The 56,103-nt window shown below is 71.2% G+C and carries 49 protein-coding genes, 1 tRNA gene and 3 pseudogenes (2 of these 53 cut by a window edge); 22 read left to right on the forward strand and 31 right to left on the reverse strand.

The features are described from left to right. Positions 1-851: the start of a methionine synthase gene (metH, locus tag AB0C82_RS14225; protein WP_362840556.1), read on the reverse strand. Its footprint begins 2,662 nt before the window's first position; only the first 851 of its 3,513 coding nucleotides appear in the window; its start codon is at positions 849-851; its stop codon lies off the left edge, out of view. A gap of 221 nt (positions 852-1,072) precedes the next feature. Here metH and AB0C82_RS14230 point away from each other — a divergent pair, with 221 nt between their 5' ends. From AB0C82_RS14230 to AB0C82_RS14250, 5 genes are all read left to right on the forward strand, one after another. Then, positions 1,073-1,855 (forward strand): IclR family transcriptional regulator, encoded by a 783-nt coding sequence (locus tag AB0C82_RS14230; RefSeq protein ID WP_362840559.1) that lies wholly within the window; start codon positions 1,073-1,075, stop codon positions 1,853-1,855. 279 nt (positions 1,856-2,134) lie between these two features. Further along, positions 2,135-2,926 carry an MIP/aquaporin family protein gene (locus AB0C82_RS14235; protein WP_362840562.1) on the forward strand — a complete coding sequence of 264 codons (792 nt, stop codon included), beginning with the start codon at positions 2,135-2,137 and terminating at the stop codon, positions 2,924-2,926. A gap of 56 nt (positions 2,927-2,982) precedes the next feature. Continuing rightward, the gene (gene glpK / locus AB0C82_RS14240) at positions 2,983-4,533 is read left to right on the forward strand and encodes a glycerol kinase GlpK (protein WP_362840565.1); all 1,551 of its coding nucleotides are present in this window, start codon (positions 2,983-2,985) and stop codon (positions 4,531-4,533) included. A gap of 6 nt (positions 4,534-4,539) precedes the next feature. After that, positions 4,540-6,150 carry a glycerol-3-phosphate dehydrogenase/oxidase gene (locus AB0C82_RS14245; protein ID WP_362840568.1) on the forward strand — a complete coding sequence of 537 codons (1,611 nt, stop codon included), beginning with the start codon at positions 4,540-4,542 and terminating at the stop codon, positions 6,148-6,150. A gap of 133 nt (positions 6,151-6,283) precedes the next feature. Then, the gene (locus tag AB0C82_RS14250) at positions 6,284-6,955 is read left to right on the forward strand and encodes a FadR/GntR family transcriptional regulator (RefSeq protein ID WP_362840571.1); all 672 of its coding nucleotides are present in this window, start codon (positions 6,284-6,286) and stop codon (positions 6,953-6,955) included. Positions 6,956-7,039: 84 nt separating this feature from the next. Here AB0C82_RS14250 and AB0C82_RS14255 read toward each other — a convergent pair whose 3' ends face one another. Together AB0C82_RS14255 and AB0C82_RS14260 are read right to left on the reverse strand one after the other, a co-directional pair. Then, positions 7,040-7,819: an SDR family oxidoreductase gene (locus AB0C82_RS14255; protein ID WP_362840574.1), complete on the reverse strand. Its 780-nt coding sequence runs from the start codon at positions 7,817-7,819 to the stop codon at positions 7,040-7,042. Then, entirely contained in the window at positions 7,816-9,138 is a 1,323-nt protein-coding gene (locus tag AB0C82_RS14260; protein ID WP_362840577.1) for an enolase C-terminal domain-like protein, read from the reverse strand. The genes AB0C82_RS14255 and AB0C82_RS14260 overlap by 4 nt, the downstream gene beginning before the upstream one ends. Positions 9,139-9,395: 257 nt before the next feature. On the opposite strand from AB0C82_RS14260, the gene AB0C82_RS14265 reads away from it, so the two are divergent. Continuing rightward, positions 9,396-10,475 (forward strand): PAC2 family protein, encoded by a 1,080-nt coding sequence (locus AB0C82_RS14265; protein ID WP_362840580.1) that lies wholly within the window; start codon positions 9,396-9,398, stop codon positions 10,473-10,475. Positions 10,476-10,594: 119 nt separating this feature from the next. On the opposite strand, the gene mshC is transcribed toward AB0C82_RS14265, so the two are convergent. The 4 genes from mshC to AB0C82_RS14285 all read right to left on the reverse strand — a co-directional run bounded on the left by mshC (position 10,595) and on the right by AB0C82_RS14285 (position 14,233). Next, positions 10,595-11,824, reverse strand: coding sequence for a cysteine--1-D-myo-inosityl 2-amino-2-deoxy-alpha-D-glucopyranoside ligase (gene mshC, locus AB0C82_RS14270; protein WP_362840583.1), 1,230 nt, complete (start codon positions 11,822-11,824; stop codon positions 10,595-10,597). A 179-nt stretch (positions 11,825-12,003) separates the two neighbouring features. Next, positions 12,004-12,864, reverse strand: a complete 861-nt coding sequence (locus AB0C82_RS14275) for an SCO1664 family protein (protein ID WP_362840586.1) — start codon at positions 12,862-12,864, stop codon at positions 12,004-12,006. Further along, positions 12,828-13,418 (reverse strand): DUF3090 domain-containing protein, encoded by a 591-nt coding sequence (locus AB0C82_RS14280; protein WP_362840589.1) that lies wholly within the window; start codon positions 13,416-13,418, stop codon positions 12,828-12,830. Before AB0C82_RS14280 ends, AB0C82_RS14275 begins: the two co-directional genes overlap by 37 nt. Before the next feature lie 104 nt (positions 13,419-13,522). Further along, positions 13,523-14,233, reverse strand: a complete 711-nt coding sequence (locus AB0C82_RS14285) for a histidine phosphatase family protein (protein WP_362840592.1) — start codon at positions 14,231-14,233, stop codon at positions 13,523-13,525. A gap of 55 nt (positions 14,234-14,288) precedes the next feature. On the opposite strand from AB0C82_RS14285, the gene corA reads away from it, so the two are divergent. Beyond that, positions 14,289-15,290 (forward strand): magnesium/cobalt transporter CorA, encoded by a 1,002-nt coding sequence (corA, locus tag AB0C82_RS14290; protein ID WP_362840596.1) that lies wholly within the window; start codon positions 14,289-14,291, stop codon positions 15,288-15,290. 19 nt (positions 15,291-15,309) lie between these two features. Here the strand turns inward: corA and AB0C82_RS14295 are convergent, their stop codons facing one another. Both AB0C82_RS14295 and AB0C82_RS14300 read right to left on the reverse strand, forming a co-directional pair. Beyond that, positions 15,310-16,098 (reverse strand): ferritin-like domain-containing protein, encoded by a 789-nt coding sequence (locus AB0C82_RS14295; RefSeq protein WP_362840599.1) that lies wholly within the window; start codon positions 16,096-16,098, stop codon positions 15,310-15,312. Between the two features lie 219 nt (positions 16,099-16,317). Continuing rightward, the gene (locus tag AB0C82_RS14300) at positions 16,318-17,367 is read right to left on the reverse strand and encodes an LLM class F420-dependent oxidoreductase (protein ID WP_362840602.1); all 1,050 of its coding nucleotides are present in this window, start codon (positions 17,365-17,367) and stop codon (positions 16,318-16,320) included. A 142-nt stretch (positions 17,368-17,509) separates the two neighbouring features. On the opposite strand from AB0C82_RS14300, the gene AB0C82_RS14305 reads away from it, so the two are divergent. Continuing rightward, positions 17,510-18,493 carry an aldo/keto reductase gene (locus AB0C82_RS14305; RefSeq protein ID WP_362840605.1) on the forward strand — a complete coding sequence of 328 codons (984 nt, stop codon included), beginning with the start codon at positions 17,510-17,512 and terminating at the stop codon, positions 18,491-18,493. Continuing rightward, positions 18,490-20,787, forward strand: a complete 2,298-nt coding sequence (locus AB0C82_RS14310; RefSeq protein WP_362840608.1) for a helix-hairpin-helix domain-containing protein — start codon at positions 18,490-18,492, stop codon at positions 20,785-20,787. The genes AB0C82_RS14305 and AB0C82_RS14310 overlap by 4 nt, the downstream gene beginning before the upstream one ends. A 102-nt stretch (positions 20,788-20,889) precedes the next feature. Here the strand turns inward: AB0C82_RS14310 and AB0C82_RS14315 are convergent, their stop codons facing one another. Next, positions 20,890-21,549, reverse strand: a complete 660-nt coding sequence (locus AB0C82_RS14315; RefSeq protein ID WP_362840611.1) for a hypothetical protein — start codon at positions 21,547-21,549, stop codon at positions 20,890-20,892. A 47-nt stretch (positions 21,550-21,596) separates the two neighbouring features. Here AB0C82_RS14315 and AB0C82_RS14320 point away from each other — a divergent pair, with 47 nt between their 5' ends. Next, entirely contained in the window at positions 21,597-21,785 is a 189-nt protein-coding gene (locus AB0C82_RS14320; RefSeq protein WP_185301746.1) for a DUF5703 family protein, read from the forward strand. Between the two features lie 70 nt (positions 21,786-21,855). Here the strand turns inward: AB0C82_RS14320 and AB0C82_RS14325 are convergent, their stop codons facing one another. The 3 genes from AB0C82_RS14325 to AB0C82_RS14335 all read right to left on the reverse strand — a co-directional run bounded on the left by AB0C82_RS14325 (position 21,856) and on the right by AB0C82_RS14335 (position 24,482). After that, a complete protein-coding gene (locus tag AB0C82_RS14325; RefSeq protein ID WP_362840614.1) occupies positions 21,856-22,641 on the reverse strand; it encodes a chaplin in 786 nt (261 codons plus the stop codon). Between the two features lie 139 nt (positions 22,642-22,780). Next, the gene (chpH, locus tag AB0C82_RS14330; RefSeq protein ID WP_362840617.1) at positions 22,781-23,014 is read right to left on the reverse strand and encodes a chaplin ChpH; all 234 of its coding nucleotides are present in this window, start codon (positions 23,012-23,014) and stop codon (positions 22,781-22,783) included. Between the two features lie 142 nt (positions 23,015-23,156). After that, positions 23,157-24,482, reverse strand: coding sequence for a M20/M25/M40 family metallo-hydrolase (locus tag AB0C82_RS14335; protein WP_362840620.1), 1,326 nt, complete (start codon positions 24,480-24,482; stop codon positions 23,157-23,159). Positions 24,483-24,665: 183 nt separating this feature from the next. On the opposite strand from AB0C82_RS14335, the gene AB0C82_RS14340 reads away from it, so the two are divergent. Then, a tRNA-Leu gene (locus tag AB0C82_RS14340) sits at positions 24,666-24,753 on the forward strand. A gap of 90 nt (positions 24,754-24,843) precedes the next feature. On the opposite strand, the pseudogene AB0C82_RS14345 reads toward AB0C82_RS14340, so the two are convergent. The 4 genes and pseudogenes from AB0C82_RS14345 to AB0C82_RS14360 all read right to left on the reverse strand — a co-directional run bounded on the left by AB0C82_RS14345 (position 24,844) and on the right by AB0C82_RS14360 (position 28,466). Further along, positions 24,844-25,892, reverse strand: a pseudogene (locus AB0C82_RS14345) (rhamnogalacturonan acetylesterase). Between the two features lie 245 nt (positions 25,893-26,137). Further along, a complete protein-coding gene (locus AB0C82_RS14350; RefSeq protein WP_362840623.1) occupies positions 26,138-26,977 on the reverse strand; it encodes a pectate lyase in 840 nt (279 codons plus the stop codon). Positions 26,978-27,093: 116 nt separating this feature from the next. Then, positions 27,094-27,921 carry a hypothetical protein gene (locus tag AB0C82_RS14355; protein WP_362840626.1) on the reverse strand — a complete coding sequence of 276 codons (828 nt, stop codon included), beginning with the start codon at positions 27,919-27,921 and terminating at the stop codon, positions 27,094-27,096. Next, positions 27,918-28,466 (reverse strand): SigE family RNA polymerase sigma factor, encoded by a 549-nt coding sequence (locus AB0C82_RS14360; RefSeq protein ID WP_362841006.1) that lies wholly within the window; start codon positions 28,464-28,466, stop codon positions 27,918-27,920. The genes AB0C82_RS14355 and AB0C82_RS14360 overlap by 4 nt, the downstream gene beginning before the upstream one ends. A gap of 228 nt (positions 28,467-28,694) precedes the next feature. Between AB0C82_RS14360 and AB0C82_RS14365 the strand changes: the two genes are divergently transcribed. Both AB0C82_RS14365 and AB0C82_RS14370 read left to right on the forward strand, forming a co-directional pair. Continuing rightward, entirely contained in the window at positions 28,695-30,626 is a 1,932-nt protein-coding gene (locus tag AB0C82_RS14365) for a rhamnogalacturonan lyase (RefSeq protein WP_362840629.1), read from the forward strand. Between the two features lie 262 nt (positions 30,627-30,888). Further along, positions 30,889-31,827 carry an RluA family pseudouridine synthase gene (locus tag AB0C82_RS14370; protein WP_362840632.1) on the forward strand — a complete coding sequence of 313 codons (939 nt, stop codon included), beginning with the start codon at positions 30,889-30,891 and terminating at the stop codon, positions 31,825-31,827. A 39-nt stretch (positions 31,828-31,866) separates the two neighbouring features. On the opposite strand, the gene AB0C82_RS14375 is transcribed toward AB0C82_RS14370, so the two are convergent. The 4 genes from AB0C82_RS14375 to AB0C82_RS14390 form a co-directional block, all read right to left on the reverse strand. Continuing rightward, positions 31,867-32,496, reverse strand: a complete 630-nt coding sequence (locus AB0C82_RS14375; RefSeq protein WP_362840635.1) for an MBL fold metallo-hydrolase — start codon at positions 32,494-32,496, stop codon at positions 31,867-31,869. Then, entirely contained in the window at positions 32,496-33,581 is a 1,086-nt protein-coding gene (locus AB0C82_RS14380) for an S-(hydroxymethyl)mycothiol dehydrogenase (protein WP_362840638.1), read from the reverse strand. Before AB0C82_RS14380 ends, AB0C82_RS14375 begins: the two co-directional genes overlap by 1 nt. Positions 33,582-33,697: 116 nt before the next feature. After that, complete coding sequence (locus tag AB0C82_RS14385; protein ID WP_362840641.1) at positions 33,698-35,341, reverse strand: amidohydrolase; 1,644 nt, start codon at positions 35,339-35,341, stop codon at positions 33,698-33,700. A 143-nt stretch (positions 35,342-35,484) separates the two neighbouring features. Continuing rightward, on the reverse strand, positions 35,485-36,999 hold the full coding sequence (locus AB0C82_RS14390; protein ID WP_362840642.1) for an APC family permease: 1,515 nt from the start codon (positions 36,997-36,999) through the stop codon (positions 35,485-35,487). A gap of 101 nt (positions 37,000-37,100) precedes the next feature. On the opposite strand from AB0C82_RS14390, the gene AB0C82_RS14395 reads away from it, so the two are divergent. Then, the gene (locus AB0C82_RS14395) at positions 37,101-37,832 is read left to right on the forward strand and encodes a TetR/AcrR family transcriptional regulator (protein ID WP_362840643.1); all 732 of its coding nucleotides are present in this window, start codon (positions 37,101-37,103) and stop codon (positions 37,830-37,832) included. A gap of 263 nt (positions 37,833-38,095) precedes the next feature. Here the strand turns inward: AB0C82_RS14395 and AB0C82_RS14400 are convergent, their stop codons facing one another. Beyond that, positions 38,096-38,797, reverse strand: coding sequence for an FCD domain-containing protein (locus AB0C82_RS14400; RefSeq protein ID WP_362840647.1), 702 nt, complete (start codon positions 38,795-38,797; stop codon positions 38,096-38,098). A 131-nt stretch (positions 38,798-38,928) separates the two neighbouring features. On the opposite strand from AB0C82_RS14400, the gene AB0C82_RS14405 reads away from it, so the two are divergent. Beyond that, positions 38,929-39,453 carry a gluconokinase gene (locus AB0C82_RS14405; RefSeq protein WP_362840650.1) on the forward strand — a complete coding sequence of 175 codons (525 nt, stop codon included), beginning with the start codon at positions 38,929-38,931 and terminating at the stop codon, positions 39,451-39,453. Next, entirely contained in the window at positions 39,450-40,847 is a 1,398-nt protein-coding gene (locus AB0C82_RS14410; RefSeq protein ID WP_362840653.1) for a gluconate:H+ symporter, read from the forward strand. Before AB0C82_RS14405 ends, AB0C82_RS14410 begins: the two co-directional genes overlap by 4 nt. Here AB0C82_RS14410 and AB0C82_RS14415 read toward each other — a convergent pair. From AB0C82_RS14415 to AB0C82_RS14425, 3 genes and pseudogenes are all read right to left on the reverse strand, one after another. Then, positions 40,848-40,982: pseudogene (locus tag AB0C82_RS14415) on the reverse strand (formate dehydrogenase); the annotation flags it as partial. Positions 40,983-41,152: 170 nt separating this feature from the next. Further along, on the reverse strand, positions 41,153-42,730 hold the full coding sequence (locus AB0C82_RS14420) for an APC family permease (protein ID WP_362840656.1): 1,578 nt from the start codon (positions 42,728-42,730) through the stop codon (positions 41,153-41,155). Positions 42,731-42,765: 35 nt separating this feature from the next. Next, positions 42,766-43,752, reverse strand: a complete 987-nt coding sequence (locus tag AB0C82_RS14425) for a hypothetical protein (RefSeq protein ID WP_362840659.1) — start codon at positions 43,750-43,752, stop codon at positions 42,766-42,768. A 202-nt stretch (positions 43,753-43,954) separates the two neighbouring features. On the opposite strand from AB0C82_RS14425, the gene AB0C82_RS14430 reads away from it, so the two are divergent. After that, positions 43,955-44,386, forward strand: a complete 432-nt coding sequence (locus tag AB0C82_RS14430) for an ASCH domain-containing protein (RefSeq protein WP_362840662.1) — start codon at positions 43,955-43,957, stop codon at positions 44,384-44,386. Positions 44,387-44,560: 174 nt separating this feature from the next. Here the strand turns inward: AB0C82_RS14430 and AB0C82_RS14435 are convergent, their stop codons facing one another. Beyond that, positions 44,561-46,219 (reverse strand): FAD-binding dehydrogenase, encoded by a 1,659-nt coding sequence (locus AB0C82_RS14435; protein ID WP_362840665.1) that lies wholly within the window; start codon positions 46,217-46,219, stop codon positions 44,561-44,563. A 177-nt stretch (positions 46,220-46,396) separates the two neighbouring features. On the opposite strand from AB0C82_RS14435, the pseudogene AB0C82_RS14440 reads away from it, so the two are divergent. The 3 genes and pseudogenes from AB0C82_RS14440 to AB0C82_RS14450 all read left to right on the forward strand — a co-directional run bounded on the left by AB0C82_RS14440 (position 46,397) and on the right by AB0C82_RS14450 (position 47,632). After that, positions 46,397-46,890, forward strand: a pseudogene (locus tag AB0C82_RS14440) (NUDIX domain-containing protein). 41 nt (positions 46,891-46,931) lie between these two features. Continuing rightward, entirely contained in the window at positions 46,932-47,327 is a 396-nt protein-coding gene (locus AB0C82_RS14445) for a DUF202 domain-containing protein (RefSeq protein ID WP_362840667.1), read from the forward strand. Next, on the forward strand, positions 47,324-47,632 hold the full coding sequence (locus AB0C82_RS14450) for a DUF202 domain-containing protein (protein ID WP_362840669.1): 309 nt from the start codon (positions 47,324-47,326) through the stop codon (positions 47,630-47,632). Before AB0C82_RS14445 ends, AB0C82_RS14450 begins: the two co-directional genes overlap by 4 nt. 28 nt (positions 47,633-47,660) lie before the next feature. On the opposite strand, the gene AB0C82_RS14455 is transcribed toward AB0C82_RS14450, so the two are convergent. After that, complete coding sequence (locus AB0C82_RS14455; protein WP_362840671.1) at positions 47,661-48,596, reverse strand: NADP-dependent oxidoreductase; 936 nt, start codon at positions 48,594-48,596, stop codon at positions 47,661-47,663. 43 nt (positions 48,597-48,639) lie between these two features. Further along, entirely contained in the window at positions 48,640-49,929 is a 1,290-nt protein-coding gene (locus AB0C82_RS14460; protein ID WP_362840674.1) for an enolase C-terminal domain-like protein, read from the reverse strand. Positions 49,930-50,090: 161 nt separating this feature from the next. On the opposite strand from AB0C82_RS14460, the gene AB0C82_RS14465 reads away from it, so the two are divergent. Both AB0C82_RS14465 and AB0C82_RS14470 read left to right on the forward strand, forming a co-directional pair. Further along, entirely contained in the window at positions 50,091-51,113 is a 1,023-nt protein-coding gene (locus AB0C82_RS14465) for a phosphotransferase family protein (protein ID WP_362840676.1), read from the forward strand. Between the two features lie 8 nt (positions 51,114-51,121). Continuing rightward, on the forward strand, positions 51,122-52,336 hold the full coding sequence (locus AB0C82_RS14470) for an acyl-CoA dehydrogenase family protein (RefSeq protein WP_362840679.1): 1,215 nt from the start codon (positions 51,122-51,124) through the stop codon (positions 52,334-52,336). Positions 52,337-52,380: 44 nt separating this feature from the next. Here the strand turns inward: AB0C82_RS14470 and AB0C82_RS14475 are convergent, their stop codons facing one another. From AB0C82_RS14475 to AB0C82_RS14485, 3 genes are all read right to left on the reverse strand, one after another. Beyond that, entirely contained in the window at positions 52,381-53,715 is a 1,335-nt protein-coding gene (locus tag AB0C82_RS14475; RefSeq protein WP_362840682.1) for a M28 family metallopeptidase, read from the reverse strand. Positions 53,716-53,961: 246 nt separating this feature from the next. Beyond that, entirely contained in the window at positions 53,962-54,558 is a 597-nt protein-coding gene (locus tag AB0C82_RS14480) for a TetR/AcrR family transcriptional regulator (protein WP_362840685.1), read from the reverse strand. A 38-nt stretch (positions 54,559-54,596) separates the two neighbouring features. Beyond that, positions 54,597-56,103, reverse strand: the 3' portion of a protein-coding gene (locus AB0C82_RS14485; protein ID WP_362840688.1) for an AMP-binding protein. 161 nt of this gene lie beyond the right edge of the window; the window shows 1,507 of its 1,668 coding nt (coding positions 162-1,668); its start codon lies off the right edge, out of view; its stop codon occupies positions 54,597-54,599.

The following is a 56,103-nucleotide window of genomic DNA, read 5'->3' on the forward strand; positions in this document are numbered from 1 at the left end:
ATCTCGGGAGCGGTCAGCGGGAAGTGCGCGCCGTCCTTGGTCAGCACCGGCAGGCCCGCGTTGGGCATACACATCAGCGGCGTACGCGAGTGGCGGGCCAGGTAGCGCAGGTGCTCGCTCATCTCGGCCGGGCCCGTGGAGCAGTTCAGGCCGATCAGGTCGATGCCCAGCGGTTCGAGGGCGGTCAGCGCGGCACCGATCTCGGAGCCGAGCAGCATGACGCCGGTCGTCTCGAAGGCCAGCGAGCAGATCAGGGGGACGTCCACGCCCAGGGCGTCCATCGCCCGCCGCGCGCCGATGAGGCTCGACTTGGTCTGCAGCAGGTCCTGCGTGGTCTCCACGATCAGGGCGTCCGCGCCACCGGCGAGGAGGCCCTCCGCGTTCTGCTGGTAGCCGTCGCGGAGCACGTCGTACGCGATGTGGCCGAGGGTGGGCAGCTTGGTGCCGGGGCCCACGGAGCCCAGGACCCAGCGCTGACGGCCGTCCTTGGCGGTGAACTCGTCCGCGACCTCGCGGGCGATCCGGGCGCCCGACTCGGACAGCTCGACGATCCGGTCGGCGATCTCGTACTCGTTCGCCGCGGAGTGGTTCGCACCGAAGGTGTTCGTCTCCACGCAGTCCACGCCGACCGCGAAATACTCCTCGTGCACGGAGCGGACGATGTCCGGGCGGGTGACGTTGAGGATCTCGTTGCAGCCTTCGAGGTTCTCGAAGTCCGCGAGGGTGGGGTCCTGCGCCTGGAGCATCGTGCCCATGGCACCGTCTGCTACCACCACACGTGTGGCGAGCGCCTCACGAAGGGCTTCGGCTCGGTTCCGGCTGTCAGCGGAAGGGGTCGGCGACGAGGCCATGGATGTTCTCCCTGGGATGCGACGGCTGTCGGCTTTGCGGCCTTCCTGTGGAGGGCGCGCCCGGCCAGCGTAGCCGGGAGGCACCACGGGCCGTCACGGCGTCCCACGGGGCGGACGTCATGCTGAGCGGGGGCGGCGCGGCCGTTGCGGGGGCGCGGGCTTCACGGGGCACCGGACATGGGTCGACATCGACCGATAGTGTTCAGCATTGTCGAATCACAATGGAGGAGTACGGCGCGATGGCCAAGAACATCCAGTCGCTGGAGCGGGCGGCAGCGATGCTGCGGCTGCTGGCGGGCGGCGAGCGCCGGCTCGGACTGTCCGACATCTCTTCGTCCCTGGGCCTGGCCAAGGGCACCGCCCACGGCATCCTGCGCACGCTCCAGCACGAGGGGTTCGTCGAGCAGGACGCGGCGTCCGGCCGCTACCAGCTCGGCGCGGAGCTGCTGCGCCTGGGCAACAGCTATCTGGACGTCCACGAGCTGCGGGCCCGGGCCCTGGTGTGGACCGACGACCTGGCGCGCTCCAGCGGCGAGAGCGTCCACCTGGGCGTGCTGCACCAGCACGGCATCCTGATCGTCCACCACGTCTTCCGGCCCGACGACAGCCGCCAGGTGCTGGAGGTGGGGGCCATGCAGCCGCTGCACTCCACGGCCCTGGGCAAGGTGCTGTCCGCCTACGACCCGGTGGCGCACAGCGAGGCCTTCGAGGCCGAGCGGCAGGCCTTCACGCCCCGCACGGTGACCGGCGCGGACGACTTCGAGGCCTTGCTCGACCTCATCCGCGCGCGCGGCTGGGCCTCCGACGAGGAGGAGACCTGGGAAGGGGTGGCCGCCGTGGCCGCGCCCATCCACGACCGGCGGCGGATGCCGGTCGGCGCCGTGGCCGTCACCGGCGCGGTGGAGCGGGTCTGTCCCGGCGGCGAGCTGCGCCCCGAGCTGATCGCGGCCGTGCGGGACTGCGCGCGTGCCGTCTCGCGGGATCTGGGCGCCGGGCGCTTCTGACCTTCCCCGCCGGCCGGGCAACCCGTCGGTAACGATCGGGCTCCGCACCGAGTCGTATCCGCCAGAGCTCTTGACGTCGCATTCACCGGGGAGAAACATTGCCGTTCACCGGTCGGCATTGTCGAACGCCTTACGGCAGTACGCGTTAGGGTGTGACAGTGCCACGGACCGGTCGGCCCAAACAGGTGAGTACCCGCACAGCGTGGATACCAACCTCGGGCGCGAACCACCGGAGGGACCCGGTGTTCGCCTTCCCCCTGGACGACAAAGGAGTCACGGGTGTCCAGCTCCGACATCTTCATCGGCGAGACCATCGGTACCGCCGTTCTCATCCTCCTCGGCGGCGGAGTGTGCGCCGCCGTCACGCTGAAGCGATCCAAGGCACGGAACGCCGGATGGCTCGCCATCACCTTCGGGTGGGGTTTCGCCGTGCTGACCGCCGCCTACCTGGCCGGCGGCGTCTCCGGCGCGCACCTCAACCCGGCGGTGACGCTCGGCCTCGCCATTCAGGGCGGCACCGAGTGGGGCGACGTACCGCTGTACCTGGCCTCCCAGCTGCTGGGCGCCATGATCGGCGCGGTACTGGTCTGGGCGGTGTACTACGGGCAGTTCCACGCCCACCTCACCGATCCCGAGATCGTGCGCGACCAGCCCGCCGAAGAGGGCATGGTCGACCAGTCGGCCGCCCCGAAGGCGGGCCCCGTACTGGGCATCTTCTCCACGGGCCCGGAGATCCGGAACGCCGTGCAGAACGTCGTCACCGAGGTCATCGCCACGGTGGTCCTCGTGCTGGCGATCCTGACCCAGGGTCTCAACAACGACGGCAACGGCCTCGGCACCCTCGGTGCCCTGATCACCTCTCTGGTCGTCGTCGGAATCGGTCTCTCGCTCGGCGGTCCGACCGGCTACGCAATCAACCCGGTTCGCGACCTCGGTCCGCGTATCGTGCACGCGCTGCTGCCGCTGCCGAACAAGGGCGGTTCCGACTGGGGCTACGCCTGGGTACCGATTGTCGGACCGCTCATCGGCGGTGCGATCGCCGGCGGGCTCTACAACGTCGCCTTCGCGTGAGCCGCAGAGCTCAGAGCCGTAACCCTCAGCACTCACAGACCTCCGGGGAGCACACCGTGACCGAAGCACACACCACCGGGAGCCACGGCACCGGTCCGTTCATCGCCGCCATCGACCAGGGCACCACCTCCAGCCGCTGCATCGTCTTCGACAAGGACGGCCGGATCGTCTCCGTCGACCAGAAGGAGCACGAGCAGATCTTCCCGAAGCCGGGCTGGGTCGAGCACGACGCCTCCGAGATCTGGACCAACGTCCAGGAGGTCGTCGCCGGCGCCATCTCCAAGGCGGGCATCACCTCAGCCGACGTCAAGGCGATCGGCATCACCAACCAGCGCGAGACGACGCTGCTCTGGGACAAGAACACCGGCGAGCCCGTCCACAACGCCCTCGTCTGGCAGGACACCCGTACCGACGCGCTCTGCAAGGAGCTCGGCCGCAACGTCGGCCAGGACCGTTTCCGCCGCGAGACCGGCCTGCCCCTCGCCTCGTACTTCGCCGGGCCCAAGGTCCGCTGGCTCCTCGACAACGTCGAGGGTCTGCGCGAGCGCGCCGAGCGGGGCGAGATCCTCTTCGGGACCATGGACTCCTGGGTCATCTGGAACCTCACCGGAGGCACCGACGGCGGCGTCCACGTCACGGACGTCACCAACGCCTCCCGCACCCTCCTGATGAACCTGCACACCATGCAGTGGGACGAGAAGATCCTCCAGTCGATCGACATCCCGCCGACCGTGCTGCCGGAGATCCGCTCCTCCGCCGAGGTCTACGGACACGCCAAGGGCGGCGTCCTGGACGGCATCCCGGTGGCGTCCGCGCTCGGCGACCAGCAGGCCGCGCTCTTCGGCCAGACCTGTTTCGCCCAGGGCGAGGCGAAGTCCACGTACGGCACCGGCACCTTCATGCTGATGAACACCGGTCACACGCCCGTCAACTCCTACAACGGGCTGCTGACGACCGTCGGATACCGCATCGGCGACCAGAAGGCGGTGTACGCCCTCGAAGGCTCCATCGCCGTCACCGGCTCGCTGGTGCAGTGGATGCGCGACCAGATGGGTCTCATCAAGTCCGCGGCCGAGATCGAGACCCTGGCCTCCTCGGTCGAGGACAACGGCGGCGCGTACTTCGTGCCCGCCTTCTCCGGTCTCTTCGCCCCCTACTGGCGCCCCGACGCCCGAGGCGTCATCGCCGGTCTCACCCGCTACGTCACCAAGGCGCACATCGCCCGTGCCGTGCTCGAGGCCACCGCCTGGCAGACCCGCGAGATCAGCGACGCCATGACCAAGGACTCCGGCGTCGAACTGACCGCACTCAAGGTCGACGGCGGAATGACCTCCAACAACCTGCTGATGCAGACCCTCTCCGACTTCCTGGACGCGCCCGTGGTGCGCCCCATGGTCGCCGAGACCACCTGCCTCGGCGCCGCCTACGCCGCCGGTCTCGCCGTCGGCTTCTGGCCGGACACCGACGCGCTGCGCGCCAACTGGCGCCGGGCCGCCGAGTGGACACCCCGTATGGACGCGGCCACCCGTGACCGCGAGTACAAGAGCTGGCTCAAGGCCGTCGAACGATCGATGGGCTGGCTCGACGAAGACACTGTCGAGGAGTAAAGCGATATGACCACCCTGCAGAGCGTCCCCGCCCTCGGGACGCATCCGGCCTCCGGCTCCCTCCCGAGCCGTGCCGAGACCCGGGAGCAGCTGTCCAAGGCGACGTACGACCTCCTGGTGATCGGCGGCGGCATCCTGGGCATCTCCACCGCCTGGCACGCCGCGCAGTCCGGACTGCGGGTGGCGCTGGTGGACGCCGGCGACTTCGCCGGCGCCACCTCCTCCGCCTCCTCCAAGCTTCTCCACGGCGGTCTGCGCTACCTGCAGACCGGCGCGGTGAAGCTGGTGGCGGAGAACCACTTCGAGCGGCGCGCCGTCTCGCGTCAGGTCGCGCCGCACCTGGCCAATCCGCTCACCTTCTACCTGCCGGTCTACAAGGGCGGCCCGCACGGCGCGGCCAAGCTCGGCGCGGGCGTCTTCGCCTACTCCGCGCTCTCCGCGTTCGGTGACGGCGTCGGCCATGTGATCAGCCCGGCGAAGGCGCAGCGCGCTGTGCCCGAGCTGCGTACGGACAATCTGAAGGCCGTCGCGGTCTACGGCGACGACCAGATGAACGACGCCCGCATGGCGCTGATGACCGTACGCGCGGCGGTCGACGCGGGCGCGACCGTCCTCAACCACGCCGCGGTCACCGGACTGCGGTTCACCCGGGGCCGGGTGACCGGAGCCGATCTGCGGGACAGCGCCGACGGTACGGAGTTCGGCGTGAACGCCCGCCTCGTGCTGAACGCCACCGGCCCGTGGGTCGACCACCTCCGCAAAATGGAGGACCCGAACGCGGCTCCTTCGATACGGCTGTCCAAGGGCGCGCACCTGGTGCTCAAGCGCACCCGCCCCTGGAAGGCCGCCCTCGCCACCCCGATCGACAAGTACCGGATCACGTTCGCGCTCCCCTGGGAGGACATGCTGCTGCTCGGCACGACCGACGAGGAGTACGAGGGGGATCCGGCGGACGTCGCGGTGACCGAGAAGGACACGGCCCAGATCCTGGACGAGGCGGCGTTCTCCGTCCGCGACCAGCAGCTGTCCCGTGACCTGATCACGTACTCCTTCGCCGGTCTGCGAGTGCTGCCGGGCGGCCCCGGCAGCACGTCCAAGGCCAAGCGCGAGACCGTCGTGACGGAGGGCCGTGGCGGGATGCTCTCGGTCGCGGGCGGCAAGTGGACGACGTTCCGCCACATCGGCCGCACCGTGATGACCAAGCTGGCCGCGCTCCCGGGCCACCCGCTCGCGGACGACATGGAGCCGATGGCCCGGCTGCCGAAGAAGCTCCCGCTGCCCGGCATCGCCAACCCCCAGGCGGTCGCGCACCGGCTGCTGATCGACGGGGGTACGCCGGGTCCGCGGATGGCGGCCGACACGGCCAGGCACCTCGCCACCCACTACGGCTCGCTGTCCTTCGACATCGCGCGGCTCGCCAACGAGAACCCGGCGCTGGCCGAGCGGGTCCACCCGGACGCGCCGGAGATCTGGGCGCAGGTCGTGTACGCCCGGGACCACGAGTGGGCCGAGACGGCGGACGACGTACTGCGCCGGCGTACGACGCTGACCATCCGTGGGCTTGCCACGGACGACATCAGGACGCGGGTCGAGGGCCTGCTCGCCGACCGGGGCTGAGACACGGCAGGTGCGGGGGCGGCTTCCGGGGGGAAGCCGCCCCCGTTCGCCTTGCCTCACCGGCTGCGCGGACCCTCATAATGGCCGAAGACATCGGATGTCTGATTCCCGTCCGGATTCCAGGAGGACCGTCATGGCTGTCACCGACGAGGCGATCGAGAAGATCAAGGAAATGATCGTCTCGGGTGCTCTGAGGCCCGGTGACCGGCTCCCCAAGGAGAGCGAACTCGCCGCGGAGCTGGGGCTGTCCCGCAACTCCCTCCGGGAGGCCGTACGCGCCCTGTCGCTGATCCGCATCCTCGACGTGCGGCAGGGCGACGGCACCTACGTCACCAGCCTGGACCCGCAACTGCTCCTGGAAGCACTGAGCTTCGTGGTGGACTTCCACCGCGACGACACCGTGCTGGAATTCCTCGCGGTACGCCGGATCCTCGAACCGGCCGCCACGGCGATGGCCGCGAGCCGGATGAGCGACGCGCAGCTGGAACTGCTCGGCTCGCAGCTCGACGAGCTGGGCGAGCAGCCTTCCGTGGAACAACTCGTGTCCGCGGACCTGGAGTTCCACCGCAGCATCGTCCAGTCGTCGGGCAACTCGGTGCTGTGTTCGCTGCTCGACGGGCTCTCCGGACCGACGACGCGGGCCAGGGTCTGGCGCGGTCTGACCCAGGAGGACGCCGTCAGCCGCACGCTGTACGAGCACCGGGCGATCCTCGCCGCGCTGCGGGACAGGGACGCGGAGGCCGCGCGGTCCTGGGCGACCGTCCACGTGGCGAGCGTGGAGCAGTGGCTGCGCTCCACGCTGTGAGCTGCGGAACGCCTACGGGCCGGGGGCGGCGTGCCCCCGGCCCGTCGTGTGGTGCGCACCGGCTCGGCCCTGGACGGCCAGGAGTCAGCCGGTCGGCGGGCGCAGCCGCAGGCCCTGCATCCCGCCGTCGACGGCGAGTGAGGCGCCGGTGACGGAGGCGGCGCCGGGCCCGGCGAGGTAGACGACCGCCGCCGCGACCTCTTCCGCCGCCACCAGCCGTCCCAGGGGCTGGCGGGCGTCGAGGGCGGCGCGTTCGGCGACCGGGTCGTCGGCCCGGTCGAGGAGTCTGCCGATCCACGGGGTGTCCGCGGTGCCGGGGTTGACGCAGTTGACCCGGATGCCCTCACGGACGTGGTCGGCGGCCATGGCGAGGGTGAGGGAGAGCACCGCCCCCTTGCTCGCGCTGTAGAGCGCGCGTTGCGGGATGCCCGCCGTGGCCGCGATCGAGCAGGTGTGGGTGATCGAGACGGCTCCGGGACGGTCCGCCGCGGCCCGGCGCAGATGCGGGAGGGCGTGGCGGGCGGTGCGGACCATGCCGAGGACGTTGACGTCCAGGACCCTCGTCCATTCTTCGTCCGTGTTGTCCTCCACGGTGCCGATCGAGCCGATGCCCGCGTTGGACACGAGGGTGTGCAGGCCGCCCATCTCGGCGGCGGCCCGGTCGACCGCTTCCCGCACCGCCGCGTCGTCGGTCACGTCGGCCTGGAACGCGAGCGCACCACGCGGTGCTCCCGCCGTCTCCCGGTCGAGTACGGCGACGGTCGCGCCGCGTTCCAGGAGCAGGGTGGCGACGGCGGCCCCGATCCCGGACGCCCCGCCCGTCACCAGGGCTGACATGCCGTCGAATTCCGGTGCACGGGTCATCGGGCGTTCTCCTCGGTCGTACGGTGGGCCTGCCAGACGGGGCCCTCGGGATAGCGGTGACCGGCGATCGACCCGGGAAGCATCCGGGCGGAGAACCCGGGCGCGAGCGGCGCCCGGTATCTGCCGTTCTCGATCACGGCGGGATCGGCGAAGTGCTCGTGGAGGTGGTCGACGTACTCGATCACCCGGTCCTCCCAGGTCCCGGACACCGCCACGTAGTCGAACATCGAGAGGTGCTGCACCAGTTCGCAGAGCCCGACGCCTCCGGCGTGCGGGCAGACGGGGACGCCGAACTTCGCGGCGAGCAGCAGGATCGCCAGGTTCTCGTTGACTCCGGCGACCCGGGCGGCGTCGATCTGCACGAAGTCGACGGCACCTGCCTGGAGCAGCTGCTTGAACACGACCCGGTTGGCCACGTGTTCGCCGGTGGCGACCTTGACGGGCTGTCCGGCGCGCACGGCGGCGTGGCCGAGTACGTCGTCGGGGCTGGTGGGCTCCTCGATCCAGTGCGGGTCGTACGGCGCGAGGGCCTTCATCCACTCCACCGCCTCAGCGACGTCCCAACGCTGGTTGGCGTCGACCGCGATCCGGATGCCGGGGCCGACCGCCTCACGGGCGAGGGACATCCGGCGTACGTCGTCGCCGAGATCCGCCCCGACCTTCAGTTTGATCTGGCCGAAGCCGTCGGCCACCGCCTCCTTGGAGAGGCGTACGAGCTTGTCGTCCTCGTATCCCAGCCAGCCGGGCGACGTCGTGTACGCGGGATAGCCCTGCGCCAGGAGGAGTTCAGTGCGCTCGGCGCGGCCCGGTTCGGCGGCCCGCAGGATGGCGAGCGCCTCCTCGGGTGTGAGGGCGTCGCCGAGGTAGCGGAAGTCGACGAGGGAGACGAGCTCCTCCGGGGTCATCCCGGCGAGGAACTGCCATACGGGCTTGCCCGCGCCGGCCGCCGCCAGGTCCCAGGCGGCGTTGACGACCGCACCGACCGCCATGTGCATCACGCCCTTCTCGGGCCCGAGCCACCGCAGTTGGGAGTCGTGCGTGAGCTCCCGGTACAGCGCCCCGAGGTCGGCGGCGGTACGTGGCGCCGGCCGCCCCACCACGTACGGCCGCAGGGCCTCGATGGCGGCCGCCATGATCTCGTTGCCGCGTCCGATGGTGAAGCAGAAGCCGTGGCCCTCGGCCCCGGCGTGGCCGGTCCGCAGGACGACGTAGGCGGCGGAGTAGTCGGGGTCGGGGTTCATGGCGTCCGAACCGTCCAGCTGTTCCGAGGTGGGGAACCGGATGTCGTGGACCTCGAAATCCGTGACGGTCTGACTCATGTGCGCCCCCAGGGGATTAACATCGGACCTCTTCAGTGTCATCCGATGTATAGCGTCCCTCCCGGCCGGACGTCCAGGGTCCGAACGTGATTCGGCCGTCACAGCTCGGATGAATCGCGCATCTGATGCCCCGTTAAGGCGGTTGATTAACACACGCACGCGCAGTTCACCCGCCCGTGCCCGGAGACTGCGGTGGGACAGCCCGGAAGCCGTAAGGTTGGTGCGTACACAAGGAGAAACTTCGGAAGGGGGTCTGGGTGATCGAGCTCGAGGGGGTACCCGAGCTGGTCGACCCGGTCATGGTGGCCGCGTTCGAGGGCTGGAACGACGCCGGTGACGCCGCCTCCACAGCTGTCGGACATCTGGACCGGGAGTGGAAGGGCGAGGTGTTCGCGGCGCTCGACGCCGAGGACTACTACGACTTCCAGGTCAACCGCCCCACGGTGTGGCTGGACGGCGGGGTGCGCAAGATCACCTGGCCCACCACCCGCCTCTCCGTGGTCCGCGTCGGCGGGGACAAGCCGCGCGATCTGGTGCTGGTCCGGGGCATCGAACCGTCGATGCGCTGGCGTTCGTTCTGCAACGAGATCCTCGGCTTCGCCCATGAACTGGGCGTCGAGATGGTCGTCATCCTCGGGGCGCTGCTCGGCGACACCCCGCACACCCGGCCGGTGCCGGTCAGCGGCGTGACGTCCGATCCGGACCTGGCCAGGACGATGGATCTGGAGGAGACACGCTACGAGGGCCCGACGGGCATCGTCGGCATCCTCCAGGAGGCGTGCACCCACGCGGGAGTTCCCGCGGTGAGTCTGTGGGCGGCGGTGCCGCACTATGTGTCGCAACCGCCCAACCCGAAGGCGACGCTGGCACTCCTGAACCGCCTGGAGGACCTGCTCGGCCTGCCGATTCCACTGGGCGAACTGGCCGAGGACGCCCGCGCCTGGCAGGTCGGGGTGGACCAACTGGCCGCCGAGGACAGCGAGGTGGCCGAGTACGTCCAGACGCTGGAGGAGGCCCGCGACACCGCGGAGCTGCCCGAGGCGACCGGCGAGGCCATCGCCCGGGAGTTCGAGCGCTATCTGCGGCGCCGGGACGGCGGTCCGGGCCAGGGACCGGGCGGGCACGCGACGGAGAGCGGTGACGTCCCCTATCTGCGGGACCCGTCGAGCGGCCGCACCAGACCGCCGAAACCGCCTCGTCCGGAGCCCGGCGCGGGGACAGGCCCCGCCGACACCGGCAAGGCGTCCGGGGATTCCCCGGAGAACCCGGAGCCGGCACCGGGCCGGGACCCTGACGCGGACCCGTCCGGCGACGACGGGGACACCCCGGAGAACTGACCGGCCGGGCGGGTCGTGTACCCGCCCGGCGGACGAAAGGGAACCGGCCCCGAACCTCGTGAGAAGTCCGAGGCCGGTCCGGGGAACGGGTCCGTGCGGTGGTTCACACCGTCCGGCTGCTACAGGGCCACTCCGAGCAGCGCGTCGACGGTGCGCGAGACGAGGCCGGGAGCGCCCTCGTCCTCGCCGCCCTCAGCGGTCTGCAGGGCGGCCCAGCGGTCCACGGCGGCGAGTGCGGCCGGGGTGTCCAGGTCGTCGGCGAGGGCCTCGCGGACCTCTTCGACGAGGGCGTCGGCGGACCGTCCGTCGGGGCGGGAGACGGCGGCGCGCCACCGTGCCAGCCGCTCGACCGCGTCGGCCAGCACCTGGTCGGTCCACTCCCAGTCGGACCGGTAGTGGTGCGAGAGCAGGGAGAGGCGGATCGCGGCCGGGTCCACGCCTTCGCGGCGCAGCGCCGACACGAAGACGAGGTTGCCCTTGGACTTCGACATCTTCTCGCCGTTCAGGCCGACCATGCCGGCGTGGACGTACGCCTGGGCGAACGGGTGCTCACCGGTCAGTGCCTGGGCGTGCGAGGCGCCCATCTCGTGGTGCGGGAAGACGAGGTCGGAACCGCCTCCCTGGACGTCGAAGCCCATTCCGAGGTGGTCGAGGGCGATGGCGACGCACTCGATGTGCCAGCCGGGGCGGCCGAGCCCGAGCGTGCCCCCGTCCCAGCTCGGCTCGCCCTCACGGGCGGCCATCCACAGCATCGGGTCCAGGGGGTTCTTCTTGCCGGGGCGCTCGGGGTCGCCGCCGCGCTCGGCGGAGAGCAGCCGCATCGCCTCGGCGTCCAGGTTGGAGACCTCGCCGAAGTGCGGGTCGGCCTCGACGGAGAAGTACACGTCACCGTCGAGCTCGTAGGCGGCGCCCGAGTCCCGGAGGCGTTCGACGAGCGGGACGATGCCAGGTATCGACTCCACCGCGCCGATGTAGTGCTGCGGCGGGAGCATTCGCAGGGCGGTCATGTCCTCGCGGAAGAGGGCCGTCTCGCGCTCGGCGAGCTCGGTCCAGTCCTGACCGTCGCGTACGGCCCGCTCCAGCAGCGGATCATCCACGTCGGTCACGTTCTGGACGTAGTGAACCTGCCGCTTGGTGTCGAGCCACACGCGCTGAACGAGGTCGAACGCGTTGTAGGTCGCCGCATGACCCATGTGGGTCGCGTCGTACGGCGTGATGCCGCAGACATAGATGCGGGCGACGGGACCGGGGTCAAGGGTGATCCGTCCGCCGGTCGCGGTGTCGTGGATCCGAAGGTCGCGGCCCTTGCCAGGCAGGGCGGGGACCTCAGAAGCGGGCCAGGCATGCATGTCATGAGCGTAACCGGACGATGCTTCCGGATACGAACCGGACCTGAATCCTGGCCGGGGACGCGGTCTTGACGACGAGCTCCGCACCGCTCCCGCAGCAGGACGGAGCCCCGGCGAGTCCGGACGGGTGGCCGGAAGCCGTAGCCGGGCGGCCAGGCCGCGTACGTGGGCCCCGCCCGTCAGACCGGGGGCCAGGGAATGGCCGGCCATTCCCCGCTCGGCTGCGGGTGCAGCCCCGTCGTCAGCAGGTCCCCCACACGCCCCCGCAGCGCGTCCAGCTCCGCTCCGGTGATCAGCTCGCCCAACCGGGTGGCGAGTTTCGCGCCGGGAGCCAGTTCGGCGGCAAGCCGGCCCAGCACCTCGACGGCCTCGTCCGTCAGCGCCTCGCCCGCCCAGCCCCACAGCAGGGTGCGCAGCTTGTCGTCGGCGTTGAATGTGACCCCGTGATCGATGCCGTACAGCCGGCCGCCCGGCGCGGGCAGCAGGTGGCCGCCCTTCCGGTCTCCGTTGTTGATCACCGCGTCGAGCACAGCGAGGCGTCGCAGCCGGGGGTCGTCGGCATGGACGAGCAGGGCGGTCTTCCCTTCGCCGACCTCCGCGAAGCCCACGGCCTTCCAGCCCTCGCCCGGCTCCTCGTCCTCGACGAGCGCCAGCAGTGTCGGCTCGGCCACGTCGGTGGAACCGTCCGGCGCCGCCTCGATCCAGAGCTGGCACATGCCTTCTCCGTACGGCCCGTCACGCAGCACGGTCGGCGGCACCAGACCCCATCCGGTCGCCTCGGAGATCTCGAACGCCGCCACCTCCCGCTGGGCGAGGGTGCCGTCGGGGAAGTCCCACAGCGGCTGCTCCCCGGCGACGGGCTTGTAGACGCAGGTCCGCTGCTCGCCCTCGTACTCGACGGTGCAGTAGAGCACCGCGTTGGACGCGCCCCGGACCTGGCCCTGCACCGTGAGCCGCCCCTTCGCGAGCAGGGTCAGCAGCTCCGTACCCGTCGGGGTCCCGGTCATGCTCCGCGACGGTATCCGTTCTGGCGCGGGCATACGTGTCCTTCCGGATCGAGCGGCAGGCTGCACAGCGGGCACGGGGGACGGCCGGCGTTCACGACGTCCAGGGCGCGCTTGGCGAACGCCCGTGCCTGCGCGCCGCTCAGCCGTACGCGGAGCATCGGCGGGCCGTTCTCCTCGTCCTGCAGAAGCCTTTCCTCGGCCTCCGCGAGGTCGTCCACGGAATCGGCGTCCAGTTCGACGAGCGCCTGCGCCTCGACGATCATCCGCTGCTCCTCACCGTCCCAGGCGAGAGCCATCGTGCCGACCCTGAACTCCTCCTCGACGGGCGCGTCGAGCGGTGCGGTGTCGGTGACGTCCATGGGGGCCACGGCGGGCACCGGCGAATTGCCGCCGGTGCGTCTCACGACCTCGTCGAGCAGTTCGTCGATCCGTTCGGCCAGCGCGGCGACCTGAGTCTTCTCCAGGGCGACGCTGGTGACGCGGCCCCTGGAGGATGCCTGCAGGAAAAACGTACGGCGGCCAGGCAGCCCGACCGTACCGGCCACGAAACGGTCCGGGGGGTCATAGAGGAACACCTGACGGGACACGTCCTGTCTCCCTTGAGAATTGACGGCGGATGGGGGCGGCCGGAGTCCGGAGGGATGCCCCCGGAACGGCCCCTACGGCGCGTCCACCCTACTGCGCGGAGCGATCACGGCGCCCCAGCGCCGCCCCCGACCGCCGCATCCGTCGCGTCGCCGCTCGCGGCGTCGGCCCCGACGGCCTGTTCGCGCGGGGCGAGCGAGGCGAAGTCCCCGGTGTCGCCCAGCCGGAGGAGGAAGGGCCGCAGCCGTGTGTAGCGGATCGCGGTCACCGAACAGGGATCGGCGTGGACCCGCTGGAAGAGGTCCAGATGCATACCGAGCGCGTCGGCGACGAGGGACTTGATGATGTCGCCGTGCGAACACATCACGTACGTCGCGTCGTCGCCGTGCTCGGCGGCGATGCGAGCGTTCCAGTCCCGTACGGCGTCGACCGCCCTGGCCTGCATCGCCCGCATGGACTCGCCACCGGGGAACGCGGCGGCCGAGGGGTGCTGCTGGACGACGGACATCAGCGGCTCGTCGGCCAGTTCCGCCAGTTTGCGCCCCGACCAGTCCCCGTAATCGCACTCGCTGATCCGGTCCTCGGTGTGGAACGGGAGTCCGGGGCGGGCTTCGAGCAGCGGCTGGAGCGTTTCGCGGCAGCGCTCCAGGGGGCTGCTGACCGCGGCGACGAGCGGGAGCGCTGCCAGCCGCCCGGGCAGGGCCGCCGCCTGCTCGGCGCCGCGTTCGTCGAGGGAGACACCGGGGGTACGGCCGGCGAGCACTCCCGCGGTGTTGGCGGTGGACCGGCCGTGTCGTACGAGGATCAGCGTGGGCATACGAGCCAGCGTAAAGGGCAGGGCAGAGGTGCGGGGGCGTCGGCGGCAGGGAAGAATGCCCCGCGTGATTGTCGACAGTGCCATCTACCGGGACGGGCGCCGTACCGAAGGCCCCGCCGATCTTTCCGACGCCTTGGACGAGGCGCGGGCCGCCGACGCCGGGGACGCGTTCCTCTGGGTTGGGCTGCACGAGCCCACGGAGAAGGAGTTCTCCCGTGTCAGCAGCGAGTTCGGCCTCCACCCGCTGGCGGTGGAGGACGCGCTGCGCGCCCACCAGCGGCCCAAGCTGGAGGTGTACGACGACTCGCTGTTCGTCGTCATCAAGCCGGTCGTGTACGAGCCCGAGAGCGACACCGTCAGCGCCGACGAGCTGATGGTCTTCATCGGCGACTCGTTCGTCGTCACGGTCAGACACGGCGAGAGCGCGCCGCTCGCGGCCGTACGCCGCCGGCTGGAGGCCGAACCGGAGGTGCTCAGGCACGGACCCACGGCGGTGCTCTACGCGGTCAGCGACGCGATCGTCGACCACTACATCGACGTGGGCGCGGAGCTCCAGGTCGACCTGGAGGAGCTGGAGGCCCAGGTGTTCGCGCCGAGCGGCACGGGCGATTCCGGCAACTCCGCCGCCCGCATCTACACGTTCAAGCGCCAGGTGCTCGAATTCCGCCGTGCGACCGGGCCCCTGTCCGCCCCGATGACGCGTCTCGCGAGCGCGGGCGTGCCGTTCGTCCACGAGCACGCGCAGCCGTTCTTCCGTGACGTGAGCGACCACCTGACGCGCGTCAACGAGCAGGTGGAGGGGCTGGACCGGCTGCTGTCCGACATCCTCTCCGCCCACCTGGCGCAGATGGGGGTGCGCCAGAACGACGACATGCGCAAGATCTCGGCCTGGGCCGCCATGGCCGCCGTCCCGACCATGGTGGCGGGCGTCTACGGCATGAACTTCGACCACATGCCGGAGCTGCACTGGGTGTGGACGTATCCGGCGGTGATCGTCCTGATGGGCGGCGCGGTGTTCGGACTGCACCGCCTGTTCAAGCGCCGCGGTTGGCTCTGACCACCCGTCCGGGTACGCCTCAGGCGAACTCGGGCTCGACCGTGGCCGGTCCGCCCAGCGCGTCCCGCCGGGCGGGCGGGCTCAGGCTCACCATGCGCCGCCAGCCGATCAGCCGCTCGTACGCGTACACGGCGTGGATGCCCGCGGCCAGCAGCGCCGCCCTGGCCCGGGACCAGTGCAGGAGGGCGCCCATGTGGGCCATCACCGCGAGGCTCACGTCCCGGTAGACCCGGATCTCGGCGAGGGCGCACTCCCGGAGGGTGCGCTGGATCATGCGCCCGTGCCCGGCACGGGCGAAGCGGAGCAGCTCCTCGTGGCAGTACGCGAGGTGGTTGTCCTCGTCGTTCGAGATCATCCTGACCGCGCGGCCGATGTCGGGGTGGTCGGCGAAGTACCTGAGCAGCAGGCGCATCTGCTCGGAGGCACGCTGCTCGGTCACCCTGCTGTGCGACAGGTAGGTGATGACGTCCTGCTCCGAGAGCTGTTCGTCGCGCTTGAGCTGTTCGTGCGCGAGTCCGATGCCCTGCCGCTCCAGGAGCATCGTGTAGTCCGTATCGGACGGCACGTCCACCGGGCTCAGCCCGCGCTTCTTGAGGAGCGCGTTGAAGATCCGGCCGTGCTTGTCCTCGTCGGCGCCGTGCCGGACGATCTTCCGGGCCAGTCCGCGCTGGCTCGTGGGCACGAGCGCCGCGATCCGGCCGTTCTCCCAGCCCCCCTGGGTCTCGCCGCTGGCAGCGATGGAACAGAAGAGCCGGAAAGACACGTCGTCGTCGAGGATCTCCTGGAACAGGCTCTTTGCCGTAAGCATCACTGCCACCTCCGTACCGATGTCCTCAGAGACAGAAGTCAAAGGCGGTACGGGCCGGTAGGCAACACGAGGGCCGCCGGGCGGGCGAGGGGCGTGCGGCGCGTAACCGAAGGGCCCCCGGCGCGTTGTTCCGGGTACGGCCGTGGCGGGGAAGACCCCCGAGCCCCCACCACGGCCGTAGTGCTGCCCCCGGACCTCCCGGGCGAGGGCGGCGGGTCCCTACGCCAGTCCGGAGCGCTCCAGGGCCTCCGTACCGGCGCGCAGGGCCGTGATCCGCTCGTCGAGCGTGAAGCCGGCCGGGGCGAGCGTCAGCGTGGTGACGCCGGCGGCCGCGTACGCCTGCATCCGATCGGCGATCCGCTCCACCGAGCCGAGCAGCGCGGTCTGGTCGATGAGCTGGTGCGGTACGGCGGCGGCCGCGCCGCTCTTGTCGCCTGCCAGGTACTTGTCCTGGATCTCGGCGGCCTCCTTCTCGTACCCCATGCGCTGGGCGAGCTGGTTGTAGAAGTTCTGCTTGCGGCTGCCCATGCCGCCGACGTAGAGCGCGGTGTACGGGCGGAACATGTCGGCGAGGCCGTTCACGTCGTCGCCGACGGCGAGGGGCAGCGTCGGGCAGACGTCGAAGCCGTCCATGGTCTTGCCGGCCTTCTCGCGACCGGCCCGCAGGTACTTCAGCGCGGTGTCCTCGAGGTGTTCGGCCGAGGGGAAGATCAGCAGCGCCCCGTCCGCGATCTCCCCGGTCTGCTCCAGGTTCTTCGGGCCGATGGCCGCGATGTAGAGCGGGATGTGTTCGCGCTTCGGGTGCACGGTGAGCTTGATGGGCTTGCCCGGGCCGTCGGGCAGCGGGAGCGTCCAGTGCTCGCCCTCGTACGAGAGGCGCTCGCGCGACATGGCCCTGCGGACGATCTCGACGTACTCACGGGTGCGGGCCAGCGGCTTGTCGAACTTGACGCCGTACCAGCCCTCCGAGACCTGCGGGCCCGAGACTCCGAGGCCGAGGCGGAACCGGCCTCCGGAGAGCGAGTCGAGGGTGGCCGCGGTCATCGCGGTCATCGTGGGCTGCCTGGCCGGGATCTGCATGATCGCCGAACCGACGTCGATGGACTCGGTCTGGGCGGCGACCCAGGTGAGCACGGTGGGGGCGTCGGAGCCGTACGCCTCTGCGGCCCAGCAGACGTCGTAGCCGAGCCGGTCGGCCTCCTGGGCGACGGCGAGGTTGTCGCCGTCCATGCCCGCTCCCCAGTAACCGAGATTGATGCCGAGCCGCATAAACCGCTCCCATACTGATCAGTAACGTCTCTGTCCTCCGGACTCTAGCGCGCGACAACTCGATCCGGCAGGGCTCCGGGCGGCCGTCACGTTGTCCACAGGCCTCCACTCCTCGGGGTGATGGCCAGTAATCTCAGCGCCCATGGAGCAGAGGCATCTCGGCCGTACCGGCCTTCGCGTGTCACGGATCGGGCTCGGCACTCTCACCTGGGGCCGGGACACCGACGAGCACGACGCCGCCGACCAGCTCAAGGCCTTCTGGGACGAGGGCGGGACACTGGTCGACACGGCGGATGTGTACGGCGGCGGGGAGGCCGAATACCTGCTCGGACGCTTCGTCGACAGTCTCGTGCCACGGCGGGATCTGGTCATCGCCACGAAGGCGGGCAGCGTGCCCGATCCGTACCGCCGGTTCGACGGATCTCGCGGCCATCTGCTCGCCGCGCTCGACGCCTCGCTCGAACGGCTCGGCACGGACTACGTCGACCTGTGGCAGATACACGCCTTCGATCCGGTGACACCCCTCGAAGAGACGCTCCAGGCCGTGGATCTGGCCGTGTCCTCGGGGCGTGTCCGGTACGCGGGGGTGTCGAACTTCTGCGGCTGGCAGCTCTCGAAGGCGGCCACCTGGCAGCTCGCGGCGCCCGGCGTGCGCACCCGGCTGGCGAGTACGCAGATGGAGTACTCGCTGCTGCAGCGGGGCGTCGAACGGGAGGTGCTGCCTGCCGCCCTCGACCTGGGGATGGGGCTGCTCCCCTCCTCCCCGCTGGGGCGTGGCGTGCTGACGGGGAAGTACCGGCACGGCACGCCTTCGGACTCCCGGGCCGCTTCGGAGCACCTGGCTCCCTTCGTCGAGCCGTATCTCGACGACGCCGCGAGCCGCATCGTGGACGCGGTGGCCACGGCTGCCGAGGGCCTCTCCACGACAGCCCTTCATGTGGCGCTCGCCTGGATCCGGGACCGCCCGGGAGTGGTGGCCCCGATCGTCGGCGCGCGCAACGCGCAGCAGCTCACGGAGGCTTTGTCAGTGGAGGCGCTTAGTCTTCCTGACGAGATCTGCCAGGCGCTCGACGACGTGTCGGCGCCCGTGCACCGCTATCCCGACCAGGACTGGAGCACGCTGTGACTGCGCTTCCCCGGGGGGAAACCCCAGGCCCCTCGGCCGAGGACACCGAGGCCGGTGGCCTCGCCGCCGCGGACGACCCGGCCGCCGGGGTCCCTGCCGACGTCCCGACGGACGCCCCCGCCGACGCCTCGGACGCCTCGGGTGAGGACGACCCGGGTGAGGACGACTCGTCCGGTGAAGGCGCCGAAGACACCGGTGAGGCCGGTGAGGCCGGTGAGGTGGCGGCGCCCGCGCTCTCCGAGGCCGAGGCCGAGCTCGCCGCCCAGCGTGCACTGCGTGAACGCATCGAGCAGCGCAAGGCCGAGAAGGAAGGCCCCATCCCGGCCGGTACGAAGCTGAGCGGCACCGCCGCCGACCTCCTGGCCGCCGTACGGGCCGTGGAGAGCGGCGAGAAGGCCGGCACGGCGTTCTACGACTCCCCCGCATCGCCTCCCCCGCCCCGCCGCGCCGTGCAGCCGGCCACCGCCGCGCCCGCGCGGCCCCAGGCGCCCGGGACGTCCGGCGCCGCTCAGGGAGCGTCCCCCGACGCCACTGCGGCGGCCCGGGCGGTGCTGACCGAGGGCGGAGCGCCGGAGGCACTGGCGCGCCCGGCGGCCGAGACGCTCGGCGAACAGGCCGCGGAGGTCCTGCGCGCCGACCCCTGGCAACTGCTGGCCGTGCCGGGGGTCCGCCCCGAGCAGGCCGACGGATTCGCCCGCGCCCTGCTGGGCGCCGGGTGCGGCCCGGACGACGAGCGGCGCACCGCCGCGCTCGTCGGCTGGCTGCTGGAGCGGGCGGCGCTCCAGGGCCACACCGCGCTGGACGCCTCGGAGGTGCGCGCCGCGCTGGCCGAACGCGCGGTGACCGACCCGGAAGCGGCTGTGGAGCACGCCGTCTCCGAGGGTGTCGTCCTGGTGTTCCAGGAAGGCCTGGACCCCACCGCTTCCGCGGACCCGGACCAGCACGAGCAGCAGGAGGAACAGGACGGTCACGACGACCGGACCGCCGCCGAGGACTCCGATGCCGAACAGCAGCCGGTGCAGGTGCTCCTCGGACTCGACCGGTACGCCCTCGCGGAGGAGAGCCTCGCCGACGGCCTGGCACGCCTGCTGAACGCCTGCGAGAAGGGGGCCGACTGGTCACAGGCCGCGTCCGCCGCCCCCTCACCCTCGGCTGCCGAGCTCATCCGTACGGTCGCCACCGGCGGCCTGGTCGTCCACTCGGGCGGCGAGGCCGCGCGGGCCGAACCCGCAGCGTTGATCGCGGCGGCGAACAGCCTGGGCCTGCGGGCCCTCGGGGCGACGCACAGCCTCGACGGCCGGCAGCGTCTCGCCACGGCCGTGGGCGATCCGCGGACCGCGGTCACCCTCTCCGGGCTGCTCTCCGGCACCGAGGGCCCCGGCCGTGACGAGGAGGGCGCGCTCGCCCTCGATCTGCTGGTGGTGCTCGACGCCCCGCAGCTGGACGTGGAGACCGCGGCCGTCCTGGTGGAGTCCCTCGCGGACGGCACCCGGCTGGTGCTGAGCGGCGATCCGGGAGTGCTGGGCTCCGCCGGTGCGGGGCGGGTGTTCGCGGATGTCCTGGCCTCGCGGGCGTGCCCGCAGGTGGTGTCCCGCACACCCGACCCGGGTCCGATCGGCGAGCTGGTCTCCGGCATCGGCATCGGTGAGCTGAGCCAGGTCGAGGCGCCGGGCAGGGAAGTGGTGATCGTCCCCGTGCGCGACGCGGGCGAGGCCGTCCACCGCACCGTGCAGCTGGTCGCCGACTCGGTACCACGGGCCATCGGGGTGCCCTCGGCCGACACTCAGGTGATCACCGTGGGGCACGGTGGCTCGGCGGGCACCAGGGCGCTGAACACGGCGCTCAAGCAGCGGCTCAACCCCGGCCCCGGCCGGTTCGGCGGCTTCGATCCCGGCGACCGCGTCGTGCACGTCCCCGCCGCCGGCCGTGCAGTGCCCGGATCCGTCGTCTCCGCCGACGCCGACGGCCTGCACCTGGACTGTGCGGGCACGCCCGTCGTCGTACCCCAGGACCGGGTCGAGGCGTCCGTACGCCACAGCTGGGCGCTCAGTGCGCACCAGGCGGCCGGTATGCGCTGGCCCGCGGTGGTCGTCGTGCTCCCCGGCGACGCCGCGCAAGGTCTGAGCAGACCGTGGGTGTACACCGCCTTCAGCCGCGGTGAGCGTCACCTGTCCGTCGTCCACGGCGTGGACCAGGCGCTTCCGCGTGCGGTGGCCGAGATTCCCGCGCAGGAGCGCACGACCCGGCTGCGGCCCCTCCTGGAGGCGCTGCCGACCCCGGACGCCGCGCCCTAGCCCGCGGGCTCACCTCGACCCGGGCTCCGGCCAGGACAGCCCTGTGGCCCCGGAGCGTCGCACCGGGGCCACAGGGCTGTCCTCGCGCCGTGCCGGGAGCGGTCAGGAGCTGTCGGCCGTCAGATCCTCGAGGTCCTCGTCCAGCTCGTCCTCGTCGAAGACCGAACTGACGTCGAACCGGCAGACCACCAGCTGCGGATCGGCCTGTTCGAAGGGGGCGCCCAGCCACTCCCCGGGTTCGGGCAGTTCGCCGGCGGCGGCGACCCAGAGTGTGGAGTCGCCCTCCTCCAGCCCGAACTCCTTGTGCCGCGAGGCGATCTCGTCCGCCTCGTACTCCCCGAAGATCACACCGAGCGCGGCGTGCACGCTCGTACCGGCCACGGCGGCCGCCTCGCTCCCGCGCTCGTCCGGGTCGAGGTCGGCAAGCCGCTGGGCCTGGGCGAGCAGCCTCGGCGGCTCGACGACGGCGTAGTCCCGCCGGATCAGCACGCTCAGCGCATGAGGCTCCTCCGGGCCCGCGTACGGCGGCAAGGAGTCGTCCGCACCGGGAATCTCGAAAGGAGTGACCTCGTCGTGACGGTCGTAGAGCAGCTCGTCGTAGACCTCGGCCGCGGCGGCCAGTGCGTTGAAGGCCTCGAAGACGACCGGATCGTCGTCCCCGCTACGGCGTTCGACCGCGTCGAGGTGACGGTCGAGCGCGGCTTTTACCGCTTCGGCGGCGGCACGTACCTCGGCAGCGGTGGGCTGCGCAGCATCAGACATAGTGCAGACGCTATCCGTACCCGGGCTCTGCCCGCACAATAGATGCGATGCCGGAATACGAATTTGTCGACGTGTACGTGCCGCGCGGGGTGTCCCGCAAGGAAGCGACCCGCCTGCTCACCGACCATGCCGAGTACGGACACTGGGAGTTGGACCGACTGACGCTGCGCCTGGACGGCAGCCGCAGAGTGCGGTTGCGGCGGCGGATCATCCGCCAGCTCCGGGCCACCTGGTGAAGCGGAGCGGGCCGTGCGACGTCGCACGGCCCGCTCCCTCCGACACCCCTGTGCGGGTGTCGCCGTGCGCTTACGCGGCGCTGCGGGAGCGGCGGTAGAGCACCGTGCCCGCGCCCGCGAGCAACAGGCCCGCGCTCGCCGGGATCAGCAGGTCGAGCCCGCCGGCGCCGGTCTGTGCGAGCTGCTCCTCGGGCAGGAGCTGGGGCCCCGGAGCGTTCGGCTCGGAAGGCCCGCTCACGGGCGGGTGCACCGGGTCGGCAGGCTTCTCCGGAGTGGTGGGCGTCTCCGGGTGGTCGGTCGGAGGGCTCACCTCCGGGTCGTTGCCGCAGTCGTTGCCGAAGACCGGGTTGAGCAGGCCACCGATGGTGACGCTGTTGCCGCAGACGTTCACGGGAATGTCGATCGGGACGGCGACGTGGTTGCCCGAGCCGATGCCCGGGGAGCCCGTGGCCTCTCCCTCGGCCGTGGCCGCGGGGCCGCGGTGCCGGCCGGTCCCCTGGGTGCTCGACGTTCCCTTGTCGCCGTCGGCGGTGTGGCCTTCGGCGGGGCGGCCGCCGGAGCTGTCGCCGCCGGGGGCGTTGTCGTACGGTCCGGCGTCCCTCCCGGTGTCCGCCGGTCCGTTTCCGCAGTCGTTCCCGGCTGCCGGGTTGAGCAGACCGCCGATGCTGACGGAGTTGCCGCACACATTGACCGGTACGTCGACCGGGATCTGGACGGAGTTCCCCGACAGCACCCCCGGGGACTTCGACGCGGAGCCGGCCGCTCCCGCGTCGGCGTGCGCGTAACCGCCACTCAGCGCGAGCACTCCGCCCGCCGCTGCCATGGTGATCAGGCCCTTACGTGTGACCTGTCGCATAGGTTCGTTTCCTGCCTTCTGCCTTCCGAGATGCCCCCGGGCGCGACCGCGCGAGGACCGAATGCCCAGCGGCCCCGGAGCGCATGGCGCGCACTCCGGGGCCGACCGAACTCAAACCCCTACGGGTTGACGATCAACGTCAGGCGTTGACGCAGGTGTTGCCGAAGGCGGGGTTCAGCAGCCCGATCACGGAGACGGTGTTTCCACACACGTTCACCGGGACGTGGACGGGGACCTGAACGACGTTGCCCGAGAGCACGCCGGGGCTGCCGATGGCAGCACCCTGGGCACCCGAGTCAGCGGTGGCCATACCCGCACCAGCGAGCACGAGACCACCGGTAGCGGCCGCGATGGCGGCAACCTTCTTGATCATTATTCCTCCTAGTTGGCAATGCGGTCCCAGCCGCGGACCGCATCACTTGTAACGAGGAGTGGGTGGTGGGGCTACGAGCGACTACCCGCTTTCACTCTTTCTGGTTATGTACGTACAGGCGGGCGAATAACCGTTCCCGCATTCAGGAGTTGTCGATGAAGCGGTCGAGAACGCGCACGCCGAACTTCAGCCCGTCGACCGGCACGCGCTCGTCCACGCCGTGGAACATGCCCGCGAAGTCCAGCTCCGGCGGCAGCTTGAGCGGAGCGAACCCGAAGCCGCGGATGCCCAGATCGTCGAAGGACTTGGCGTCGGTGCCGGCCGAGAGCATGTACGGCACAGCGCGCGCGATCGGGTCCTCCGCCACCAGCGCCGTCTGCATCGCGTCGACGAGGGCGCCGTCGAACGTGGTCTCCAGGGCCTTGTCCGCGTGCACGTCCTCGCGCTTCACGTTCGGACCGAGAATGCGGTCCAGGTCGGCGAGGAACTCCTCCTCGTACCCGGGCAGATACCGTCCGTCGACGTGGGCGGTCGCCTGCCCCGGAATGACGTTGACCTTGTAGCCCGCGCCGAGCTGGGTCGGGTTGGCGGTGTTCTGGAGCGAGGCGCCGATGAGCTTGGAGATGCCGCCCAGCTTGGCGAGCGTCTCGTCCATGTTCTCGGGGTCGAGCTCGGTGCCGAGGGCGTCGGAGAGCTCGTCCAGGAAGTGCCGCAGGGTCTTGGTCACCCGCACGGGGAACTTGTGGCGGCCGAGACGTCCGACGGCCTCGCTCAGCTCCGTGATGGCGTTGTCCTTGTGGATCATCGAACCGTGACCGGCGGTGCCGTCCACGGTCAGCTTCATCCAGTGCATCCCCTTCTGGGCCGTCTCCACCAGGTAGAGCCGCAGCTTCTCGTTGACGGTGAAGGAGAACCCGCCGACCTCGCTGATGGCCTCCGTGACGCCCTCGAACAGTCCGGGGTGCTTGTCGACGAGGAAGCGGGCCCCGTAGGTACCGCCCGCCTCCTCGTCCGCGAGGAAGGCCAGCACGATGTCGCGCGGCGGCTTGCGACCGCTGCGCATCCGGTCGCGGACCACCGCGAGGGTCATCGCGTCCATGTCCTTCATGTCGACCGCGCCCCGGCCCCACACGCAGCCGTCCGCGATCTCGCCGGAGAAGGGATCGTGCGTCCAGTCGGCGGCGTTGGCCGGGACCACGTCGGTGTGCCCGTGGATGAGCAGCGCGGGCCTGGACCGGTCCTCACCCTCGATCCGGGCCACGGTGGAGGCACGGCCCTTGTGGGATTCGAAGATCTGCGGTTCGAGCCCGACCTCGGCGAGCTTCTCCGCGACGTACTCGGCGGCGAGCCGCTCCCCCGGTCCGGAGTGGTCCCCGTAGTTGCTGGTGTCGATCCGGATCAGGTCACGGCAGAGGTCCACGACCTCGTCCTCGCCGGAGACGGTCCGCGCCGTGTTGGTCTCGCTCACGCTGCTTCCTTCCACTGTCGCTGTGGTGCTCCCCCTCATCCTCCCGCGCCCGTGCCGTGCACCCAAGGGCGCCCGCCCGCTGTCATCCGCCCTTCACACCGCCACTGGCGTGATCGAGCACCCCCGAATGTTTGCTATGGTTTTCCACGTCGGAACGGGCCGGGCCCGCGAGACAGACACCTTGTCCGGGTGGCGGAATGGCAGACGCGCTAGCTTGAGGTGCTAGTGCCCTTTATCGGGCGTGGGGGTTCAAGTCCCCCCTCGGACACCAGCAGGACGAATGACCGGAGAGCCCCAGGCTCCCGGTCATTCGTCGTTCACGGGGTACGGGACCCACCGGCCGGAAGGGCCGCGCCGGGCGTCAGCGGACGGCGCGTGGGGCGACGAGGCCCTGGGTACGGAGTTCGGCCAGGACGAGTGCGGCGTACTCGGCGGCCCCGCGCGCCGAGGTGTGGGTGTTGTCGCGCTTCTCGTTGTAGAGGTAGAGCGCCTTGGAGCCCTCGGGGCCGAGTTCCTCGACCCGGGCCCTGGTCAGGGCGGTGAGGTCGATGAGCGGGGCACCCTGCTCCCGGGCGAGGGTGCGCATCTCGGCGGGCAGGTCCACCCCCAGGCCGTTGACGAGGAGCGCGGTGCCGTTGTCGAGGGTGCCGTCCGCGTTGAACCAGCGGCGGACGATCGGCGTGACGAGGACGGGTTCCCCGCCCTCCGCGCGTACCCCTTCGATCATGGCCGTGAGATTGGCGCGGTAGGTGTCGCGATCGGTCTGCTTGTCGTTGTGGGCGAGCTGGATCAGGACCAGGTCGCCGTGGTCGGTCCGGGACCGCAGGGCGGGGAAGAGGACCGGGTTGTCGCGGAAGGACTGCGAGCCCTCCCCGGAGTCGGAGTGGTTGGCGACGGTCAGCCGGTCGGTGAGGTACTGGGGAAGCTGCTGCCCCAGCCGGAGTAGGGGTCGCCGGGCTGGTCGCAGACCGTGGAGTCGCCCGCGAGGAGGATCTCGGGTGTACGGACCGGGGTGACGCGGAGGGCGGCCAGCTGTGGGGCCGCGCCGCCGAAGGTGAGGTCGAGGCCGGGGGTTCCGGTGGCTCCGGTGGGCTCGCCCTCCGGGTCGCGTACGTCCACGGTGAAGCTGCGGCGCACGGTGCGGCCGGGGTCGTTGGGGGTCTCGGCGAGCATGGTTCTGCGTGTCTCGGCGGTGACGCCCGTGGAGCCCGCGCCCGCGCCACCGCCGAGCAGGGCCGTCACGCGATAGGTGCCGGGGGTGACGTCGAAGTGGCAGACGACCGGCGCGGTTCCCGCGCAGTGACCGAGGCCTGCCGGGTCGCCGTCGGCCCGCGCGGGGGCCGCGGTCAGAGCGGTCAGGGCGGCGGCGGTGGTGCAGGCGGCCAACAGGACGGTTGCGGCTCGGCGCATGGGGAGACTCCTCGGGTCGAACGTCGGCAGGACGGATTGAATGGATTCAGCCGTAGGACCGTACGACGACTCGGTAAGCGCTATCTACGGGTCGGCCTGAAGACGTCCCGGTTGGCCGGGCTCGTGCCGGGCAACCCACTCCCTGACCACGGCCAGCGGCACGATCGGCTCCCCCGGGAGCTGAGCGGCGCGCACAGCGGCGCCCCCGCCGGACCGGGCCGGCGGGGGCGCGCGCGTCGTCGCGGCTACCGGTAGGTGATGTCGGCGGCCGTGAAGCGGCAGAAGGTACCGTCGGGGCCCGTGCCCGTCTTCGGCGGCTCGGCACCCGTGTTGTTGCCGGTAAACCGGTCACAGGTGGAGATCTTCTTGCCGCTGTCGCCGTGGATGCGGATGTTGCGCAGCGCCGCGGTGTCTCCGTAGTTGGTGTTGATACCGGCGATCGACTTGCCGGGAGCGGTGATGTCGACGTCGTTCACGATGATCGTCCGCTTGTACTGCGTCGAGCAGTTGCCGCAGGAGCGGACCAGCTTGCCGAACTCCGAAACCTGGAACTTGGTGATGACGAGCTTGCCGGCTCCGTTGAACTGGAAGACCTTGTCGGACGCCTTCCTGGCGCCACCGCCGTACACCGTGTACACGGAGCTCGCGGACTTGCCCTTGAAGGTAGCGGCGTCCTCGCCGACGTCCTCCCACCAGACGTTCTGCAGCGTGCAGCTGCCCGCGCAGTGGATGCCGTCCGCGGCCGGGGAGCCGATGACGACGTTCTTCAGGACGGCGCCGTCCTTCAGCTTGAATATGGGGTCCTGGCCCTCGTCCTGGCCGTCGCCGCCCAGTTCTCCGCTGCCGTGGAACCGCTTGAGGCCGCCGTCGTAGGTGCCCGACACCTCGATGGTGGCGGACACCGCCTGCGTGCCCTTGGGAGTGGGCCAGGCAGCGGCGGCACCGGCCGGCGACAGCATGACGTTGGTGGCGACGGCGGCGCCGGTGAGTCCGACCGCGGCGGTCAGCGCGCCGATGGCGCGGCGCCGCGTCAGGCGCCGCTTGCGGCCCTTGCGCAGTTCGGAGCGTCCACTGAGTTGACTCATGTGTTCCATTCCTCGGGGTGTGGGGGTGACCTTTCGTTCTCTGGTCGCCGCCGCCCGGCCCGGGGTTGCCGCGGAATCGAGAGATTCCTGGCGCAGGCCCCGGAGCCCCCGGAACCTCAGTCCGAGGACGGTGCGAAGTCGCCCCGCCAGTCGTCCCGTTCCCCCGGGGACCCCGAGGCGCCCGCCTCGACGGTGTACTCGTCGCCGTAGGCGTTCCGCTGCCCCTGGGCGTGGTCGTACTGCCCCGCGAAGACGTGTGCGCCGACGGGGACGGTGCGGCCCGCCCTGAGGGTCCACCGGTAGACGAGGAAGCCGCCGTCCTCGGACACCGATACGTCGAAGTCGTCCGCGGGCAGCGAGCGCCAGCTGCCGGTGTCCGCGACCTCGGCGGTCAGGGCGACGCGCAGTTCGACGGTGAGGGAGTTCAGCGGTTTCCTCGCCTTCACGGTGACGTTGCTCTGCGCCCAGTGGACGCTGCTGCCCGGGTCGATCGAGCCGTCCGCCCACAGCAGGTCCGCCTCTGCCGCCGGACTCCGGGACGGCTCGTTCCTCTGCGGGCCGGACGGGCGCTTCGTGGCGGGCGTGCCGGTCGGCCGCGGTGCGGACGGGGTGGGTGACGCGGACGTGCGGAGCGGTTCCGGGGCCGCCGGCGGGGTGGTGGGTGCGGCGACGGGGGCGGAGGCCGTCACCACGCTCTGCGGGAGCGGGTCCTCCTCGTTCACGGAGGAGGCGACCGCGTACCCTCCGACGGCGAAGACGCCGGCCACGGACGCCGTCGCGCTCACGACGCGCAGCCAGGACATCGCCGGCCCGGGGGCCGGGTGCGTGGGTGCCGCCTCGTGCCCGACCATGCCCCGCTCCACGCGGACACGCATACGCTCCCGGTCTGGCCTGTGCGTATGCGCGGTGCCGCGCAACCGGCGCCGCAGTTCGTCGTCCCTCATGCCGTCCTCCCTCCCGGGGCCGCGGCCCGTACCCGTTCCACTCCGGGAAGTGGTGTCAACTGACGCTGCAGTTCTGCCATCCCCTTCGACGTCTGGCTCTTCACCGTGCCCACCGAGACGCCCAGGGCGAGGGCCGTGTCCTTCTCGGAGAGATCGAACGCGTGCCGCAGCACCACACACGCGCGCTTACGGAACGGGAGTCTGCGCAGAGCCTCCTGGACGTCGATCACGCCGGGCACGTCCGGGCCGTCCGTCACCTCGCTCTGGCTCGACCAGAACAGCGTGATCCGTCTTCGCTCGCGCACCGCGCCGCGGATACGGCTGCGTGCCATGTTGGCCACCACGCCACGGGCGTAGGCGACCGGATACTCGGCGGCGCGCATCCGGTCCCAGCGCCGCCAGAGCGCGAGCAGGGCGTCCGCCGCCAGGTCGTCGGCCCCGGCCGCGTCACCGGTCAGCAGGTGGGCCAGGCGCGAGAGTTCGGCGAAATGCGCCTCGAAGAAGGCGTCGAACTCCCTGGTCGCGTCATCCACGGCCGCACACATGGGCACCTCGCTCACCGACCCGAAACGCATTGTTCGTAATTTCGTACAACATCTGGAGTGCCGAACGCCGAACGATAGAGGCGTGCCCACAAGAGGTCAAACGACCTGCGGCGCCCGGCTTTCCGCCGGCCACGGACTCCGTGCGGGCGGCAACCTTCCCGGCGCCGGCGGCGACCAGGGGACGTACCGGTCCCCCACAACGATGACGACGATGACGACGAGGTCACCATGTCCCGATCCGCCCGCGCCCGACACCGTCGCCGCCGCGGCCGCATGGTCGCCGGTGGTGCGCTCGCCGCCGCGCTCACCGTGACCGCGGGCGTCCTGACGGTCGGCCAGTCGACCGGTGCGGCGCAGGAGCTCTCCGCGCCCGCCAACAGGGCCACCGCGGCACTGGCCGCCGCGCGCGTGGCCGAGGAGCTGGACCGCGGCCTGGTCGCCGTGCCCGCGAGCGGTGGAGTGCTGGTCACCTGGCGGATGCTGGGCGGTGACACGGAGAGCGTGTCCTTCAGGCTGTTCCGCGACTCCACACTGATCGCGCAGACCGGCAGGACCAACTTCCTCGACACCGAAGGGAGTTCAGGCTCCTCGTACGAGATCCGCGCCCTCGTGAACGGCGTCGAGCAGCCCGGCGAAAAGGCGGGGGTCTGGGCCTCGGGCCGTCTCGACATCCCCCTCGACAAGCCTGCGGGCGGAACCACGCGGGACGGCGTCTCCTACACCTACTCGGCCAACGACGCCTCCACCGCGGACCTGGACGGCGACGGAACGTACGAGCTGGTGCTGAAGTGGGCGCCGTCCAATGCCACCGACGTGGCCAACTCCGGTACGTGCACGGGGCCCACGCTCTATGACGCGTACGAGCTGAGCGGTGAGCGGCTGTGGCGCGTCGACCTCGGGACGAACGTACGCAGCGGCTCGCACTACGACTCCTTCCAGGTGTACGACTACGACGGCGACGGCACGGCCGAGATGGCCGTGCGCACCTCGGACGGCTCCAGGGACTCCGCGGGCACCGTCATCGGAGACGCGTCGGCCTCGCACCTCGCCGCGAACTGCGCGGTGCTGAGCGGCCCCGAGTACCTGTCCGTCTTCAACGGCCGGACCGGCAGGGTGATGGACTCCGTACCCTTCCAGCCCGCCCGGGGCGCCGTCTCGGACTGGGGGGACACCTGGGGCAACCGGGAAGGACGGCTACTCTCCGCGACCGCGTACCTCGACGGGGCGTCGCCCAGCATGATCTTCAGCCGGGGGATCTACGAGCGCATAGCCGTGGCCGCGTACGACTGGAACGGCACCGGCCTCAGCCGCCGCTGGACGTTCGACACCAACAGCTCCACCAACGCCGGGAAGGGCTACGACCAGCAGGGCAACCACAACCTCGCGGTCGCCGACGTGGACGCGGACGGCAGGGACGAGATCGTCTACGGCGCCATGGCCGTGGACGACAACGGGAACGGGCTGTGGACCACCGGGCTCGGACACGGCGACGCCGTGCACGTGGGCGACCTGGACCCGTCCCGTCCGGGCCTCGAATCCTTCAACGTGCACGAGCACACCGGCTCCGCCTACGGCTACGAGATGCATGACGCGAGGACCGGCCGGATCCTGTGGGGCACCAGGACCGGCACGGACGTGGGACGCGGTATCTGCGCGGACCTGACCCGGAGCCACGCCGGTGCCGAGTGCTGGTCGAGCGGCGGCGGGCTCCACTCGGCCGACGGTACGAAGATCGGCGACGCGGTCCCGGCGTTCGGCGGCGGGGCCTCGTACAACTCCGCGATCTGGTGGGACGGCGACGCCAACCGTGAGCTCCTGGACCACCGCTGGTCGGGCACGGCGGGCTCCGGCTACGCCCAGGTGCTGAAGTACACCGGCTCCACCGAACTGACCCGGATCTGGTACGACCAGGACGCCAGGTCCAACAACTGGACCAAGGGCAGCCCCGCCCTCTCGGCCGACCTCCTCGGCGACTGGCGCGAGGAGATGCTCTGGCGCAACACGGACTCCACGGCGCTGCGGCTCTACACCACCCCGCACCCCACCGAGTTCCGGCTGCCCACGCTGATGAGCGACCCCGTGTACCGCCTCGGGATCGCCTGGCAGAACACCGGATACAACCAGCCGCCGCAGGTCAGCTACTACCTCGGCACGAAGTAGCGGGCACCTTCGACCACGCGGGAAACACAGTCGTGACCCACGCTGTCAGTGGATACGACGCCGCATGAGGTCCCTCACCGCCCCGTCGAGCGCAAGGGGGCGCCTGGACACCGGCGCGTGCCCGGTGGATGTGCGTCGGGGCCTGGGCTCGTTGAGATGATGGGCGCGTGGGGACCGCCGTCCCGCCCGCCCACCAGAAGGACAGCACAGTGACCGCCACAGCCGGCCGGAGTCCGAACCGCGTGTGCCCGGGCACGGGCCGGTGAGGGGGCGAGCGAAGCCGCCCGCCGCCCCGTTGCCGCAGCGGGACGGCATCGATCCCGTGCGCCTCCGGCTGCCGGAGGACCCGCGGGCCGGGCACATGACGGTCCGGGACCATCTGCTGGAGCGGTTCGGGGCCGCGATCGGGGCGGACCGTGTGGACTCGATGTTCGCCGAGGGGCGTTTCGTCGGCGCCGACGGTGCGGCGGTGGGGCCCGACGAGCCGTACACCGCCGGCCGCCACCTCTGGTTCCACCGGGACTTCGCTCCGGAGGAACCTGTGCCGTTCCCGGTCGGTGTGGTGTACCGGGACGCGCACCTCGTCGTCGCCGACAAGCCGCACTTCCTCGCCACCACCCCGCGCGGCCGGCACATCACCGAGACCGCGGTCGCGAGGCTGCGCCGCGAGCTGGGGAACGGGCTCCTCCAGCCCGCGCACCGGCTGGACCGGCTGACCGCGGGGCTCGTCCTGTTCGTGGTGCGGCCCGAGGAGCGGGGTGCGTACCAGACGATGTTCCGGGACCGGGTCGTGCGCAAGGAGTACGAGGCGGTGGCGCCGTACGATCCGCGTCTCGCTTTCCCGCGCACCGTGCGCAGCCGGATCGTGAAGGAGCGGGGAGTGATCGCCGCCCGGGAGGAGCCCGGCGAGCCGAACAGCGAGAGCCGGATCGAGCTGCTGGAGCACCGGGAGGGGCTCGGGCGCTACCGGCTGCTGCCCGCGACCGGGCGGACCCATCAGCTGCGGGTCCACATGAACGCACTGGGGCTGCCGCTCCTCCACGACCCGGTCTACCCGGTGGTGGAGGAGGAGAGCGGGCCCGACGACTATGCGCGGCCCCTGCAACTGCTGGCCCGGGTGCTGGAGTTCACCGATCCGGTCACGGGCGGGCCGCGCCGCTTCGAGAGCGGGCTGCGGCTCTCCGCGTGGCCGGACCGGTGAGTACCGCGGGACCAGACCTCTCGTTCGGAAACGAAGGGCCTAGTGTCCGCGGGTGATCCACTCCTGGAGGTGCGGGGCCTCCGCACCGATGGTGGTGGGGTCGCCGTGTCCGGTACGGACGGTGGTCTCCGCCGGGAGGGCGAGCAGCCGGTCCCTGATCGAGGCGACGATGGTCGGGAAGTGGGAGAACGACCGGCCGGTGGCGCCCGGCCCGCCCTGGAAGAGGGTGTCCCCGGTGAAGACGGTGGTCAGCTCGGGGGCGTAGAGGCAGACCGCGCCCGGCGCGTGACCGGGGGTGTGCAGGACCTGGAGGCGGATGCCCGCGACCTCCAGCTCCTGACCGTCGGCGAGCTCGCCGTCGGGTGCGCGGTCGGGGTGGGTCTGATTCCACAGCGGCAGGTCGTCGGGGTGCAGCAGGACCGGGGCACCGGTGGCTGCGGCGAGTGCCGGGGCCGCGTCGATGTGGTCGTTGTGCGCGTGGGTGCAGATGATCGCGCGAAGCGTACGTCCTTCGAGGGCCGCCTCGATGGCCGCCGCGTCGTGGGCGGCGTCGATGACGACGGCCTCGGTGTCGTCGCCGACGATCCAGACGTTGTTGTCGACGTCCCACTCCCCGCCGTCGAGGGCGAAGGTGCCGGAGGTGACCAGGTGGTCGATGCGCGCGGTCATCAGAAGACCACCACCGAGCGCAGGACGTCGCCCTCGTGCATCCGGGCGAACGCCTGCTCGATGTCGCCGAGGCCGATGGTCTCGGTGACGAACGCGCCGAGGTCGAGCCGGCCCTGCTGGTGCAGGTCGACGAGCATCGGGAAGTCGCGCGAGGGCAGGCAGTCCCCGTACCAGGAGGACTTGAGCGAGCCGCCGCGGCCGAACACGTCGAGCAGCGGGAGTTCGAGCTGCATCTCGGGGGTGGGGACGCCGACGAGGACGACCGTGCCGGCGAGGTCGCGGGCGTAGAACGCCTGCTTGTACGTCTCCGGGCGGCCGACCGCCTCGATGACGACGTCAGCGCCGTTGCCTCCGGTCAGGGCGCGGATCGCCTCGACCGGGTCGGTGGAACGGGAGTTGACGGTGTGCGTGGCACCCATCTTCTTCGCCGTCTCCAGCTTCCGGTCGTCGATGTCGACCGCGATGATCTTCGCCGCGCCGGCCAGTCGGGCGCCCACGACGGCGGCGTCACCCACGCCGCCGCAGCCGATCACGGCGACCGAGTCGCCACGGCCGACCTGTCCGGTGTTGATCGCCGCGCCGATGCCCGCCATGACGCCGCAGCCGAGGAGTCCGGCGACGGCAGGGGAGACCTCCGGGTCGACCTTGGTGCACTGTCCGGCGGCCACGAGGGTCTTCTCGGCGAACGCGCCGATGCCCAGCGCGGGCGACAGCTCGGTGCCGTCGAGGAGCGTCATCCTCTGTGTGGCGTTGTGGGTGTCGAAGCAGTACCAGGGCCGGCCGCGCAGACAGGCACGGCACTGACCGCACACGGCACGCCAGTTGAGGACGACGAAGTCGCCGGGCGCGACGTCCGTGACGCCCTCGCCGACGGACTCGACGATGCCGGCGGCCTCGTGGCCGAGCAGGAACGGGAAGTCGTCGTTGATGCCGCCCTGCTTGTAGTGCAGGTCGGTGTGGCAGACACCGCACGCCTGGACCTTCACGACGGCCTCACCGGGACCGGGGTCCGGGATCACGATGGTCTCCACCCGTACCGGCTCGTTCTTCCCCGGTGCGATGACTCCTTGCACCTGCTGCGCCATACCGTGGTCTCCCTGTTTCCGACTGGTGAAGATCGATCACGGACAACGGTACGCCCAGGGGAACGGTTCGTCGGCCCCCGCGGTGTGTGCCGTCCCGCGGGGGCCGTGCGTGGGCTTCAGTCCTCCAGGTCGTGGACCTTCCGGCCGCCGGCATAGGTCCGCAGGACGCGTGTGGAACCGATCTCCTCCACCGGCCCCGCGTACGGGTCCCGGTCCAGGACCACCAGGTCGGCGAGTGCTCCGGCGCGCAGGGAGCCGGTGTCGTCGAGGTGGTTCACGTAGGCCGAGCCCGCCGTGTAGGCGGCGATGGCGGCGGTCAGTGAGATGCGCTGGCCCGGGAGGAAGGCCGGGCCGTCGGAGTCGGGGGTGATCCGGTTGACGGCGGTGTGGATTCCCTGCAGCGGGTCGGCGCTGCTGACCGGCCAGTCGCTGCCCGCCGCGACGGTGGCGCCGGACCGCAGGAGCGCGCCGAACGGATACTGCAGGGCGGCCCGCTCGGCACCGAGGAAGGGGATCGTCAGTTCGTCCATCTGCGGTTCGTGCGCGGCCCACAGCGGCTGGATGTTGGCCGTCGCTCCGAGCTCGCGGAACCGGGGGATGTCGTCGGGGTGGACGACCTGGAGGTGGGCGAGGTGGGGGCGGGTGTCGGTGCGTCCGTTGGCGGCGCGCGCGGCCTGGATCGCGTCCAGGGCCTCACGCACGGCCCGGTCGCCGAGGGCGTGGAAGTGGGCCTGGAAGCCGAGGGCGTCCAGCTCGGTGACGTAGTGGCGCAGCTCCACGGGGTCGACGAAGCTGGTGCCGCTGTTCGCGGTGGCGCAGCCGCAGGCGTCGAGGTACGGGGCGAGGAGTGCCGCCGTGCCGGTCTCGGCGACCCCGTCCTGCATGATCTTGACCGAGCCGGCCCGGAAGGGGCCGGTGCTCAGCTCGGCCCGCCTGGCGACCAGTTCGGGTATCTGTTCGGCGCCCCGCTCGCGGTCCCACCAGAGGGCGCCGGCCACGCGGGCGGTGAGCGATCCGTCGCGGGCGGCGGTGACGTAGGCGTCGGCGGGATCGTCCATGGCGCCGAAGGAGCCGACGATGGCGTCCTGCCAGGCGGTGATGCCGTAGGAGTGGAGTATCCGCTGGGCGCGCAGCAGCGCGGCGAGGCGGTCGGCGGGGGTGGACCGGGGAGTGAGGCGGGCGACCAGGTCCATGGCCCCCTCCTGGAGGAGGCCGGTGGGCTCACCGCGTTCGTCGCGCTCGATGCGGCCGTCGGCGGGTTCGGGGGTGTCCCGGGTGAGGCCGGCGAGTTCCAGGGCCCTGGTGTTGACCCAGGCGCCGTGGTGGTCGCGGTTGACGAGGTAGACGGGCCGGTCGGGCACGACGGCGTCGAGCAGACCGCGGGTGGGCGCGCCGCCTTCGAAGGCTTCCATGGACCAGCCACCGCCCGTGATCCACTCGCGGTCTGGGTGGGCTGCGGCGTAGGTGCGTACGGCGGCCAGGGTGTCCGTTGCCTCACGGCATTCTGTGAGGTCGCACTGGGCGAGTTCGAGGCCGGCGCCGACCGGGTGGACGTGGGCGTCCTGGAAGCCGGGGACGAGCAGCCGTCCGGCGAGGTCGACGACCTCGGTCTTCGGTCCGATCAGCTCGCGGACCTCGTCGTGGCCGACGGCGGTGATGCGGTCGCCGGTGACGGCGAGCGTGGTGGCACGGGTGCGGGCGGCGTCCATGGTGAGGACGGGGCCGCCGGTGAATACGAGGTCGGCGGGTGCGTGGTGCATGAGTGGTGGCGTTTCCGTTCCGTGCGGGGTCTTCGGGCGGGGTCTTCCGCTTCGTGCGGGGGTTGCGGGCGGGTCGTCCGTGAGGGGGATCGGTCCGGGGCTTACGGGTGGGGGCTTCGTGCCGGGATGGCGGCGGTGAGCCGTCAGGCCGCTTCGACGATGTGCGCGTCGGCCGGCGCGGTGGAGCGGCCGGTGACGAAGTACGGGGACTTCCTCACCCACTTGGCCCAGGCGGCTGCGGCGATGCCGGTCAGCAGCATCACCGCGGGACAGAGGAGCATGAACCAGCCGTTGTCCGGGCTGACTTCGAAGTGGTCGGCGGACGTGTAGAAGGTCCAGCACAGATAGCCGCCGAGGCCGAGCAGGAAGAGGGCGCTCAGGACGGGGACGACCACGGCGCGCAGGGCCTCCGAAAGGCTCTCGCGCAGGGCGCCCCGGAAGCGGGAGGCGGCGGCCAGCGCGGTCAGCGCGTAGTAGAGGGAGACGACGACGCCGATCGCGTTGACGGAGGCCAGGACGAGGTCGCCGACCTTGGGGATGACCAGGGAGAGGACGGCCACGGCGGCGGCGACGCAGCCGATCGCGACGGTCCCGGCGGCCGGGGTCCCGTAACGAGGGCTGATCTTCGTCCAGAGCGGGCCGAGCGTACGGTCGCGGCCCATCGCGAACATGCCGCGGACGGTGGGGATCACCCCGGACTGCAGGGACGCCACGGCGGAGAAGGTGAGTGCGATCAGAGGGAGCGCGGCGAGCGGCTGGTCGGCGAGCCGGTCACCGAAGTAGGTGAGCCCCTGCGCGCCGTGGCCGGTCAGCTCGTCGAGCGAGAGAACCCGCTGGAAGGCGAACGAGCCGAGCAGGAACAGGCCGAGCATGGTGAAGAGGGTGATGAACCCGGCGCGGGAGGCGTCCCGGGGATCGCGGACCTCCTCGTTGACGCTGAACGTGGAGTCGAAACCCCAGTAGCAGAAGACGGACAGGAGGAGTCCCTGGGCGAGCTGCTGCCCCGAGGGGATCGTGAACGGGTTGAGCCAGTCCAGGCTGAACGGGTGCGGGCCCGCGACGATTCCGTATCCGCAGAAGCCGAGGAGTACGACGTACTCGAAGACCAGCAGGTACTTCTGGAGGTTGGCGGCAGAACGGATGCCGACGACGGCCGTGAAGGTGACGGCCACCAGGACGGCGATGCCGAGGGCGGTCGCCTGAGCCGTGGAGCCGGCGTCGAGGCGGAGGCCGGCGAGCTGGTGCAGCCCGCCCTCTCCGGCGAGCTGGAGGAGCGCGGAGCCGGTGACGGTCGTGGTGTAGGAGAGGAAGACGACCGTGGCCGCGATGCCGATCCAGCCGACGAGAAAGCCCAGCCAGGGGCTGAGGGAGCGGCCGACCCAGACGTAGCCGCTGCCCATGTTCGGCTCGACCCGGTTGAGCCGGGAGTACGCGCTCGCGATGCCGAGGATCGGCAGGAACCCGAGCAGCATGATGATCGGCAGGTGCAGGCCGACGACGCCCGCGGTGACGCCGAGACCGATGCCGATGCTGGTGGTGGCGGCCGTGGAGGACGCGGCGATGGCCACACCGTCGACGACGCCGAGGCTCTTGCGCAGGGCCTGCGGCGGCTGCGGGGCGGGCGGGTCGCCGGCGTGCGGGGTGCGGGGGACGGTCACGGTCGCTCCTTCGCCGGGGGCCGCCGTTCGGGCCCCGATGGCGGCACATCGAACTCCGCGACGGGTTCTCACGTCAACGCTGTTGTCATAAGGTGCGGGCCATGAACGCGAGCGAGCGGGTGGTGCCGGAGGGTGCGCGGCGGCGCAGGCGCCCCACCAAGCAGGGCACGGTGCTGTCCGAGCGGCTGATCGTGGAGACGACGTTGCGGCTGATCGGCGAGCACGGGGCGGCGGCGCTGACCGTACGGCGGCTCGGCGCGGCACTGGGGTGTGATCCCAGTGCCGTCTACCGGTACTTCAGGGACACGGACGAGCTGTTGCTGGCGGTGGCGGACGAGTTGATCGGCCGTACGCTCAACTGCTGGCGTCCCACCGGGGACTGGCGCGCGGATCTCCGGGCCCTGGGGCTGAGGATGCACGCGGACTACATGACGCATCCGCAGGCGGCGATGCTGGCCTGCGCGCGGGTGACCGGGCGGACGCACGAGCTCCGGTCGGTGGACGCGATCCTCGGGGTACTGCGCGGGGCCGGGTTCCCGGACGCGGAGGCGGTGCGCATCTACCACGTGTTCGTCGACCAGACGTTGTCGTTCGCCGCGCTGGACGCGTCGACCCTGGTGCTGCCGGCGCGGGCCCGGGAGCTGGAGGAGCGGACGTGGCACGAGACCTACGCACGGGTGCCGTCGGAGACGCATCCCCATATCGCCGCCACGGCGGGGGTGCTGGTCGCTGAGATGAGCCGCAGCGGGTATCCGGCGGCGCTGGAGATGGTGCTGGCGGCGGCCGCGGGGCGGCTGGCGCATGTGCGGGGTGTGGCGGGCGGGGCGGAGTAGGCGCGGGGGCAGGGCGGTAAGGGCGGGGGCGGTAAGGGCGGGGCGTCCGGCGCTCAGCGCGGGGCGCAGGGCAGGGCAGGTATCGGGAGTACGGCGCTCAGCGCGGGGCGGGTACCGGGAGTCCGGCGCTCAGGCCGTTGCCGGACGTCAGGCGCCAGGCCCGGTCCGGGCGTCAGACCGGTGCCGGCCTGCCCGTCCCCCTGTCCCCCCGTCCGCCCCGGGGCTACGGGGCTACGGGGCTACGGGGCTACGGGGCTACGGGGCTACGGGGCCAGTACGTCCAGCTCGTGGAGGGCGCCCACCGCGATCTCCTTCGTCAGGCGTTCCGCGCCCGCAGCGTCGCCCTCGCGGACCGCTTCGGCCAGCCGGACGTGCAGGGTGACGGCGGCCGGGTCCGGGTCCTCGAACATGACCTGGTGGTGGGTGCGGCCGGCCAGGACCTCGGCCACCACGTCGCCGAGCCGCGCGAACATCTCGTTGCCGGAGGCGTTGAGCACGATCCGGTGGAACGCGATGTCGTGCCGCAGGTAGCCCTCCAGCTGCTGGCCGCGCGAGGTGGCGACCATGCCGAGCGCGCACTCCGTGAGCGCGGCGCACTGTTCCGGCGTGGCGTGCGTGGCGGCCAGGCCCGCGGCGACCGGTTCGATCGCCGAGCGCAGCACCGTGAGCGACCGCAGCTGGCGCGGGCGGTCGGAGCCCGCGAGCCGCCACCGGATGACCTGCGGGTCGTAGACGTTCCACGCCTCGGTGGGCCGTACGGTCACGCCGACCCGGCGCCGCGACTCGACGAGGTGCATCGATTCCAGGACGCGGACCACTTCGCGTACGACCGTGCGGGAGACCTCGAAGCGCTGGGCCAGCTCGTCGGTACGCAGCACGCTGCCGGGCGGGAAATCGCCCGCGGCGATCTCCAGACCCAGGGCGTCCAGCACGTGCGTATGCAGCCCCTGGCCCTGTGTGGTCATGGCCACAAGACTACGGCGCGCACTTCCGGAACAAAAAGTACGACGTTTATGTCACAGCCTCTTGAATAAGTCGTACGTAATAGGTTTCAGTAGCGCGACGGACCGATGTCGAAGAAGACAGCGAGGCACCAATGAGCACCCCCCACGTCGTTGTGGTGATGGGCGTAGCAGGGACCGGCAAGACCACGATCGGCCCTCTGCTCGCCGCCGGACTGGGCGTCCCGTACGCCGAGGGCGACGACTTCCATCCCGCGGCGAACATCGCCAAGATGTCGGCCGGTACCCCGCTGGACGACTCGGACCGTTGGCCCTGGCTCGACGCGATCGGACAGTGGGCGCACGGGCGGGCAGGACTCGGTGGCGTCGTCAGCAGCTCTGCGCTCAAGCGCTCCTACCGCGACCGTCTGCGGGCCGGGGCCCCAGGTGTCGTCTTCCTCCACCTGACAGGTGACCGGCAGCTCATAGAGCGCCGGATGGCGGACCGCAAGGGCCACTTCATGCCGACCGCGCTCCTCGACTCCCAGTTCGCCACCCTGCAGCCGCTGCAGGAGGACGAGACGGGCGTCGCGGTCGACGTGTCCGGCACTCCCGAAGAAATTTCCGCACGAGCCGTCGGCGCGCTGCGCCGGCTCGAGAACCAAGGATCAACACCGTGACCGGTCTCAGCGTCGAGATGCTGGCAGCGGACGCCGTCGAACCCATCACTTCGGCAGGCAACGCTCAGTTGGGCATCGCAGTACTGGCGGGCATAGCCGTCATCGTTGTGCTCATCACCAAGTTCAAGGTGCACGCCTTCCTGGCGCTGACCATCGGCTCGCTGGCGCTCGGCGCCTTCGCCGGGGCTCCGCTGGACAAGACGATCACCAGTTTCTCCGCCGGCCTCGGCTCGACCGTGGCCAGTGTCGGTGTCCTCATCGCGCTCGGCGCGATCCTGGGCAAGCTGCTCGCCGATTCGGGCGGCGCCGACGAGATCGTCGACACGATCCTCGCCAAGGCCGGCGGGCGCGCCATGCCCTGGGCGATGGTGCTCATCGCCTCGATCATCGGCCTGCCGCTGTTCTTCGAGGTCGGCATCGTGCTGCTGATCCCGGTGGTGCTGCTGGTCGCCAAGCGCGGCAACTACTCCCTGATGCGCATCGGGATCCCGGCGCTCGCCGGACTCTCGGTGATGCACGGACTGATACCGCCGCACCCCGGTCCGCTCGTGGCCATCGACGCGCTGGACGCCAACCTGGGCGTCACGCTGGCGCTGGGTGTCCTCGTCGCGATCCCCACCGTGATCATCGCGGGCCCGGTCTTCTCCCGATACGCGGCCCGCTGGGTCGACATCCAGGCGCCCGAGAAGATGATCCCGCAGCGTCCCTCCGAGGACCTGGAGCGGCGTCCGGGCTTCGGCGCCACGCTGACGACCGTCCTGCTGCCCGTCGTGCTGATGCTGGTCAAGGCCTTCGTCGACATCGTCGTGGACAACCCCGAGAACCACGTCCAGCGCGTCACCGACGTGATCGGCTCGCCGCTCATCGCTCTCCTCGCCGCCGTGATCCTCGGAATGTTCACGCTCGGCCGGGCCGCCGGATTCACCAAGGAACGGCTCTCCACCACCGTCGAGAAGTCCCTCGCGCCGATCGCCGGTGTGCTGCTCATCGTCGGTGCGGGCGGCGGCTTCAAGACCACCCTGATCGACGCGGGCGTCGGCCAGATGATCCTGGAGTTCTCCGAGAACTGGTCGATCCCGGCCCTGCTGCTCGGCTGGCTGATCGCCGTCGCCATCCGCCTCGCGACCGGCTCGGCCACGGTGGCCACCATCTCGGCGGCAGGTCTGGTCGCCCCGCTGGCGGCCGACATGTCGACCTCCCACGCGGCCCTGCTCGTCCTCGCCGTGGGTGCCGGTTCGCTCTTCTTCAGCCACGTGAACGACGCGGGCTTCTGGCTGGTGAAGGAGTACTTCGGCATGGACGTCGGCCAGACGGTCAAGACCTGGTCGGTGATGGAGACCATCATCTCCGTCGTCGCCCTGGGCTTCATCATGCTGCTGTCGCTCGTGCTGTAGTCACTCCTCCGGCTCCCGCCTACGCGGGTGCCGACGGCGGGCCCGATGGCGCTCGACCGACCCGGTGCGCATTCCTCGGTGTGCCTCCGGATCGGCGAGCGCCATCGCCATGTGCGCGGCGAGCCGGACGCCGATCGCCGGGGCCGGCCGGTCGTGCCCGCGCCGAACACGGCCAGGAGCGGGCGGCGTCCGGCGCGCGGGCCTTCGGCATCGGCAGGGCGGCTGTTCACGCACCCGACAGAACACCCGCGGCCTCCTGTCACCAGGGGCCGCGGGTGTTCGTCACCGGTGGGCGGGCAGCCCGCTCAGCGCGCGGCGGCGCCGGACTCCGCCTCGGCGGCCTTCTCCAGCTGGAACGCCTCGTTGCCGAGACCGATCCTGGCGTGCACCTCGGGCCTGGTGGAGCGCAGCACCGCTCCGTACACCAGGCCGACGACCAGCGCGGCGCCGATGATGCCGGGCAGCAGCCAGGTCAGGGACGAGCCGGGGCCGGAGCCGACCAGCACGTCGAAGTCCCGGACGGTGAGGAAGGCGATGGCCAGCAGGGCGAGGCCGGCCAGCCCCGAGGCGACCAGGCGGGGCGCCTGCGCCCGGCCCGCGCCGCGCCGCACGAAGAAGGCGATGACGGCGAATGCGGCGGCGGCCATCAGCAGGATGACGCCGAGCGCGCCGACGTTGCCCATCCAGGTGAACAGCCGCAGCACCGGGACGGTGGGGTCGCCGACCGGGTAGTCGTCCGTGAGGGCGAAGGCCAGCACGATGACGAGGGAGAGCCCGGACTGGAGGAGCGAACCGGTGGCGGGGGCGCCGCTGGTCTTGTTCGTACGGCCGAAGGCGGCGGGCAGCAGGCCCTCCCGGCCCATCGCGAACGCGTAGCGGGCGACGACGTTGTGGAAGCTGAGGAGCGCGGCGAACATGCCGGTGACGAAGAGGACGTGGAGCACGTCCGTGAACGTGGCGCCGAGCCGGTCCTCGGTGAGCCCGAAGAGCATCCCCGGGCCCTCCTTCAGCGAGGTGTCCGCGACGGAGCCGGGGCCGGTGGCGACGGTCACCGCCCAGGAGCTGACGGCGAGCAACAGGGCGGCGTAGCCCACGGCGAGGAACATCACGCGCGACACGACGATCTGCGGGCGGCTGGTCTCCTCGGCGTACACGGGGGCCTGCTCGAAGCCCACGAACGCCGCGATGCAGAAGCAGAGCGCGGTGCCCAGACCCGCCCCGGTGAGCGTGTCGGGGTTGAACGCGGCCACGGACAGACCCTCGGGGCCCGGCCGGCTGACGGCCGCGATGTCGAAGATGACGACGAGGGCGCATTCGACGACCAGCAGCACGCCGAGCACCTTGGCGTTGAGGTCGATCTTGAGCCAGCCGAGGGCGCCGACGACCACGACGGCGACGAGCGCCGGCATCCACCAGGTGATCTCGATGTCGAGGTAGGCGGCGAAGAGACCGGAGACCTCGAAACCGAGGATGCCGTAGATGCCGACCTGCATGGCGCTGTACGCGACCAGGGCGACGAGCGAGGCACCCGCACCGGCCGTCGGGCCGAGCCCGCGGGCGATGTACGCGTAGAAGGCGCCGGCGTTGTGCACGTGCCGGCTCATCTCCGCGTAGCCGACGCTGAACAGCATGAGGACGATGCCGAGTATGACGTAGAGCAGGGGCTGGCCCACGATGCCCATCACGCCGAAGACCGTGGGCATCACACCGGCCACGACCATCAGCGGGGCGCTGGCGGCGAGGACGGAGAGCAGCAGACCCGGGGTGCCGAGCCGGTCCGCCCGCAGTGCGCGTTCCTCGCCCTTGTAGGTGCTGATCCCGCCGGTGTCGCCGGTCGCCTTCGCGGCACCGGCCCGTCTGGTGTCTGAACTGCCCGTCGACATGGCGGGGTTGGTCCCTTCGTTGGGTGCGGTACGGGTCAGGAGGAACCGAGCGCGTAGCGGCGCGCGGCGAGGTATTCGGGGTACGGGTCCCGCCCGGAGTACGACCAGGGAGCCTCGGTGAGGTGCGGGCCGATGCGGTGGAAGAGGGCAGCGGCCTCGGCCGGCCGCCCTTCGCACACCTTGGCGTGGGCGAGGAAGTTGAGGTCGGCGCGGTGGCGGGGGTGGTCCTCGCGCTCCCATTCCAGCCACCAGTCGAAGGCGGCCTTCATGACCTGTCTGGCCCGCCGTCCCGACCAGTGCCCGGAGCCCGCAGGGTCGGCGGACTCGCTGCCCGCGGCGACGAGGACGCGGTAGCGCTCGGCATGCGCGACGACGGGGAGCACGGCGAGGGGGGAGTCGGCGGGTGCCTGTTCGGCTGCCCAGGCGGCGAAGTCGTAGACCTCGTGCAGGGGGTCCTGGCCGCTCTCGGGGTGGCTCTCGGCCAGCTGCGCGGTCATCAGGTGGTGCGCGTGGTGGTGCTCGGGGTGGCGGGCGCGGATCTCCTCGAAGTGCCGGGCCGCCTCTTCCCGCGCGCCCTCCTCCCCCTGGGAGCCGCGGGCACCGTCGAGCATGAGCAGGGCGAGCCACGGCGTCGGGTCCGCGGGGTCGAGCCTGGTCGCGGTGAGGCAGGCCTCGCGGGCCAGGCCGGGCGCTCCGGCCGACGCCTTCGGGCCCAGGGCGCGGGCGACAGCGGCGCACGCGAGGAGGGTGGCGGCGTCGGCGCTGTCGGGTTCGGCGAGGAGCCAGTCCTCGGCCCAGCCGTACGCGGAGGACGCGGCGGCGAGTGCGACGACGCGGTGGCCCCTGCGGTCCCAGTCGGTTCCCGTGGCGGCCAGGAGCGTGCGCACCCTGGCCCACCGGCCCTGTTCGAACTGGCCGCGCACGTCGATGAGTTCGCTGTCGTCGAGAGCCGGGTCGAACGGGTGGTCCGGGCGCCCGCCCTTGCGGCGGGAGCGGCCCAGGGGCGGCGGAGGCGGGGACATCCGCAGACTTCTTTCGACGCGATGTGCGAGCAAATGATCGCGCACAGCAAAGCGGCAGGCAACGCTCCGAGTCAAGGGGCGGCCTTCTCCAACTCCGCTCACTTACGCCTCAGTTGGCCCGAGGCGTCCCACTTGGGAGAGGTTCGTGCAGCTCACCACGGGCACCGGGGGCACCTGGAGTGACGCGTGCCACACTGGCGCCATGGAGAATCGCGAACCTCTCAAACCGCTCCTCTTCGTCTTCCCGGGGCCGCTGCGCGACCAGCTGGTGGCCGCGGTGCTCGCCGGTGCGAAGGTGTCCACGTCCGGCCTGCTGGCCGAATACGAGGTGGAGAAGGAGGAGTTGCCGCCCGTCGGCGAACGGTCGGCGCTGATCGACTCGGACGGCCGGGAGGTCGCCGTGGTGGAGCTGACGGACGTCCAGGTGCTCCGGCTCGGCGACGTGGGGCTCCAGCACGCGGTCGACGAGGGCGAGGGGTACACGACGGTCGCGGAGTGGCGCGCCTCGCACGAACGGTTCTGGCACAGCGAGGAGATGCGGGACGCGCTCGGCGACCCGGACTTCACGGTCGACGACGACACGATGATCGTGGCCGAGCGGTTCCGGGTGGTGGAGGTGCTGGATCCCCGGTGACGGCTGGGTGGTTGACGGGCCGGGGCACCGTGGCCCCGGATCCCGTTCCGGGAACCGGCCCGCCGCCCGAGCGCCCGGAAGGCTGAGGGGGTGGCCGGAAGGGCTCGGTCGTCAAGCCCTTCCGGCGACTGCGGACGCGGCGCGGGCCGGGGCGGCGCGGCGCGGCGCGGCAGGTCAGCCGACCGCCTCCGCCGCAGCCCGGCCCGCCGCGCGGCCCGAGAAGATGCAGCCGCCCAGGAACGTGCCCTCCAGCGACCGGTAGCCGTGGACTCCCCCGCCGCCGAAGCCCGCAGCCTCCCCCGCCGCGTACACCCCGGGCAGCGGGCTGCCGTCCTCCGCGAGGACGCGTGAGGACAGGTCCGTCTCCAGGCCGCCCAGTGACTTGCGGGTGAGGATGTTGAGGCGCACCGCGATCAGCGGGCCCGCCTTCGGGTCGAGGATGCGGTGCGGCTTCGCCGTACGGATCAGCTTGTCGCCCAGGTAGGCGCGGGCCCCGTGGATCGCCGTGACCTGGAGGTCCTTGGTGAAGGGGTTGGCGATCTCACGGTCGCGCGCGGTGATCTCCCGGCGCAGTCCGTCCTCGTCGATGAGGCTGTCGCCGGTCAGCGCGTTCATTCCGCGTACGAGGGCGGCGAGGTCCTTCTCGACCACGAAGTCCACGCCCTTGTCCATGAAGGCCTTGACGGGCGCCGGCACGTCGGCGCGGGCCCTGCCGATGACGTCGCGGATGGACTTGCCCGTGAGGTCGGGGTTCTGCTCGGAGCCGGAGAGCGCGAACTCCTTGCCGATGATCCGCTGGTCGAGGACGAACCACGTGTAGCCGTGGCCCGACTTCATGATGTGGTCGAGGGTGCCGAGCGTGTCGAAGCCGGGGAAGAGCGGAACGGGGAGCCGTTTGCCGCGGGCGTCCAGCCAGAGGGACGAGGGGCCCGGGAGGATACGGATGCCGTGCCTGGCCCAGATCGGGTTCCAGTTCTCGATGCCCTCGGTGTAGTGCCACATCCGGTCGCGGTTGATGTGGTGGGCGCCCGCCTTCTCCGCGATCCCGAGCATCAGCCCGTCGACGTGGGCGGGGACACCGGAGAGCATCTTCTCGGGCGGGGTGCCGAGCCTCTCGGGCCACTGGGAGCGCACGAGATCGTGGTTGCCGCCGATACCGCCGGAGGTGACGATCACCGCCTGGGCCTTGAGCTCGAAGGTACCGGTCACCTCGCGGCTGCTCGCGGTGCCGCGTTCGGTGCCGCTCGGTTCCAGGATCTCTCCGGTGACCGTGTCGACCGATCCCGCCGAACGGCCGAGCCCGGTGACCCGGTGCCGGAAGGCGAAGCGGACGAGGCCCTTGGCGACGCCCTCGCGCACCCGGCGCTCGAAGGGGGCTACGACCCCGGGGCCCGTACCCCAGGTGATGTGGAAGCGGGGGACGGAGTTGCCGTGGCCCGTGGCGTCGTAGCCGCCGCGTTCCGCCCAGCCCACGACGGGGAAGAACCGCATCCCCTGGGCGTGCAGCCAGGACCGCTTCTCACCGGCCGCGAAGTCGACGTACGCCTCCGCCCACTTCCGAGGCCACCGGTCCTCCTCCTCGCGGTCGAAGCCGGCGGTGCCGTACCAGTCCTGGAGGGCCAGCTCGTGGCTGTCCTTGATCCTCATCCGGCGCTGCTCGGGCGAGTCGACGAGGAACAGGCCGCCGAAGGACCAGTGCGCCTGACCGCCGATGGACTGCTCGGGTTCCTGGTCGAGCAGGATCACCGAACGTCCCGCGTCGACGAGCTCGGCGGTCGCCACCAGCCCCGCGAGCCCTGCCCCGATCACGATCACATCAGCGTCGTACGCCATGGGATTTCCGTCCTTGTCACCAAGTTACCCGTGCGTCAGATCTTGGGTTCGGGCCGCTGCCACGTCAACCGTCCGGGGCCTTCGGCCTGCGGTGACCTTGCGGACCGGCTCGATCCGGCGCTCCGGCCCCCCGGGTACGCCGGTGGTTGGATGGGCGGTATGAATCCTGCTGACTAGATCCTGGACATCGTCGACGAGAACGACCAGGTGGTGGGGCAGGCCCCGCGCGGCGAAGCGACCGCGCGCGGCCTGCGCCACCGCTGCGTCTTCGTCGAGGCGCGGGATGCGCGGGGCCGGCTGTTCGTGCACCGCAGGACCGCATCAAATCGGTCTTTCCCTCGCACTACGACATGTTCGTCGGCGGGGTCGTGGGGGCGGGCGAGTCGTACGACGACGCGGCCCTGCGCGAGGCCGGGGAGGAGCTGGGAGTCGCCGGTCTGCCCCGCCCCGAGCCGCTGTTCAAGTTCCTGTACGAGGGCGACGGCCACCACACCTGGTGGTCGTACGTCTATCAGGTGCGGTGCGAGCTGCCGGTGCGCCCGCAGGCCGAGGAGGTCGCCTGGCACACCTTCCTGACCGATGCGGAGGTGGAGCGGCGGTTCGGCGACTGGACGTGGGTCCCGGACGGGCTGGAGACCTATCGACGGCTGAAGGACTTCCGGGCGCGCTGAGCCGCCCGGAGCTGCGGCGACGCGATGGATAGGGTGCTGGCGTGAACGAATTCGTGCGGGGGCTGCGGTTGTGGTTCGCGCCTCAGCGGCTCCGCGAAGAGGGCGAGACTCCGGACTACCGGTTCTCCCTCGCCAACGAACGCACCTTCCTCGCGTGGCTCCGCACGGCTCTGGCGCTGATCGGCGGAGGTTTCGCCGTCGCCCAGTTCCTCCCCGATCTGACCTGGGGCGTCCGGACGTTCCTGGCGGTCGCGCTGCTCGCCTCGGGTGTGCTCTGCGCCCTGCGGGCGGTCAACCACTGGGTGCGGTGCGAGGTGGCCATGCGCCGGAATGAGGACCTGCCGGTCTCCCGCTTCCCGACCCTGCTGAGTCTCGCGACCGCCGCCGTCGCCCTGGCGATGGTGGCGGTGGTCCTCTTCGGCTGGGAGCCCCGGTGATTACCGCCGAGCGCGACCCCGGTCTCCAGCCGGAGCGGACCAGGCTCGCCTGGCGCCGCACGACGCTGTCCTGCACGGTGGTCGCCATCCTCGCGGGCCGGCAGGCGCTGCACGGGGGGACGGGTCCTGCGGCGCTGATCGCGGTGGCGCTGAGCGTGCTGGCGTGGCTGGGCTTCCTCATTGTGGCGCACCTGCGGGTGACGGCCATGGGGACGGCGAGGCCGCGGCCGATGTCGCCGCGCAGCGCGGTGGGGGCGGCCGCGTGCACGGTCGCGCTGGCGGTGTTCGCCGCCATGCTGTTCTGAAGCGGGCCCTGCCGCCTCGTCCGGACGCTCAGCTCTCCCATTCCACGGCCACGATGATCTTTCCGCGGGTGCGGCCCTCCTCGTTGAGCCGGTAGGCGTCCGCCGCCAGGGCGAGGGGGAAGACCCGGTCCACGTGGACCCGGACGAAGCCCTGTTCGGCCAGCTCTGCCAGGTGGGCGAGGTCCGTGGGGTCTGGCCGGACGAAGGCGTACTTGCCCCCGTAGGAGAAGACCTCGGGGTCTGCCACGGAGGCGAGGCGGCCGTCGGGGGCGAGTGTGTCCGCCGAGGCCTTCAGCGCGTCGCCGCCGACGGTGTCGAAGGCCGCGTCGATGCCTTCGGGGGCCAGGGCCCGAAGCCGGTCGGCGAGTCCTTCTCCGTACTCGACGGGTTCCGCGCCCAGCTGCCTCACATGGTCGTGGTTGTGCGGGCCGGCCGTACCGATGACCCGGCAGCCCGCGTGCCGGGCGAGCTGCACGGCCATCGAGCCGACGCCGCCCGCCGCCGCGTGCACGAGTACGGTCTCACCGTCGCGGATCCTGAGCGTGCGGTGCAGCACCTGGTACGCGGTGAGGCCGGTCAGCGGCAGGCCCGCGGCCTCCTCGAAGCTGAGGCTCAGCGGCTTGCGGGCCAGGGTGCGCACGGGGGCGGCGACGTACTCGGCGAACGTACCCCGGGAGAGGAAGTCCTCCCGCACGTAGCCGATGACCTCGTCGCCCACCGCGAACTCGTCGACGGCGACGCCGGGCTGGACGACCACTCCCGATACGTCCCAGCCGGGGATCACCGGGAACACGGCTTCCAGGGCGGACTGGAGGTACCCCTCGCGGGCCTTCCAGTCGACCGGGTTCACGGAAGCGGCCCGCACCTTCACCAGCACCGAGTCGGGGCCGACCTTCGGGTCGGGCAGGTCGCCGTACTCCATGACGTCGGCCGAGCCGTACCTGCTGTAGCTGATCGCCTTCATCTAATGACCATCGGCGCAGGTCAGGGTTGCCGCAACTCGGACCTCACCAGCGCGGGACGGACGGCGCCCTCCACTCCGGTTCGGCCTCGCGCATCGCCGCGGCATCGTCCCGCTCGCGCATCCTGCCGTCGTCGTCGAGCCAGCGCCTGTGCAGGGCGGCGAGCCGCTCGCGGTCCAGTTCGACGCCGAGGCCGGGTGCGTCGGACACCGTCAGCCGGCCGTCCTCGAAGACGTGGCGGGTGGTGATGACGTCCTCGGTCTGCCACGGGTAGTGGCTGTCGCAGGCGTAGTCGAGATTGGGCACGGTGGCCGCGACGTGGGTCATCGCGGCCAGGCTGATGCCCAGGTGGGTGTTGGAGTGCATGGACAGGCCGACACCGTAAGTACGGCATATCGCGGCGAGCTCCCGGGTGCGGTGCAGTCCGCCCCAGTAGTGGTGGTCGGAGAGGACCACCTGGACCGCGTCGCGGGCGAAGGCCTCGGGGAGTTCGGCGAGCGTCGTGACGCACATGTTCGTGGCCAGCGGCACGTCTGTGCCCGCCGAGACGGCGGCCATGGCGTCCGTACCGCTCGCCGGGTCCTCCAGGTATTCGAGTACGCCCTTGAGCCGGTCCGCGACGTACAGCGAGGTCTCCACGGACCAGGCGCCGTTGGGGTCCAGCCGCAGCGGCTGTCCGGGGAACGCCTCGGCGAGCGCCTCGATCGCGGCGATCTCCTGGTCCGGCTCGAAGACGCCGCCCTTGAGCTTGAAGGAGGAGAAGCCGTACTCACCGGCGAAGCGCCGTGCCTGGCCGACGACCCCGGCCGGGTCCAGGGCCGCGCCCCAGTCGTCCTGTTCGCCGGCCCCCGGGTGGGCGGCCCAGCGGTAGAAGAGATAGGCGCTGTACTCGACGGTGTCCCGGACCTTGCCGCCGAGCAGGGCGTGCACGGGCAGCCCGAGCGTCTTGCCCAGGGCGTCGAGGCAGGCGACCTCGAAGCCGGAGACGACGGAGAGCCGCAGCTTGTCCACCGTCTGGACACCGCGCAGCCCGCCCGCGTCGACACGCTCGTCGGCGGCGCGTGAGTCCCCGCACACCTCGTCCGCGAGAGCGAACAGGCCGTTCACGTCGCTGACCGGGCGGCCGGGCAGGGCCTCGGCCAGCGGCCGGGCGAGTTCGAGGTACTTGCCGTCGCCGTACGTCTCCCCGATGCCCGTCACTCCGCCGCGGGTGACCACTTCCACGACGAGGCGCGGGGTGTACGGCTGATGGACGCCCTGGGTGTTGAGGAGCGGCGGGTCGGCGATGAGGATCGGAGTGAGGCGGACTTCGTCGATCAACAGGGCTGTATCCATACGTGAACCATATTCATGGATACGGCTGTGCGCCAGAGTGCGTCACCGGTTCGGCCAACTCGGGCCACGTTCGGGCCAAACGATTACGGGAGTTCACTGGACGACATACCGACTGGTCGGCATCATGGGCACCGACCGTTTCACACCCGGAGGTGCGCACCATGAGCTCAGTCCACCCGCCAGGTCTCGACCCCGGCCTGCTGCGCGGCCATCTCGACCGCGAGCGGCCGGGGCTGGTGAGCGGACCGCTCGAAGCCCGGCTGATCGAGGGCGGGCGCTCGAACCTCACCTACATCGTCAGCGACGGTACCGGCCGCTGGGTGGTCCGCAGACCTCCGCTCGGCCACGTCCTGGCCACCGCGCACGACATGAAGCGTGAGCACCGGGTCATCAGCGCGCTGCACCCGACCGCCGTACCGGTGCCCGAGCCGCTGCTGCTCTGCGAGGACGACTCGGTCATCGGATCACCCTTCTACGTCATGGAGTACGTCGAGGGAACCCCCTTCCGTACCGCCGAGCAGCTCGCCCCCCTCGGCGCCGGGCGCACCCGGGCCGCGATCCTCGGCCTCGTGGACACCCTGGTGGACCTGCACGCCGTGGACCCCGAGTCCGTCGGGCTCGGCGACTTCGGCCGCCCGGAGGGCTTCCTGGACCGCCAGCTGCGGCGCTGGGGCAAGCAGCTGGACGCCTCCCGCAACCGCGAACTGGCCGGGATCGACGAGCTGCACGCCGCGCTGGGCCGCGCGCTGCCCGGCTCCCCCGCCCCGACCGTCGTGCACGGCGACTACCGCCTGGACAACGTGCTGATCGGCGCGGACGACGAGATCAAGGCCGTGCTCGACTGGGAGATGTCGACCCTCGGCGACCCGCTGACCGACCTCGGCCTCCTGGTGATGTACAGCTCCGATCTCGGCCTGCCCAGGTCCCCGGTGTCCACCACGAGCGGCGCGGCCGGTCATCCGACCCCCGCGGAACTGATCGAGCGCTACGCCGCCCGCTCCGGCCGCGACACCTCCGCCATCTCCTGGTACACGGCCTTCGCCTGGTTCAAGCTCGCCGTGATCCTCGAGGGCATCCACTACCGCTACACGCTCGGCCAGACCGTCGGCGCCGGTTTCGACCGGATCGGCGACCTCGTCCCCGTCTTCATCAGACACGGCCTCACCACCCTCAAGGAAGGCTGAGTTACCCCATGGACTTCGCATTCGACGCCCGTACCGAAGAGCTGCGCACCAAGCTGCTCACCTTCATGGACGAGCATGTGTACCCGGCCGAGAAGACCGCCGAGGAGCAGCGCGAGCAGCTCTCGTCGCCGTGGGACACCCCGCGGATCGTGGAGGACCTCAAGGCCGAGGCGCGCAGGCAGGGCCTGTGGAACCTCTTCCTCCCGGACGCCGGGTACGGCGCCGGGCTCACCAACCTCCAGTACGCTCCCCTGGCCGAGATCCTGGGCCGCAGCCCGCACCTGGCGCCGACCGCACTCAACTGCGCCGCGCCGGACACCGGGAACATGGAGGTGCTCTTCCAGTTCGGCACCGACGAGCAGAAGAAGCAGTGGCTGGAGCCGCTGCTCGCCGGGGAGATCCGGTCCGCGTTCGCGATGACCGAGCCGGAGGTTGCCTCGTCGGACGCGACGAACATCGAGACCCGGATCACCCGGGACGGCGACGACTACGTCATCAACGGACGCAAGTGGTACATCTCGGGTGCGATGAACCCGGAGTGCAAGGTCTTCATCGTGATGGGCAAGACCGACCCCGACGGCGCCGACATCCGCCGCCAGCAGTCGCAGATCCTGGTCCCGCGCGACACCCCGGGTCTCGAAGTACGGCGTGCCATGCAGGTGTTCGGTTACGAGGACCACTCCCACGGCGGTCACGCCGAGGTCGTGTTCGACGACGTGCGGGTGCCGGTGGCGAATCTGATCGGCGAGGAGGGCGGCGGCTTCGCCATCGCCCAGGCGCGGCTGGGCCCGGGCCGTATCCACCACTGCATGAGGCTCATCGGCATGGCCGAGCGGGCCATCGAGCTGATGTGCCGGCGGGCCGTGTCCCGTACGGCCTTCGGCAAGCCGCTCGCCCAGCAGGGCGTCGTCCAGAACTGGATCGCGGACGCCCGGGTCACGGTGGAGCAGCTGCGGCTGCTCGTCCTGAAGACGGCCTGGCTGATGGACACCGTGGGCAACCGCGGGGCCCACACCGAGATCCAGTCCATCAAGATCGCCACCCCGCGCGCGGTGGTCGGCATCCTCGACCAGGCGGTGCAGCTGCACGGCGCCGGCGGGGTCAGCCAGGACTATCCGCTCGCCGAACTCTGGGCGGCGGCGCGGACGCTGCGGCTGGCGGACGGCCCGGACGAGGTGCACCAGCGGTCCCTGGCACACCGCGAGATCAAGAAGTACCTGTAGCACCCGTGCGGGGAGGCGCGCGGTACGCGCCTCCCCGCGACGGCTCAGAAGGTGAGCTTCCAGCTGTCGACGTAGCCGGTGTCCTGCGCGGCCACGTCCTGCACCCGCAGCCGCCAGGTGCCGTTCGCCACCTCGGCCGACGCGTTGACCGTGTAGCTCGTGATCACGTTGTCGGCGGAGTCGCTGCCGCTGGAGTTCTTCAGGCGGTAGGCGGTGCCGTCGGGGGCCAGCAGGTCGATGACCAGGTCACCCCGGTAGGTGTGCTTGATGTCCACGCCCACCTGGAGGGTGGCGGGGGCGTTGCCGGTGCGGCCGGACACCGCGATCGGCGAGGTCACCGCGGCCCCGTTGTCGGGCACGCTCACGTCGGTGGTCGTCGAGTAGACGTCACCGGCCGGCGGGGTCACCGTACCGGCCGACAGGGTCCAGATCGCGTGGGCGACGGCGTCGCTGTTGCGGTCCAGGGCGGTGTCGTTGATGTTGGCCGTGGTGTCGCACGAGGAGTGGTAGCAGCGGTCGAACGCCTGCCCCGCCGTGCCGCCCCACTTCTGGGCCTGGGCACTGGACTTCGTGTTGCTCGCGCCGGTGAACAGACCGCCGACCGGTATCCCCGCGCTCTTGAACGGGGCGTGGTCGGAGCGGCCGTCGCCCTCCGTCTCGATCTCGGTGGGTACGGACAGGGCCGCGTAGTAGTCCTTGAAGGTCTTCTCGATGACGGGGTCGTCGTCGTAGACGAAGTAGCCGGGGTTCGGCGAGCCGATCATGTCGAAGTTGAGATAGCCGCTGAGCTTGGAACGCTCCGTCGCCGGCAGGTTGTTGACGTAGTACTTGGACCCGATCAGCCCCAGTTCCTCGGCGCCCCACCAGGCGAACCGGAGGTGCTTGTCCGGTGCCAGCTGGGCGCGGGAGACGGCGAGCGCGGTTTCGAGAACGGCGGCGGAGCCGGAACCGTTGTCGTTGATGCCCGCGCCCGAGGACACGGAGTCGAGGTGCGAGCCGGCCATCAGGACCTGGCCGGGGTCGCCTCCGGGCCAGTCGGCGATCAGGTTGTATCCGACGGCGCCGCCCGAGGTGAACTGCTGGAGGGTCGTGGTGTAGCCGGCCGCGTCGAGCTTGGCCTTCACGTAGTCGACGGACGCCTTGTAACCCGCCCTGCCGTGGGCCCTGTTGCCGCCGTTGGCGGTGGCTATGGACTGCAACTGGGTCAGATGGGCCTTGACACTGGCGAGCGGGATGTCGGGGGCGGCAGCGGCCTGCGGGGCCGCGGCCGCGCCCGGGTCCGCCGCCTGCGCCGCCGGGGCGGCGGTGGCGAGCAGGGCGACGAAGGCGAGGGCGGCGGCTGCCCGGGATCTGCGCAGCGCGAAGCGGTTGGGGATCATTCAGGTGCTCCGTATTCCGTTCGGGGACTGACGGAACGTGCGGGGGGTGCCCCGGTCGCGCCGTGCCCGACCGGGTTCTGGAGCTACTCGTGCGATGTGCGTGACCGATGGTCAACTGGATGACGGTGCACGGTCAAGAGCGGGAACCGGACATGGCCGTTCTATAAACGGACAGTGCGCTCCCCGGGGCCGGGAAGCGCACTGGTGATGTCCTGGAGGTGCCCCGGAGTACCGGGGCGAGGTGCCCTACGGGCGCAGCGCGCGCAGCAGGAGGTCCGCCAGGTGGTCTGCGACCTCCTGCTGGCTCAGCGGGCCGTCGGGGCGGTACCAGGTGGACAGGTGGTGGACCGAGCCGAAGTGGTAGTCGACCACGAGGTCCGCCGGAGTGGCCGTGGAGAACACCCCGGCCTTCTGGCCCTCTTCGATCAGCGCCCGGAAACGCTCGTGGTAGCGGCGGCGCTCCACCCGTACCTGCTTGTTCTTCTCGGGGCTCAGGTGGTGCATCGAGCGGAAGAAGATCGAGGCGTCGTCGAGGTTCTCGATGGTCGTCACGACCACGTCCGCCGCCGCGTCCCGCAGCCGCCGCTCGATCGGCGCGTCGGCGTTGGCGTAGGCGTCGAGCCGCTCCTGCTGGAGCCTCAGCACCCGGGCGTACACCTCGTGGAGGAGGTCTTCCTTGGAGCCGAAGTAGTGGTAGAGCGCGCCCTTGGTCACGCCCGCCGCCTCGACGATCTCCTGGACCGAGGTGCGGTCGTAGCCGCGCTCGGCGAAGAGCCGGGTGGCGGCGGCCAGCAGCCTCTGAGGGACGGGAGTGCCGTTCCCGTCCGTCGTCGCCTTGGCCATTGCCGCCACCTGCCTTTCGTACGTATGCGTGAACTGCTCTAGCGAGGGGAACGCAGTTCCCGCCTGAGGATCTTCCCACTAGCCGTCTTGGGGAGCTCCGTCAGGATCTCCACCTCGCGCGGATACTTGTACGCGGCGAGGCGTTCCTTGCAGTACGCGCCCAGCTCGCCGGGCTCGACCGCCGCGCCGGGCCGCAGGCTGACGTAGGCGCGGACGGTCTCGCCGCGGTACTCGTCGGGGACGCCCACGACGGCCGCCTCGCGGACCGCCGGATGGGTGTAGAGCACGTCCTCCACCTCGCGGGGCCACACCTTGAAGCCCGAGGCGTTGATCATGTCCTTCTTGCGGTCGACGACGTAGAGCCAGCCCGCCGTGTCCATGAAGCCGATGTCGCCTGTGCGCAGCTCACCGTCCGGGAAGGCCGCGGCCGTCGCCTCGGGCAGGTTCCAGTAGCCCCGGACGACCTGGGGCCCGCGCACGGCGATCTCGCCCTGTTCACCGAAGGGCACCTCCTCTCCGTTCTCGTCGAGGATCCGGACGACCGTGTCCGGTCCCGGGACGCCGACGGAGAGCGTGCCGGAGACCGGGTCGACGGGGGCTTCGCGCTCCGGCGGCACCGCGGCGCAGGGGGCCGTGCACTCGGTGAGCCCGTAGCCGTTGCGGATGTACGGGCCGAAGCCCGCCCGGAACCTCTCCACCAGCGCGGGCGGCAGGGGGGCGCCGCCGGAGGAGATCACCTGGAAGGAGGCGAAGTGCTCGGGGGTGACGTCGGGGTGGGCGGCGAGCGCCATGAAGGCGGTCGACGGGCCGACGGTGTAGGCGGGGCGGTGCTCGGCGAACGCTTCGAGGACGACGCCCGTCTCGAAGCGGTAGGCGAGGACCAGGGTGCCCGCGTTGGCGATGCAGGCGGCGAGCTGGCACACCATGCCGGTGATGTGGAAGAGCGGGGCGAGGGCGAAGTAGGCGGAGCCTTCCGCGACGGGGTGGCCGGTGCGCTGCCGCTCGGCGTTGATCATGATGTTGCCGTGGGAGTTCATGGCGCCCTTGGGGGTGCCGCTCGTTCCCGAGGTGTAGCTGATCAGCGCCACGTCGTCGGCGCCGGCATCCCGGCCCCCGGGCGCCGCGAGGCCCTGGCGGGCGACGGTGACCAGGTCGTCGGCCCAGTCGTCCTCGCCGGGCGCGGGCAGCCGCTCGAAGCCCAGCACGCGGGGATCGTTCTTCGTCTGGAGGTCCAGCTCGCAGGCGGTGACGGCGATCCGCACGCTCGGGGCCGCCTCGGCGGTGGCGCGCAGATAGGAGTCCCAGGCCCGGTCCGAGCAGATCAGCGCGGTCACCTCCGCGTCCTTCAGCACGTGGCCGACCTCGCCGGACTTGTACATCGGGTTGAGGGGGACGACGACGGCGCCGGCCTTCCAGGCGCCGAGCAGCGCGATGACGAACTGCGGGCTGTTCTGGAGCATGATCGCGACGCGGTCTCCGCGCACCAGCCCACGGGCCGCCAGGCGCCCGGCGACGGAGTCCGACAGCGCGTCCGTCTCCCGGTAG

The organism is Streptomyces sp. NPDC048560 (assembly GCF_040650955.1).
Lineage (GTDB): Bacteria > Actinomycetota > Actinomycetes > Streptomycetales > Streptomycetaceae > Streptomyces.

Coding starts and splice junctions, on each gene's coding strand:
- AB0C82_RS14320 (WP_185301746.1), top strand. CDS start 21,597: ATGCCGGAATACGAATTTGTCGACGTGTACGTGCCGCGCGGGGTGTCC.
- mshC (WP_362840583.1), bottom strand. CDS start 11,824: ATGCATGCCTGGCCCGCTTCTGAGGTCCCCGCCCTGCCTGGCAAGGGC.
- chpH (WP_362840617.1), bottom strand. CDS start 23,014: ATGATCAAGAAGGTTGCCGCCATCGCGGCCGCTACCGGTGGTCTCGTG.
- AB0C82_RS14275 (WP_362840586.1), bottom strand. CDS start 12,864: ATGCCCGCGCCAGAACGGATACCGTCGCGGAGCATGACCGGGACCCCG.
- AB0C82_RS14305 (WP_362840605.1), top strand. CDS start 17,510: ATGGAGCAGAGGCATCTCGGCCGTACCGGCCTTCGCGTGTCACGGATC.
- AB0C82_RS14315 (WP_362840611.1), bottom strand. CDS start 21,549: ATGTCTGATGCTGCGCAGCCCACCGCTGCCGAGGTACGTGCCGCCGCC.
- AB0C82_RS14360 (WP_362841006.1), bottom strand. CDS start 28,466: ATGTGTGCGGCCGTGGATGACGCGACCAGGGAGTTCGACGCCTTCTTC.
- AB0C82_RS14425 (WP_362840659.1), bottom strand. CDS start 43,752: ATGTCCCCGCCTCCGCCGCCCCTGGGCCGCTCCCGCCGCAAGGGCGGG.
- AB0C82_RS14245 (WP_362840568.1), top strand. CDS start 4,540: ATGACCACCCTGCAGAGCGTCCCCGCCCTCGGGACGCATCCGGCCTCC.
- AB0C82_RS14285 (WP_362840592.1), bottom strand. CDS start 14,233: ATGCCCACGCTGATCCTCGTACGACACGGCCGGTCCACCGCCAACACC.
- AB0C82_RS14475 (WP_362840682.1), bottom strand. CDS start 53,715: ATGATCCCCAACCGCTTCGCGCTGCGCAGATCCCGGGCAGCCGCCGCC.
- AB0C82_RS14255 (WP_362840574.1), bottom strand. CDS start 7,819: ATGACCCGTGCACCGGAATTCGACGGCATGTCAGCCCTGGTGACGGGC.
- AB0C82_RS14435 (WP_362840665.1), bottom strand. CDS start 46,219: ATGGCGTACGACGCTGATGTGATCGTGATCGGGGCAGGGCTCGCGGGG.
- AB0C82_RS14480 (WP_362840685.1), bottom strand. CDS start 54,558: ATGGCCAAGGCGACGACGGACGGGAACGGCACTCCCGTCCCTCAGAGG.
- AB0C82_RS14300 (WP_362840602.1), bottom strand. CDS start 17,367: ATGCGGCTCGGCATCAATCTCGGTTACTGGGGAGCGGGCATGGACGGC.
- AB0C82_RS14295 (WP_362840599.1), bottom strand. CDS start 16,098: ATGCTTACGGCAAAGAGCCTGTTCCAGGAGATCCTCGACGACGACGTG.
- AB0C82_RS14250 (WP_362840571.1), top strand. CDS start 6,284: ATGGCTGTCACCGACGAGGCGATCGAGAAGATCAAGGAAATGATCGTC.
- AB0C82_RS14350 (WP_362840623.1), bottom strand. CDS start 26,977: ATGAGTCAACTCAGTGGACGCTCCGAACTGCGCAAGGGCCGCAAGCGG.
- AB0C82_RS14465 (WP_362840676.1), top strand. CDS start 50,091: ATGAGCTCAGTCCACCCGCCAGGTCTCGACCCCGGCCTGCTGCGCGGC.
- AB0C82_RS14385 (WP_362840641.1), bottom strand. CDS start 35,341: ATGCACCACGCACCCGCCGACCTCGTATTCACCGGCGGCCCCGTCCTC.
- AB0C82_RS14455 (WP_362840671.1), bottom strand. CDS start 48,596: ATGAAGGCGATCAGCTACAGCAGGTACGGCTCGGCCGACGTCATGGAG.
- AB0C82_RS14405 (WP_362840650.1), top strand. CDS start 38,929: ATGAGCACCCCCCACGTCGTTGTGGTGATGGGCGTAGCAGGGACCGGC.
- AB0C82_RS14460 (WP_362840674.1), bottom strand. CDS start 49,929: ATGGATACAGCCCTGTTGATCGACGAAGTCCGCCTCACTCCGATCCTC.
- AB0C82_RS14365 (WP_362840629.1), top strand. CDS start 28,695: ATGTCCCGATCCGCCCGCGCCCGACACCGTCGCCGCCGCGGCCGCATG.
- AB0C82_RS14375 (WP_362840635.1), bottom strand. CDS start 32,496: ATGACCGCGCGCATCGACCACCTGGTCACCTCCGGCACCTTCGCCCTC.
- AB0C82_RS14420 (WP_362840656.1), bottom strand. CDS start 42,730: ATGTCGACGGGCAGTTCAGACACCAGACGGGCCGGTGCCGCGAAGGCG.
- AB0C82_RS14380 (WP_362840638.1), bottom strand. CDS start 33,581: ATGGCGCAGCAGGTGCAAGGAGTCATCGCACCGGGGAAGAACGAGCCG.
- AB0C82_RS14260 (WP_362840577.1), bottom strand. CDS start 9,138: ATGAGTCAGACCGTCACGGATTTCGAGGTCCACGACATCCGGTTCCCC.
- AB0C82_RS14430 (WP_362840662.1), top strand. CDS start 43,955: ATGGAGAATCGCGAACCTCTCAAACCGCTCCTCTTCGTCTTCCCGGGG.
- AB0C82_RS14355 (WP_362840626.1), bottom strand. CDS start 27,921: ATGAGGGACGACGAACTGCGGCGCCGGTTGCGCGGCACCGCGCATACG.
- AB0C82_RS14325 (WP_362840614.1), bottom strand. CDS start 22,641: ATGCGACAGGTCACACGTAAGGGCCTGATCACCATGGCAGCGGCGGGC.
- AB0C82_RS14400 (WP_362840647.1), bottom strand. CDS start 38,797: ATGACCACACAGGGCCAGGGGCTGCATACGCACGTGCTGGACGCCCTG.
- AB0C82_RS14470 (WP_362840679.1), top strand. CDS start 51,122: ATGGACTTCGCATTCGACGCCCGTACCGAAGAGCTGCGCACCAAGCTG.
- AB0C82_RS14230 (WP_362840559.1), top strand. CDS start 1,073: ATGGAGGAGTACGGCGCGATGGCCAAGAACATCCAGTCGCTGGAGCGG.
- corA (WP_362840596.1), top strand. CDS start 14,289: ATGCCCCGCGTGATTGTCGACAGTGCCATCTACCGGGACGGGCGCCGT.
- AB0C82_RS14395 (WP_362840643.1), top strand. CDS start 37,101: ATGAACGCGAGCGAGCGGGTGGTGCCGGAGGGTGCGCGGCGGCGCAGG.